Below are 56,954 nucleotides of genomic sequence, written 5' to 3' on the forward strand. Positions count from 1 at the left end.
CGCCGCCCCGCGCGGGCGGGCCCCCCCGGCGGGGGGGGGGCCAGCCCAGGCCCCAGGCGGGAAACCAACCGCCCGGACCCCGCCCGGCTTTGCGGTGACCCGGGCGTCTTGTTTTGGGGTGTGGCGCTGTTCCGGGCGCGCGCCTCCGTCATGGCAGGCCTGGTGCCCGAAGCCGGAACTCGGGAACACCCGAGTTCCGGGCATCCACGGTTCATGGCTCAGGCCAACGCTTGAAAGCCGTCCCGGCTCCCCTCAGCTTGCCATGGCCAGCGAGAGGCTGGCTTCCACTTCGGCAGCGGTGGGCAGGTCCGCCCCGGCGCGCGAGCAGGTGATGGCGGCGGCGGCCGTGCCGTAGGCCACCAGCTCGCCCATGGCCTCGGTGTCGAGGGCGGCGATGGCGGCGCCTTCGAGCCGGCCGGTGCGTTGCAGACCGGCGAGCAGGGCGGCGTGGAAGGTGTCGCCCGCGCCCACCGTGTCGCGCACCACCACGCTGCGCCCCGGCACGCTGACCTCGCCGGCCCGGGAGTAGGCGACGGCGCCCTTGTCCCCGCGGGTGATCACCACCAGCTTCGCGCCGAGGTCGAGGAACCGGCGTGCCGCATCGGCAAGCCCCATGCGTCCGCCGAAGGCGATGTGGATGTCCTCGTCGCTGGCCTTCACGATATCGGCGGTGCGGAAGAAGCGCTCCGTTGTTTCGGCCCAGCGGCTGAGGTCCCCCACCACCCCCGGCCGCAGGTTGGGATCGACGCTGATGACGCGCCGCCCCGCTTCCCGCTCGGCCAGCGCGGCATAGGTGGAGGCCACCGGCTCCACCACCAGGGTGTAGGAGCCGAAGGTCAGGGCGCGCACCTCGTCCGGCAGGGCCGGCGGCAGGCGGTCGGGGGTCAGCATGCGGTCGGCAGCGCCCGCGCCATGGAAGGAATAGAGCGGCTGGCCGTCGGCCTGGGTCGCCACCACCGAGATGGTGGAGAGGCTGTCGGAGCGCACCACGAAGCGCGGGTCCACGCCCTCGCGGGCCAGCACGTCCACGAGGTGGGTGCCGAAGCGGTCGCGGGAGATGCCGCCGAAGAAGGCGGTGGGCGCGCCGAGCCGGGCAAGGCCCACCGCCACGTTGAAGGGCGAGCCGCCGGCCACCGCGCGCGCGGGCATCTCGTTGCCTTCGGGGGCGCCCACCAGGAGGTCGATGAGGGCTTCGCCGCAGACCAGGATCATAGCGCGTCCCCTTCCGGCCGGATCACGCCCTTGCGCAGGATGATGTTGCCGTAGAGCCGGCGCTCGCCGCTGGCGACGATGGCATAGGCCGCGCGCACCCGGTCGTAGAAGCTGGGGCCGGCGATGGGCACCAGGCTGAAGCCGGGCTCGCGGGCGGCGATGGCGGCCTCGAACTCGGAAAACACGCTCTCCTTTCGCGCGCAGTCGCCGAAGGCGCAGGGGCGGAAGGCAGCCTCGGGCACGTCGGTATCCAGCGGCATCACGGAGAGCACGGCGTCCACGAGGCGCGGGGCGTCGTGCCCGTCCATGCGCACGAGGCGCTTGGCATGGGCCTCAGCCGGATAATTGGCGTCCACGATGGCGATCTCGTCGCCGTGGCCCATGGCGCGCAGGGTGGCCAGCAGGTCGGGACCCAGCACGGGGTCGATGCCTTTGAGCATGGTCAGTCCTTGAACAGAACGTCGAGGTCGCGGCCGAAGGTGTCGAGCAAAGGCAGAGCGGCGCCGCCGATGGCCCGCGCCGCGCGGCCCATGGTGCCGGCGACGATGCGGGTCTCGGTCAGGCCCTGCCGGTCGAGGCGGGCGAAGGCGGCGGCGGTGCGCTTCACCAATTTGTCCCGGACCGGGGCGGGAAAGGCGCCGTCGATGACCATGGCCTCGAAATCCACCACCGCGAGGCAGGACGCGATGGCCTGGGCGAGGCCTTCGGCGGCCTCCTCGATCCAGGCATCGACGGGAGCGGAAAAGCGGGTCCAGTCGTCCGGCTGCTCCCACAATTGCGAGCCCGCGATGCCGATGGCGCCGAGCTGGCGCTCCAGCCGGTAGAGGGAGGCCGAGCGGATGAGCTGCTGGACTCCCGCGCCGCCACTGGGGTTGCGGGCCACCACCGGCATGGAGCCGAAGGCGCCGGCATTGCCGCTGCGGCCGGGAAACAGGCTGCCGTTCAGCACGATGCCGCCGCCGATGAAGGTGGCGATGTAGAAATAGGCGAAGTCGCGGTAGGCCGAGCCGCCGCCGAAGGTCAGCTCCGCGGCGCAGGCGGCGGTGGCGTCGTTCATGACCCGCACCGGGCCGGGGGCGATGCGGGACAGTTCGGCCGCCATGTCGAAGTCGTGCCACCCGGCAAGGGCATCCTTGGGGGCCTCCAGCACTTCCTCCCAGTTCCACAGCTCGAACGGCATGGCGATGCCGGTGCCGCAGATGCGCGCCTGGGCCGCGGGCGGCAGCGTCGCGATGAGGTCGGGAAGGGTGCGGCCGGCGAAGGCGATGAGTTGGTCGGGCAGGGGATAGGGATAGGTCAGGCGCTCGCGCCGGCGCACGCCCGCGACGAAATCCATCAGCACCAGCTCGCAGGCGCGCCGGCCCACCACCATGCCGAGGCCGTAGGCGCCATCGGGATTGAGCGAATAGGGTACCGCCGGCTGGCCGATCCGCCCGCGCTGGCGTTCGCCGGCGAGCAGCAGGCCGTCGGCCTCCAGCCGGTTCATGACCACCGTGGTGGTCTGCAGCGACAGGCCGGTGAGGCGGGCGATGTCCACCTTGGTCAGGCGGCCGTGGCGGCGGATGAGGGAGAGGATCAGCCGCTCGTTGTAGAGGCGCACGCCGGTCTGGTTCGTGCCGCGCCCGTGCGCGGCGTGGACCGGACCGGGATCGTCCTTCAGGGGGCTGCGCTGCATGAAATCTGTCGACCCCGTTCGGCGCCTTGGCGGGCGGTCCGGCGGCGCCCGCCATTGCGCGCCGGATCGTCTTATTGTGCCGGGAATGATGAACCACAACATGAGCTTGTGTCAATTAATAAATCGTTCTGATTTATTAATGAGGAGGGAGCTATTCCTACCTCGCGTGAGCCCCCGCTCGCGGGAGCTCGAGCCGACCAGATTGCGGAGCCGTCTGATCGGCAGAAGCCTGCGCTTTCTCGAAGGCGGGGCGCGTTGCTCAGAAGTGGTAGGCGATGCTCATGAAGGGGCCGTGGAGCGTCGTCTCGTAGCGGAAGTTCGAGCGCGGGCCGGTCACCGATTCGTAGTCGGTATAGAGCGCCCGGTAGCCGATGGCCGTGGACCAGGCCTCGGTCCAGTTGTAGCCCACCGAGACCAGCCCCTGCGATGTCAGCTTGGAGCTGGAGGGGAGGCCGAAGCCGCCCACGTCGGCGAGGGCGTTGAGGAACCACTTCTCGTTGATGCGATATTGCAAGGCGAGGCCGAACACCGGATCCAGCCAGTCCTTCACGTCGGTTTCGGCCAGGGAGAGGATGCCGCCGAAGGAGGAGAGCGTGGTGTCGGCGGTCAGGCGCTGGTAGCGGAAGCCCGCCGTGGCGCTGAGGTCGAAGCCCGGCCCACCGATGGGCAGGCGATAGCCGGCGGCGCCGGAGACGATCAGGAGGCGTTGCGACAGGTCGAACTGGGTGCCGCGGCCATCATCGATGGACTTGCTGGCGCTCAGCTTGGACCAGAACAGGTCGGCGAACAGGGTCCAGTCGTCCTTCTTGGCGAGGAAGCTACCCATCAGCGCGCCGTCGAAATGGGACAGGATGTCCGCGAACGAGGCATCGACCGGAAAGGTCGGCAGGTCGCGGATGCCGAGGTTGCCGTTGATGCCCGTGGCCCAGCCGTAGAGCACCGCCTCGAACTGCCATTTCGACTCGGGCGGCGGCGAAAATGCGGTGGCGGCCATGGTCGGGGCGGTCGCGAGGTCGGCGGCGCGGGTGGGGGCCGCAAGCGACAGGACAGCACAACAGGCGGCAGCCAGAGGTGCGGCCAAAGGGGCGGCGAAGGGGGCGCCGCGGCGGCGCGGAGGCCTAGGCGCGCAGGAAGGGGGCAGGGTCATGATCTCAGCTTCCTTATCGCTCGGGGCGGGGTCGGCAACGCTCCGCAGGTATCACTTCGCAGGTATCACTTCGCATGTCTCGTCTGGCGCCGATAACCGGCTGCCCGCGCGCCGGAGGATGTCCGGAGCGCGGGCGATCCTGGGGCACCGGTCCGCCTATTTCGACGGGCCGTCGGCAGCCTTGGCCGCGGCGTCGCGCAGCTTGGCGATATCGTCCGGCGTCAGCTTCGGATGGTCGATGGCCAGCGTGATCTTGTTGATCTTGCCGGTGAAGGCGAACGGCACCTGATAGTCCGCATCGTCCACCGGCGTGCCGGTGTCGGAGCCCACGTCCAAATTCTCGTCCCAGGCGAGGATGAGCGGGATGGTGTGGGGCATGGAGGTCGTCGCCACCACCTTGCCGTCCACGCTCAGCGTCCCGGTGCCGCCCTGGCCGAGGCCGCTGCCGGAACCGAAGGCCAGCGTCGCCATGCCGAGGCCGTCATACTTGAAGTCGAACACCAGGGTGTGCTTGCCCGGTGCCAGTGGCTCGGTGCCCTGCCACTTCACCTTCTTCAGGCCCACGAGGTTCCAGGTGAAGGTGGGCTTGCCCTTCAGCAGGTAGAAGCCATAGCCGGCGAACCGGCCGCCCTGGGTGATGAGCATGCCGTCGCCGCCGCCCTCGGGCACCACCACATCCGCCGTGAAGCTGTAGGAGGTGTTCAGCACCGAGGGCGCGTCGCCATTGGGCGTGCCGGTGAGCGGCGTGGTCCAGGTGAAGACGTTGCGGCCCGCGGTGATGCTCGGGCGCGGCGTGATGAGCCGCGTGGCCACGGTGGAATCGAGGGGAAGCACCTGGTATTTCCGGGCCTCGGACCAGAACAGGTCCGCCATCGCCTTGACCTTGTCGGGATATTTGGCGGAAACGTCCTCGTACTGGGTCCAGTCTTCCGAAATATTATAGAGTTCCCACGGATATTTGGCGGGATCGGAGACCAGGGTGCCCTGCGTCACCCACGGCGGGCGCATCACCTTGCTGCTCAGCATCCAGCCGTCGTTATAGATGGCATGGTCGCCCATCATCTCAAAATACTGGGTCTTGTGGGTGGAGGGCGCGGTCGCATTGGCCTTGTCGAAGGTATAGGCCATGCTGACCCCCTCGATGGGGGCCTGCTTGATGCCATCCACCATATCGGGAGCCTTGATGCCGGTGGCCTCCAGGATGGTCGGCGCGATGTCGATCACATGGTGAAACTGGGTGCGGATGCCGCCCTTGTCCTTGATCGCCTTGGGCCAGGAGATGGCCACGCCCTGCCGGGTGCCGCCGAAATGGGAAGCCACCTGCTTGGTCCAGGAGAAGGGGGTGGAAAAGGCCCAGGTCCAGCCCACCGCCATGTGGTTGTAGGTCTTGTCCGAGCCCCAGACGTCATAGAAATACTTCAGCTGGTCTTCCACCGGCACGTCGACGCCGTTGAACATGGCGACTTCGTTGGGGGTGCCGATGAGCGTGCCTTCGGCGCTGGAGCCGTTGTCGCCGCTGATATAGATGATCAGCGTGTTGTCCAGCTTGCCCATGTCCTCGACCGCCTGGATGACGCGGCCGATCTCATTGTCCGTATACATCAGGAAGGCGGCATAGACATCTACCTGACGCTTGAACATCTTCTGCTCGTCGTCGGTGAGCTTGTCCCAGCGCTTCAGCAGGTCGTCCGGCCAGGGCGTCATCTTCGCGTTCTGCGGGATGACGCCGAGCTTCTTCTGGTTCTCGAAGATCTGCTCGCGCAGCGCGTTCCAGCCCTTGTCGAACAGGTGCAGGTTCGTCGCCTTCTCGATCCATTCGGGGGTCGCATGATGCGGGGCGTGGGTGCCGCCGGGCACGTAATAGACGAAGAACGGCTGGTCCGGCGTCAGGGTATTGATCTTGTTCATGTAGGCGATGGCTTCGTCCGCCATGGCCGTGGTCAGGTTGAACGAGGGATTGCCCTGGAACGGATAGATATAGGTGGTGTTGCGGGCCAGGTTGTCCGGCTGCCACTGGCTGGTGTCGCCACCCATGAAGCCGTAGAAATACTCAAACCCCATGCCCGTGGGCCATTGGTCGAACGGGCCGGTGGAGATGGCCTGGAAGGCCGGCGTGTTGTGGTTCTTGCCGAACCACGAGGTGCGGTAGCCGTTGTCCCTCAGGATCCGGCCGACGGTGGCCTTGTCTTTGGAGATAATGCTGTTGTAGCCCGGATAGCCCGTGGCCATCTCGGATACCACCGCGAAGCCGGCGGAATGGTGGTTGCGCCCGGTGATCAGCGCCGCGCGGGTGGGCGAGCACAGGGCGGTGGAGTGGAAATTGGTGTAGCGCAGCCCGTCATTGGCGATGCGGTCGAGGCTGGGCGTGGGAATGACGCCGCCGAAGGTGGACGGCGCGCCGAAGCCCACGTCGTCGGTCATGATGAGCAGCACGTTGGGCGCGCCGGCGGGCGGCACGATCCGCGCCGGCCAGAACGGCTTGGAGTCCTGCGCCAGCTCCTTGATCACGCCCTCGAACTTCTGCGGTGGTGCCGGGATCTGGCTGCCGTCGATGACGATGGTGGAATCCGGGGCGCCGGGCGTGCCGTTGATGGTCTGGGCGCTGGCGGGCAGGGCGGCGGGGATCGTGCCAAGCAAGGTGAGTCCGGCCGTCAGGGCCAGCGCAAAGATGCGGGACATGACTTGTTTCCTCCGAGGAAGAGGTACGCGCCTGCTTCTGGCCAGTTTTCTTAACCTTAGGTCAGTATAAACCGTTACCGGCAGGCTTTGGATCAGTATCGGGCGCGGAGGAGCGCATATCCCATGATCCAGGTCAATGCGCGTCGACAGTCGTATGATGCCGAACTATGCCGCACGCGCCACCACGTACCTTTGCCGTTTCAGGGGACAGGTCCGAAGACGGAGGCGGCTGCATCAGGCGAGAGGGGTCCGCCGCGGCTCACGCCACCAGCGACACCACGGCGGCATTGAGCAGGCTCGCCGCCTCGCGCGGATTGAGGCGCACCTGGAGCCCGCGCTGGCCGCCGTTGATGAAGACGGCGTCGTGGTGCACCGCTTGCTCTTCCATGGCGGCGGGCACCTTCTTCATCTGCCCGAACGGGCTGATGCCGCCTACCTTGTAGCCGCTCATGCGCTCGGCGTCGGCCGGCTTCATCATCTGGGCGGACTTGCCGCCGAACGCGGCGGCGAGCTTCTTCATGGAGACCTCGTGGTCCGACGGCACGATCACGCAGACCGCCTTGCCGTCCACCAGCGCCATCAGCGTCTTCAGCACGCGCTCCGGCGTCTCCCCCAGGGCCTCGGCGGCCTGGATGCCGATGCGGTCCGCGTCGGGGTCATAGTCATAGCTGTGCACGGTGAAGGCGATCTTCGCCTGTTCCAGCATCTTGGTGGCCCGCGTCGCCTTCGACATCCCGATACATCCTGTCCCGATCCGGCGGGGACCATGTTGGTCTGCGCGGACGGTGTTGGGAAGATGCCGGACCCGTCACGCGGGCCGCACGCCGGTGCCTTCGTGCGGGGAACCTACAGCGCCGTGCCGCCTTATTTCACCTCCGTGAAAGTGCGGAACGCGCCCTCATGACCAAACAGGCGCGCCCCGCCGATGGTCGGCTTCCGAGGGGGGACCGGAAGCCGTCCATCCGCGGGGCGTGCCCGTGGGGGTCTGTGGTTGGAATGCCTGCCTGGGGCGGCCTCAGGTCCGACCGCCCTGGGCGGGCTGTGCCTCAGCCGTTGCCGAGGCCGCGGTCACCCTGCTCCAGGAACAGGCGGTCCTGCTCGGTGATGGTCTGCTGGTCCTTCTGTCCGGAGAGGACGTTGAAGGGCTGGGCGGCCTTGCTGTTCTGGTGGGTGGCGGGGGCATAGGCGCGGGGCGCCTCCCGCGTGGTGTTCTGGCCGCTTTCCTGGGCCAGGGCGGCGGTGGAGGTGAGGGCGAGCGCCGAAACGGCGGCGATGATCAGATGACGCATGGGACTCATTCCTTATGTGATCTCAATCCGTCGAGGCAGGCTTCCCGCCGAAGCAGTGCGCTGCCCGATGACCAGACCCTAGGGGGCGCCTGTCGCAGAACTGTCCCCGAAAACCGCCCGGATCGTCGCTGAATGTCGCGTCCGGCCGCCTCGGCACAGGCCGATACATTTGAGCCGGGGCGGGCCATTCGATCAGGGGTTTCCGCCGCCCCGCACGGCGGCCGGCACAGGCGACGGCTAGGCGCGAAACGGGCGCGGACAAAGGCGAAAGCGCCCTTCCGGCGCCTCGGGGAGCCGCCGGTGATCGCAAATCCGTGAACGGTTACAGCCTGATACACTTTTGCAGTGGGCAATGCGCGCGCTCGGCCTATGGTCCTTGAAGGAGCAGAGGAAATGGACAGCGCACCCCATATCGCCATCGTGGACGACCATCGCGACATCCGCGATCTCGTCGGCAAGTACCTGACCCAGCACGGCTATCGCACCAGCCTCGCGGACAGCGCGGCGGCCCTGCGGCGCCAGCTGGAGCGCGGGGCCGCGCCCGATCTGGTGGTGCTGGATGTGATGATGCCGGGCGAGGATGGCCTGTCCCTGTGCCGCTTCCTGCGCAGCACCACCGACCTGCCGGTGATCCTGCTCACCGCCATGGCGGAGGAGACCGACCGCATCGTCGGCCTCGAGATCGGCGCCGACGATTATGTCACCAAGCCCTTCAGCCCGCGCGAGCTTCTGGCGCGCATCAAGGCGGTGCTGCGTCGCGTCCACAGCCTGCCGCCGCAGAAGGGGCACATCGCCGCCAAGACCGTGCGCTTCGATCGCTGGCGGCTGGACGTGGGGCGCCGCGAACTGATGGCTGAGGACGACGTGGCCGTGCCCCTGAGCACCGCCGAGTTCCGCCTGCTGTGCGCCTTCCTCGACCATCCCGGCATCGTGCTGAGCCGCGACCAACTGCTCGACCTCACGGCGGGGCGCAGCGCCGATCCGTTCGACCGCAGCATCGACAACCAGGTCAGCCGCCTGCGCAAGAAGGTGGAGGCCGATCCCAAGGTGCCCGCCCTCATCAAGACCCACTGGGGCGGCGGCTACAGCCTTGCAGCGGAGGTGGAACGCTCATGATCCGCCTGTTCCGGCGCAGCCTCGCGGCGCGCTTCATCTGCTTCACTTTGGTCATTCTCGCCTTGTCGCAGGTGGTGGCGTTCTGCATCTCATGGGACCAGCACGGCCAGTCCCTGCGCAAGGTGGCCAAGGGCGAGATGCTGAGCCGCTGCGCCGCGCTGGTGCGGGTGCTGGAGGCGACGCCGCCGTCGCTGCAAGGCGACATCCTGCGCGCCAGCGATACCAGCCTCACCCGCTACTGGATCTCGCCGGAAGCGCCGAAGCCACCCGCGGAATGGCGCGCTTCCGCCTGGAGGGAACTGCGCCGGCCGCTGCCGCGGGTCCAGCTTCCCATGCACGGTGGCGCGGGGGAGCCGGAGCAGCCGGTGTTCCAGCTGCCGAAGGAACCCACGACCGGCGGATCGACCGAATGGGTCCCGCTCTCGGCCGAGGCCTGGCCGCTGCCGACGCCGGCCAAGTTCATCTATCTCGACGATGAGAACGGTATGGGCATCGCGGCGCAGATGTCCAACGGGTCATGGCTCAACGCGGCGTTCGTCAAGCCTGGCCGCGAGTGGTTCTGGACCGCCCGTTCGCTCACCTTCCTCGGCGCTGCGGGCCTGTTCTTCTGCGTCCTCGCGGTGGTCGCCGCGCAGGGCATCACGCGGCCGCTGCGGCGTCTCGCCAACGCGGCGGAAGCCTTCGGCCGCGGCGAGAAGATCGAGCCCCTGCCGGAGAGCGGTCCGGACGACGTGACCGCGATCGCCTTCAACCGCATGCAGGAGCGCCTGACGCGGTTCGTGGACGACCGCACCCGCATGTTCGCGGCCCTGAGCCACGATCTGCGCACGCCGCTCACCTCCCTGCGCCTGCGCGCCGAATTCGTCGCCGACGACGAGCTGCGCGAGAAGATGCTCGGCACCATCGCCGAGATCCAGGGCATGGCGGAGGCAAGCCTTGCCTTCGTGCGCGCCGACGCCACCGCCGAGACCACCCGCACGGTGGAATTGTCGGCGCTGGTGGAGAGCCTGTGCGACGACCTCGCCGAGATCGGCTGGGACGTGACCTTCGAGGACTCCCCCAAGGTCGGCTGCCGCTGCCGGCCGGATGCGGTGCGCCGCGCCTGCCGCAACCTGGTGGAGAATGCCGTGCGCTACGGCGAGCGGGCGCGGGTGCGGGTGGAGCGCAATGGCGATGCCGCTTTGATCGTGGTGGAGGATGACGGGCCGGGCATCGCCGAGGAGCTGAAGGAGCAGGTGTTCGCCCCCTTCTTCCGGCTGGAAAGCTCGCGCTGCATGGAGACCGGCGGCCATGGCCTGGGCCTTGCCATCGTGCGCACCGTGGCGCGCCGCCACGGTGGCGACGTGACCCTCGCCAACCGGCCGGGCGGGCTCACCGCCGTCTTCAGCCTGCCGCTGGACGGCAGCGGGGCCACGCCCGAACTGGAGCCTCCGGTGCGAACCGAGCCCCTGCCGCACGGCCTTGCCGCGACCTCGTGACCTGAGGCGGGTGCCGGCCGTCCCCGGCGTCATCTCTGCCGCTATTTCTCCTGTATTCACAGTCTATTGGGCTTGAGCGTGGCCTGCGTTGGCGGGCCGCACGCTGGCACGGCAAAGGCCTTTCGGCCGGCCGGCGTGGCCCGCGCGCCCTTTCCCGCGGGCGCCTGATGGCCTATTTGCGCGCACAAGCTCCCCATCTCCCCGAGATCCCCGCGCATGATACGTCTCGACAATATCGGCAAGCAGAACGGCAAGCAGATCGTCTTCATCGAAGCCTCGGCGGCCTTGCTGAAGGGCGAGAAGATCGGCCTCGTCGGCCCCAACGGCGCCGGCAAGACCACGCTGTTCCGCATGATCACCGGCGAGGAGCCCCCCGACGAGGGGCAGGTGAGCGTCGATCGCGGCATCACCATCGGCTATTTCAGCCAGGACGTGGGCGAGATGGAAGGCCGCAGCGCGCTGGCCGAGGTGATGGACGGCGCCGGCCCGGTGAGCGTCGTCGCCGCCGAGCTGAAGGAGCTGGAGACGGCCATGGCCGACCCCGAGCGCGCCGACGAGATGGACGCCATCATCGAGCGCTATGGCGAGGTGCAGGGCCGGTTCGAGGAGCTGGGCGGCTACGCGCTGGAGGGCCGCGCCGCCGAGGTGCTGGCGGGCCTCGGCTTCAGCCAGGAGATGATGGACGGCGACGTGGGCAAGCTCTCCGGCGGTTGGAAGATGCGCGTGGCGCTGGCTCGCATCCTGCTCATGCGCCCGGACGTGATGCTGCTGGACGAGCCGTCCAACCATCTGGACATCGAAAGCCTGATCTGGCTGGAGGCCTTCCTGAAGGGCTTCGACGGCGCGCTGATGATGACTTCGCACGACCGCGCCTTCATGAACCGCATCGTCACCAAGATCGTGGAGATCGACGCCGGCGCCCTCACCACCTATTCGGGCGACTATGAATTCTACGCCCAGCAGCGGGCGCTGAACGAGAAGCAGCAGCAGGCCCAGTTCGAGCGCCAGCAGGCCATGCTGGCCAAGGAGATCCAGTTCATCGAGCGGTTCAAGGCCCGGGCCTCCCATGCCGCGCAGGTGCAGAGCCGGGTCAAGAAGCTGGACAAGATCGACCGGGTGGAGCCGCCCCGCCGCCGCGAGAGCGTGTCGTTCGAGTTCCAGCCGGCGCCGCGCTCCGGCGAGGACGTGGCGAGCCTGAAGGGCGTGCACAAGAGCTATGGCAGCCGCACCATCTATGAGGGGCTGGACTTCCATGTGCGCCGCCGCGAGCGCTGGTGCGTCATGGGCGTCAACGGCGCCGGCAAGTCCACCCTGCTGAAGCTGGTGACGGGCGCCACCGAGCCGGACGCCGGCACGGTGGCGGTGGGCGGCAGCGTGAAGATGGCCTATTTCGCCCAGCACGCCATGGAGGTGCTGGAGGGCGAGCGCACCGTGTTCGAGACCCTGGAGGATTCATTCCCCCAGGCCGGGCAGGGCGCCCTGCGTGCGCTCGCCGGCTGCTTCGGCTTCTCGGGCGAGGATGCGGACAAGCGCTGCCGGGTGCTGTCAGGCGGCGAGAAGGCCCGCCTCGCCATGGCGCGGATGCTCTACGATCCGCCCAATTTCCTGGTGCTGGACGAGCCCACCAACCATCTCGACATCACCACCAAGGAGATGCTCATCGCCGCGCTGGCGGACTATGAGGGCACCATGCTGTTCGTCTCGCACGACCGGCATTTCCTCGCCGCCCTGTCCAACCGGGTGCTGGAGCTGACCCCCGACGGCATCCACCAATATGGCGGCGGCTACACCGAATATGTGGCCCGCACCGGCCAGGAGGCGCCGGGCCTGCGGAGCTGACGCCAACGGCCTCGGTCAGGGACCGAGGCCGGGACGGGCTTGCTCCAGGCGGTGCATCGCGCCCCGGCTGGATCAGCCTGGGCGCTCCCGCGCTCAGAACTTGTAGGACAGTGTGGCCTTGCCGCCGTTGTCGGTGGCGCCCGAGGCGAACTGGCCGGCATAGACGAGGCCGAGCGTCGCCTGCGGGGACAGCTTGATGTCGAGGCCGGCTTCCACCACCGCCGCGTCCTCGGCGATGGGCACGCCCGCCACCGTGTAGGCGTCGAACAGCGCGAAGGCGTTGACCGAGGTGGGCGTGGTGTCGCCGAAGGCGTGCCGCCAGCCCAGCGTGCCCCGCGCCACCGCGGCCATGGAGCCGAGGTCGAAGGCGGCGGAGGCCCGAAGCCCCAGGGTGGTGAAGGTGACGCCGGTGGTCTCGCCGTCCACGGTCAGCGCCGCGATGCCGCCGGTCTCGGTGAAGCCCTTGGTGTCGAGGTTCACATAGGCGAGGTTGGCGAAGGGCTCGAAGGCGACACCGGCAGCATTGATCCGCCAGCCCAGCTCGCCGAACACCTGTGCGGTGCCGGCGGTGTAATCGCCCGAGAGCCGGTCGAACAGGCCGGGGAAGGCCACCGTGCGGGTGGTGGACACGTCCTGCCACGTATAGGCCGCGCCGGTGCGCAGGGAGAGCGCGCCCCAGGCGGTGCCGCCATAAAGGCCCACATGGTAATTGTCGCTGCTGCCGGAGGAGGCGCGGTCGTCCACCGAGAAGGACGAGCCGCTGTAGCCGGCGAGGACACCGAAGCGCCAGTCGCCCAGCGGGGCGTCGGCACCCACCAGCAGGCCGGCGGTGGAGCTGTCGAGGCTCGCCGCATTGCCGTCGGTGTCGATGGAGCCCCAGGAGCCGAAGCCCGAGGCCCAGAACACGAGCCCGTCGTGGGTGGGTTCCACCTTGGTGGGCACGCCCTTGACGTATGCGAGCGCCGGCGTGCTCACCGCCCCGGGCGCGTCCGTGGCAGCGCGCAGGCGGTCGTTCATGGCGTTGCGCACGAAGCGGCTCTCTTCGATGAACACCGTCTTGGCGCTGGCATAGAGCTCGCCGGACAGGAGGTCGAAGGCGGCGCGGGCGGCGGCGAAGCTCGCCTGGTTGCCCACCGCGAAGGAGAGGGCGCCGTCCGCCGGCAGCCGGTCGAGGGCGGCGGCGGTATTGCGCTGGTTGAAGGTGAGGGCGGCGTCGGCGAACTGGGTGGTCTTCTCCACCTCCAGCGCCATGGTGGTGCCGTCGGAGACGAGGCCGAGGTCGTAGAACGGGGTCAGGGTGGTGTCGCCGGTGAGGGCGAAGAGGCCGGTGATGCCGCCTGCGGACGTCAGCACGGTGTAGCGCGTGCCCACCAGGTAGGGGCCGGAGCCGGAGCGGTCCACGTCGAGCACGGCGCCGCTGGCGATGGTGGTCGCGCCCTCCACGACGGTCTTGTCCGCCGCGCCGGTGGTGGTGTTCAGCTCCACCGCATAGGTGGAGGTGGCCGTGAAGCCGGTGTCGCCGCCCACCGTCAGGGTGCCGATGGAATTGCCCGGCGCCAGGGTGCCGGCCACCGTGAGGTTGCCGCCGATCTTGCCGTAGCCGCCCAGGGTGCCGGCGCTGTCCACCACCACGTTGCCGCCGAGCACGGTGCTGCCGCCGTCTGCGCCCACCAGCAGGGTGCCGCCATGGACGGTGGTCAGGCCCTTGAAGCCGGAATCGTCGCCGGTGAGGCGGGTGACGCCTGCATACACGTCGATGGCGCTGGCGGTGCCGGTGCTGGCAATCTTGACGCCGAGATCGTAGGGGCTGGCGGAGGTCGCGGTATGGTTGAGGACGAGGGTGCCGGCGCCATCGCCGAACGCGATGGAGCCCACCTGAAGCGTGCCCGCCGCCGCCGGCGCATCGGCTGCCGCCGCGCCGATGACGAGGGTGCCGGCGCTGTCCGCGGCGGTCGCGATATCGATCTTCCCGGTTCCGGTCGTCCCGACCTTCACCACGCCGCCGTCGGCGACGGTGAGGCTGCTGCCGCCGTCGATGTGAAGGCTGGCGCTGTTGCTCCAGATCGATCCGGCGCCGGAGACCGTGGCCGTGCCGGCCGTCCCGCTGGCGCCCAGGTAGCCGTCCTTGTCAGTGACGCTGCCGCCATTGGTGACGGCGAGGCTGCTGCCGCTCTCGATGCGAAGGCTGGCGCTGTTGCTCCAGGTCGATCCGGCACCGGAGACCGTGGCCGTACCGGCCGTCCCGCCGGCGCCCAGGTAGCCGTCCTTGTCGGAGACGCTGCCGCCATCGGTGACGTTCAGCGTGCCGGCGGCCTTATAGCCCACATAGAGCGTGTCGCCGGAGAGGCTCGATCCGGAGCCGGTAACGGTGGCGATGCCGGTGCCCGTGCCGGTCCCGATGCCGCCCTTGTCGTAGCCGATATAGATCGTCGATGCGGACGCGCTGCCGCCGTCCTCCACGTTGAGGGTGCCGGCGTCCTTGAAGCCCACATAGAGCGTGTCACCTGACAGGCTCGAGTTGGCGCCGGTGACGGTAACGGTGCCGTCCTTGTAGCCGCCGATATAGACGGTGGGGGCGGAGACGGTGCCGCCATTCTCCACGTTCAGCGTGCCGGAGCCCTGGTATCCGACATAGAGGTCATAGGAGCCGGTGAGGGAGGAATCCTTCCCGGTCACGGTCGCCGTGCCGTCCTTGAAACCGCCGATCTGGACACTGACGGCGGACGCGGCGCCGCCATCCTCGACGTTCAGCGTGCCGGAGCCGAGAAAGCCCACGTAAAGCACCGACGTGCTGGACAGGGAGGATCCCTTCCCGGTCACCGTCGCGGTGCCTTCGTTGAAGCCGCCGATGAAGGCCACCGTCGCGGAGACGCTGGCGCCGTCCTCCACGTTCAGCGTGCCGGTGCCGAGAAAGCCGGAATAAAGCACCGTGCTGGAGAGCGACGAGCCCGCCCCGGTCACGGTCGCGGTGCCGATTCCGGTGGCAGTGGCGCCCAGCTGGACGGTCGACGCGGAAACGGTGCCCCCGCCTGCCACCGTGAGGCTGCCTTCGCTCGAAACGCCGACCAGAAGCACGGGGCCCGCGTTCCAGTTGGGCGAGACGGCGGGGCTGGGGTTCACGTCGCCGGTGATGGTGACACTCTGCGCCCAGGCGGTGACTGGCACGACCATGCCGGCGGCCAGCACCGAGGCTGCACCGATTCGCGCCCCGGCCCGCAGCGCGCGCGACACCGTCGCGCCGTCCATGGCCTTGCGCCCGCGCAACCGCCCCGTCTTCCCGTTGCTCATAAAGCCCCCAACGCGCATCCGTGCCGTGCCCACATCCTTGAACGTCCAAACCTATATGCTGCGGCGCGGCAGGCCAATAGCTTGGGGTGGCCCGCAAGGTGAACTTGGCCATTCCCGAATTGCGAAAGAGAGTTAGCGGCCGGGCGATTCGCATTCGCCAGAATCGGGTTGTATCTGGTGCATTTACGTTAGGACTCTCCTGGCGGAACATCGGATAAAGCTCACCGATGGCCTGAAATCATTGAAGCTTGGTCGCAGGTCGGGCCGTCGCGCGTAAGCAATGCTGCGCCGGCTCTACGCGCATCGCGTGCGTTGACGCATGTGGAGGCCGCGCCGCGCCGCGGGCGGTCGCTGGGGTCTCATGTGGGGTGGGTGGTATTGTCGCATGTCGGCGGTCGAGTCCCCCTGACGCTGCGACAAAGAGCGACCCAGCGGGCCGGATCAGTAGCGCAGGCGCGCGTAATAGGAGGTCTGCGCCGCCGCGCGGGCCTGACCGAGGGTGAGAATGCCGCGCTGGCGCAGCAGCGGCAGCAGCTTCAGGAAGATCTCGGCGGTGGCCAGCGCGTCGCCCAGCGCGGTATGGCGGCCACAGACGGCGATGCCGAGGCGCGCCGCCATGGCCTCCAGGCCGTGGCTGTCCTCCCCCGGATGGACGATGGCGGCGAGCAGCAGCGTGTCGAGCACTGGCTGGTCGAAGCGCACCCCGCTCGCCTTCTCCTTGAGGGTCAGGAAGCGCATGTCGAAGGCCACGTTGTGGCCCACGAGAACGGTGTCGGCGGCAAAGGCGTGGAAGGCGGGCAGCACCTGGGGAAGGGTCGGCTTGCCGCGCACCATCTCCGGGCGGATGCCGTGCACCGCGATGCCGGCCTCCGGAATGGAGCGCTGCGGGTCCACCAACTGGTCGAAGCATTCGCTGGCCAGCAGCCGGCCGTTGACGATGCGGGTGGCGCCGATCTGGAGGATCTCGTCGCCGCCGGCGGGGTCGAGGCCGGTGGTCTCGGTGTCGAACACCGTATAGGCGATCTCGCTGAGCGCCCGCTCGTCGCTCTCGCGGCTCTCAGCGCTCGCGGCGAACAGGTCGAAGTCGTAATAGGCCGGGCGGCTGTCGCCGGGTGCCGGCACCGGCGCCACCGTGCCGGCGGCCACCGGCAGCAGGAAGCGGAACAGTGCGCCCGAGCCGTCGCGCGCATGCTCCAGCCACAGCTCGCCGCCGTGCCGCTCCACCACGTCACGCACCGTGAGGGGGGAAGGGGCGTCCCCCGTCTGCATGGGGCACGTCTGCCAGCCGGCGAGGTCGAAGCCGGGCCCAAGGCCGGACCCAGTGCCCTGGAACGCGAGGTCGAGATGGGCGCGCCCGCCGGCCGGCGCGAGGCGCAGGGCGAGATTTGGGGCCTTCAGCGTCTCGGACAGGCGCGCGGCGAGGAAGGCGAGGGCCTGGATCAGGGCGAAGCTGTCCACGCTCAGCCAGAGGTCGGCGTCCACCGCAACCGTGTCCACCGCCTGGCCGGTCTCGGCGGTGATGCGCTGGGCGGCGGCGGCAGCAAGGTCGGCGCCCAGCATGTCCTGCAGCGGCCAGCGGGTCTTCATGTCGTGGGAGGCGTCGGCGGCGAGCGTGGTGAGGCGGTGGCTCATGACGCCCACCTCGTCGCGCACCACGGCCTGGAAGCGCTCGCGGTCGGCGGGCTCGAGGTCCGGATAATCCAGCATGTCGAGGGCCGCCTGCATGCTGGCGAAGGAGGCCCGGCTCGCTTCCGACAGGTCGAGCCAGCGGCGGTCCTGCCGCGAGCGGGCCTCGTATTCGTCGGTGATGTCGTCCAGCAGCAGCACGAAGCCGGTGACATCGCCCCTGTCGTCCGCCGCCGCGCGCACCGGGGCGAGCAACACCTGGATGAGGTGGCCGAGGGGCGTCGTGGTCACGAAGCGCGCCGAGGCCTGGGCGTCGCCGCGGGCGATGCGCCGGGCGATGCCTTCGCGGGCATGGTCGATGAGGGCGCGGTCGATGACCGCATGGATGGAGCGGCCAAGGCCAATCAATTCTGCGCCCGCTACGCCCCCCGGCGCCTGCGACAGGGTGCGGAAGAGGGCGCGGGCGCGGGCATTGTAGAGCAGGATCCGCCCTTCGAGATTGAGCACCACCACCGATTGTTCCAGCTCCGCCATCAGGGCGGCGAGCTGGTCGCGCTGGAGCGCCACGTCGCGGCTGGCCTCGGCGATGAGGCGGGCCATGTCGTCCTGGAGCGCGCGGCGCTGGCCGGCGAGGGCGTTGATGGCCTCGCCGAGCGCGCGAAGGCCGGCGCCGCCTTGCGGGGTGAGGGGCGGAGCGGCGGCGTCGCCGGCCAGCACGCGGGTGGCATCGGCGAGGCGGGCCGGCGCCTCCCCATAGGTGGCATGGAGGCGCAGGGCGACGACGCCGGCGCCGAGCGCGGCGAGAAACCACCACAGCACCACCAGCATGCCGTGGCTGTCGATCAGCGGCGCCAGGATATCGGCGACGGCGGCGCGGTCGGCGGGTCCCAGCGCCGCGAACAGCAGTCCGGCGCCGAGGAGGAGCCACAGGCCAAGAAGTGCGCCCGGCGCCAGCACGATCAGCGCCAGGCGCCGGTCGAAGCTCATGCCGGCAGATCCTTCGGCAGTTCGCCGGCCGCAGCGCTGCTCGCCGCCACCGCCCTTGCGGCAGAATCCCGTGCCAGCATGTCTTTCACCTGCTGCACCAGATCGCGGGTGGAGAAGGGCTTGGTGACATAGGCGTCCGCCCCCGCGCCGACGCCGCGCGCCATGTCGGTCTCGCGGCCCTTGGCGGTGAGCATGACGATGCAGGTGGAGCGCACGTCGGCATCGGCCCGCACCGCCTCGCACACGTCGAAGCCGGACATGCCGGGCATGGTGGCGTCGAGCAGGACAAGGCGCGGATGCTCGCGGCGGATGGTGTCCAGCGCCTGGCGGCCATCGCGGGCCACCAGCACGTCGAAGCCCTCGCGCTTCATCATGAATTCCAGCGAGACGACGATGTTGGGCTCGTCGTCGGCAATGAGCACCTTGGTGCACGCGACGGCGCCGATGGTCGGGGCGGGGCCGGATTGCGGGGTCATGGCGTTTCCTCCCTCGTGTTGCCGCCGGCCAGGGCTTCCACCTTGCCTGCGGGTTCGGACGCGGCAGGGGCAAGCCCTTCCGTTCCGGCATCTGGCTGGAAGGGCAGTCGGAACGCGAAACACGCGCCGCTGCCGTCTTGGTTCTCCAGCCACATCCTGCCGCCGAAATGATCCACGATCCGGCGGCTGATCGGAAGCCCCAACCCGGTGCCGGGGGGGCGGGTCAGGGCGTCGCCACCCTGACGGAACTTCTCGAATATGGTGTCGCGCTCGCCCTCGGGCACCCCCGGCCCATTGTCTTTCACCCGAACGACGAGGCCGTCGCCGTCCAGATGAAGGCTGACGCGGATGCGCCCGCCTTCGGCCGGGACGAACTTAACCGCATTGGAGATGAGGTTCAGCATCACCTGCGTCAGCCGGTCCGGGTCGGCGCGCAGCAGCGGCACCGCCTCCGGCGCCTCGAACAGGATCTGCGCGCCCCGGCTGCGCGCCAGCTCGGTGGTGGCGGTGACGGCGTCACGGACGAGGCGGCGCAGGTCCACGTCGGCATTGTGCCATTCGCCATGGCCGGATTCGAGCTTGGCCATGTCCAGCACCTGGTTGACGAGGCGGCCCAGCCGCTCGCTCTCGCCCACGATGATGGCGAGGAATTCCTGGCGCTGGGGCGCCTCCATGTCGGGGGTGTCCAGCATCAGCTCGGACAGGGCGCGGATGGCGGTGAGCGGGGTGCGCAATTCGTGGGTGACGGAGGAGACGAAGTCGTCCTTCAATTCGTCCAGGGTGCGCAACTGGGCGTTGGCGGCGGACAATTCGCTCGAGGCGATCTCCAGCGAGCGGGATTTCTCCTCCAGCGCCAGCGCGTAGACGCGCAGCTGCGAGGCCTCGTTCAGGATCTCCATGACGTCGGCGGGGCTGAGCGGCTCCTCCTCCGCCACCGCCGCCACCAGCACCCGCGCCGAGGCGCTGCCCACCGCGCCGGCAAGGCGCCGCTCCACCTTGTCCACCAGCCGGGCGTCGGCGGTGAGGTCGGTGCCCACGGCGACGCCGCTCTCGTGGGCGTGCTCCTCGAAGATCTGGCGCGCCGCCTCGGGGCCGAGCAGGCGGCTGGCCAGCGCCATCAGGTCGGCGGGACGGGCGCGCCCGCGCCAGAATACCGGGTCGGCCGCGCCTGCGGTTGCCGTGGCATGGCCGCGAGCGAACACGTCCACGAACAAGAGCGCCTGGCTCGCCTCCCGCCCCGACGGCGCGCGCCACAGCGACAGGCCCACATAGAGGGCGACGTTGACGGTGAGGCTCCAGAACAGGGAGTGGGAGAGGTTGTCGAGGCCCTGAAGGCCGAACAGGCGCTCGGGGGCGAGGGCGGTGATGCCGAACGGGCCGTGGATGAGGAAGCCGTCGTCGATCCATCCCGATTTCGCCACCGAGGGCAGCATCAGGGTGTAGGCCCACACCAGGAAGCCGCCGAACAGGCCGCCCAGCGCCCCGGCGCGGGTGGCTTCGCGCCAATACATGCCGCCGAACAGGGCGGGGGCGAACTGGGCCACGGCGGCAAAGCTGATGAGGCCGATGGAGACCAGCGCATAGGCCTCCCCCGCCACCTGGAAATAGAGGTAGCCGAGCAGCAGGATGGCGAGGATGGCGGCGCGGCGGATGTTGAGGATGAGCGCCGTGAGGTCGCCGCCGGCCCGCGCGCCGAAATCCCTGCGCCGCAGCAGGGCCGGCATGACGAGGTCGTTGCAGACCATGGTGGAGACGGCGATGGTCTCCACGATCAGCATGCCGGTGGCGGCGGAGAGCCCGCCCACATAGGCGAACAGCGCCAGCCCCGTGGCCCCGTTCGCCAGCGGCAGGGACAGCACGAAGGTCTCCGGGTCCGCCCCGGTCGGGCCGAGCAGCAGCAGGCCGCCCAGCGCCAGCGGCAGCACGAAGATGTTGATGACGAGGAGATAGGCGGGAAACACCCAGGCGGCGCGCTTGAGGTGCCGCTCGTTCACGCACTCCACCACCATCATCTGGAACTGGCGCGGCAACAGCAGCACCGACAGCATGGAGAGCAGCGTCAACGTGAACCACTGGGCATAGCCGAAGGCGCCGGCCCCGCCCGCGCCGCCGAGGCGCAGCAGGGAGGCCAGCTCCGGCACCGCCTTGGCCCGCGCCCAGATGTCGGCCATGCCATCGAACAGGCCATAGGTGACGAACACGCCGACCGCGAGGAAGGCCACCAGCTTGACCAGGGATTCGAAGGCCACCGCTGCCACCATGCCCTCGTGCCGCTCGGCGCTGTCGAGGTGGCGGGCACCGAACAGGATGGTGAAGAGGGCGAGCGCCAGCGTCACCAGCAGCGTGCCGTCCTGCCACCAGGCCGGGCTCGCCCCGCCGCCCGCCGTCCCGGAGGCCGTGAGCAGCAGGTAGCCGGCCGACACCGCCTTCAGCTGGAGCGCGATGTAGGGCACGATGCCCACCACGGTAATGAGGGTGACCAGCGCCGCGACCAGCGGGCTCTTGCCGTAGCGGCTGGCGATGAAATCGGCGATGGAGGTGATGCGGTAGGTGTGGGCGATGCGGATCATCTTGCGCACCACGATCCACGCCAGCAGCATCGCGAGCATGGGCCCGAGATAGATGGGCAGGAACCACACCCCCGTCGCGGCGGCGCGCCCGACGCTGCCGAAATAGGTCCAGGCGGTGCAATAGACCGCCAGCGACAGGGCATAGATCCAGGCATTGCCGATGATCGAGCGGCCGGCGCGCGCGCGCCGGTCGGCGAAGGCGGCGACGGCGAACAGGAGCGCGAGGTAGAATACCGCCGCGCCCACCACCACGGGCGCGGAGATCATGGCACCTCCGTGGGGAGCTGTTGGGCCGGGGGCTGCGGCGCGCCTTCGCGCAGGGGCAGGATCGGGGGTGAAGCCTTGGGCCGGCGTTCGCTGGCCACCGCGAGGGCGGCGATCAGCGCCGCCCAGATGGCGAACAGGGCCACCGGCAGCAGCGGCAGGCCGAACACGCTCACGTCCGCGTCCCAGACCATGAGCAGCGGGAAGTTGAAGGCGAGCACGCCGGTGGCGAACAAAGCGAGCAGGATCTGCGGGCGGGGGCCGCGCTCGGACGGGACGTGCGCCTGTGCCGCCGCCGGAGCGGCCGGGCGGGGCGCGGTCTGGTCGCCCGCGGTCACAGGGCGTCGAACCGGTAGTGCCGGGACAGCCACTGCTTGAAGCCCCGCACGATGGCGAGGGCCTCCTTCAGCGTCTGGCGTTCCAGCGTGCCCAGATCGGTGAGGCGGATGGCGTTGCCCGGCGGGCGGCCGTCCGCCATCTGGCGCAGGTTGTTGGCGAGCTTGAGCGAGATGAGCAGGCGCAGCGCGTCGGTGAGGTCGCGGGCAAAGCTCGCCTCCATGTGGCCGGTGGCCACCAGCGCCTGGAGCCGGTCGGCGGTGCCGAGCGCGCCGATGCGGTGCTCCAGCGCCAGCGCCCGCACCCCGTGGACCAGGGGGAAGATGCCCAGCTTCTTGATGTCGATCTCCGCGCCCGCCCGCCCGGTGAGGCCCGGCAGCCGCGTCCACCAGCCGCCGCCTTCGCCGAAGCGCTCCACCGCCTGGGCGAAGCGGGCGAAATAGCCAGCGTCGTTCATCATCAGGAAGTCCACGTGGTCCCGCGCCGCCTTCAGCAGCGCGGCGTCCCCCGCCACCGGGGCGGCATCGAGGAAGATGGCGAGATTCATGGGCCCGTCCCGGTCGCCGCCGTGGATCCATTGCCTGAGCGTGTCCTTGAAGGCGGACACGGTCTGGCACCACAGGGGCCGGCTCAGCATGATGCCGCCGGGGCAGGGCGGATAGCCGAAATCGATCAGCGCCGCGGTGAAGCGCGCGGTGATGGCGTCGAGGCCGTCGCAGGTGAAGCCGTCGGCCAGCAACAGGGCATTGTCCTGGTCGGTCTTGATGATCTGCTCGCCGCGCCCCTCCGAGCCCATGACGACGAGGCAGGAATGGGTGCGCAGGTCCTCCGGGGCCAGCATCTCCCATAGGCGGCGGAACACCTGCCGGTTCAGTTCGCCCACCAGCGCCGCGATCACCTCCACCCGCACCCCGTCCGCATCGAGCACGCCGACGAGGCTGTCGATCTGGCGTGCTGCGGCCTTCAGCTCGTCGAGGCTGGTGGCCTGCTCGGCCTCCAGGGCGATGAGGTGGGAGTGGTTGGCGACGAAGGCCATGAGGTCGAGCTGGCCCAGCACGCCGACGATGCCGGCCTCGTCCGTGCCCTCGCGCACCAGCACCCGGTGGATGCGGTGGCGCAGCATGAGGATGAGGGCCTCGAACAGCTCGGCGTCAGGGTGTACCGACCACGGCTCGAAAGTCGCCACCTCCCGCACCGGCAGGCGGGCGGGGGGCGTCTCGCCCAGCAGGGCGTCGCGCAGGTCGGTGGTGGTGAAGATGCCGATGCGGTCGCCATCGCGCACCAAAGCTTCGCCGAGCCCGCGCTCGGACAGGGCGCGGCACAGGCTGACGAGGTCCGTGGACCCGTCCACGTAGAACGGCTTGCGCAGGAACACGTCGCGCACCCGCGAGGTCATCAGCGAGACGAACTCGCGGCGCTCGCGGCTCAACAACGAAACCCGCCCGGTGTCGGGCGGGTTGGGGGACACGCCTGTGTCCGAAGGAGCGAGGGCACCCGGTCCCCGGGCCTTGTCGGCCCGGGGGGTGTTGGTCCGGCTGTCCTCGTCAGCGGTGCCGGGCGGGGGATGATCCGGCCGCGGCATCGGGAGGGCCCTTAGGTCAGTGACCCGAGGCTTCCGATGCCCCGATGCCGGTTTCGGAGCGCACCTGCTGCGCCGGGAAGCCGGCCCGGTCGATCTTCGCCCGCTGGCTGTTGTCGAGGATCGAGACCAGCCAGATGCCGACGAAGCCCAGCGTCATGGAGAACAGCGCCGGCGAGGTGTAGGGGAACGGCGCGGAACCCGCCGGATTGCCCAGCGTGGCTTCCCACACCGAGGGCGACAGGATGGTCAGGATCACCGAGGCCGCAAGGCCCAGGAAGCCGCCGACCACGGCGCCCTTGGTGGTGCAGTCCTTCCACAGCACCGACATGAACAGCACTGGGAAGTTGGCCGAGGCCGCCACCGCGAAGGCCAGGGACACCATGAAGGCGATGTTCTGCTTCTCGAAGGCGATGCCCAGCAGCACCGCCAGGATGCCGAGGCAGATGGTGGTGACGCGCGAGACCTTCAGCTCCGAGGCGCTGTCGGCCTTGCCCTTCTTGATCACCGTCGAATAGAGGTCGTGCGACACCGCCGAGGCGCCCGAGAGCGTCAGGCCGGCCACCACCGCGAGGATGGTCGCGAACGCCACCGCCGAGATGAAGCCGAGGAAGATGTTGCCGCCGACCGCATGGGCGAGGTGCACCGCCGCCATGTTCGAGCCGCCGATCAGCCCGCCCTTGGCATCCAGGAATTCCGGATTGGTGAGCACGAAGGTGATGGCGCCGAAGCCGATGATGAAGGTGAGCAGGTAGAAATAGCCGATCCACCCGGTGGCCCACATCACCGACTTGCGCGCTTCCTTGGCGCTGGGCACGGTGAAGAAGCGCATCAGGATATGGGGCAGGCCGGCGGTGCCGAACATCAGCGCCATGCCGAAGGAGATGGCCGAGATCGGGTCCTTGATGAAGGTGCCCGGCCCCATGATGGACTGTCCCGCCGCCTCCGCCGCAGCCGGGGCCGCGCCCTTGGCGGTGGCGATCTGCGTCTTCACGTTGACGGCCGCCGCGAACATGTTCTCGGGGCTGAAGCCGTAGCGCCACATGACCATGATGGCCATGAAGGTGGCGCCGCCCAAAAGCAGGCAGGCCTTGATGATCTGCACCCAGGTGGTGGCGGTCATGCCGCCGAACAGCACGTAGACCATCATCAGCGCGCCGACGATCACCACCGCGATCCAGTAGTCGAGGCCGAACAGCAGCTTGATCAGCTGGCCGGCGCCCACCATCTGGGCGATGAGATAGAAGGCCACCACCACCAGCGTGCCGGATGCCGCGAACACGCGCACCGGGGTCTGGGCAAAGCGGAAGGCGGCCACGTCGGCGAAGGTGAACTTGCCGAGGTTGCGCAGGCGCTCCGCCATCAGGAAGGTGAGGATGGGCCAGCCCACGAGGAAGCCGATGGAATAGATGAGGCCGTCGAAGCCGGAGCTCATCACCGCCGCGGAGATGCCGAGGAACGAGGCCGCGGACATGTAGTCGCCGGCGATGGCGAGGCCGTTCTGGAAGCCGGTGATGCCGCCGCCGGCGGTGTAGAAGTCGGCCGCCGACTTGGTCTTCGAGGCCGCCCACTTGGTGATGAAGAGGGTGCCGATCACGAAGATCGCGAACATGCCGATTGCGGTCCAGTTGGTGGCCTGCTTCTCCGAGGCGCCGATGGCCTCGGCCGCGAAGGCCGCCGTGGGGACAAGCGCAAGCGCTGAAAGGCCTGCAAGGCGCGCCGCCTTGCCGATGAAAGCATGCATCGACATCACTTGAGCACCTGCTGCTTGATCTTCTCGGAAAGGTCGTCGAACTCGCTGTTCGCGCGGCGGACGTAGATGGCTGTGATGAGGATCGTGAAGACGATCACGCCGAAGCCGATGGGAATACCCCATGTCATCACGCCCGAGCCGATGCGCGCGGCAAGAACGGCCTTGTCGAAGGCAATAAGCAGGATGAAGCCGTAGTAAACGACCAGCATCGCAAAAGTGAGCGTCCAGCCGAAGCGCGAGCGCGTCGCCTTCAGCTTCTGGTAATTGGGGTCGGCCGCAATGCGGGCGGCCAGAGATGCGTCCATCGGAGCCCCTCCCTTTGGGTCCACGGATGCGCCGCGGACCGGATTGTTATCGTGGACGACGCCGGGCTTGAGCGGGCCACACGTCGCGCCTGCAATCTGGACCAGCCGCGCGCCCGGCGCTAGTTGGGGAGATACCGTACTTTCGGCGATACTCCTGCGGCAGGCTCCCGCACTGCACACAGGGGCTTGGGAGGCAAAGAACCGCCTCAAATCAGAAGTTTAGCGGTATTTCGGGTGTATTGCAGTTGCGTTCGTCCACGGCGGGAGCACTTTTTTCCGAAGACGCCGGAAGCTTATACTTTCGGGTGAAGCAACTCAACGATCCACCGTTCGTATTATGGGGGACGGCGCATGCCCCGCGCGGCGCGGTAGCCGGCGGGGGTGTCGCTGGGGAAGTCATGGCGGTGAAAGGGGCGGGGAGGGCCGGACGGGCGCCTATGCCGTGCCGTCGAGCAGGCGCATCATCTCGGCGGTGTCCCGGTCGCCGAGCCCTGCGGCCTGGAGCAGGCGGTGGATCTCCGTCACCAGGGAGGTCATGGGCAGCGGGGTGCGGGTGGCCATGGCGAAGGCCTGCACGGATTCGAGGTCCTTCAGCATGTTCTCGATGCGGCCGGTGGGCGTGTAGTCGCGGGCCGCGAACTTGGCCATGAATTCCCCGAGGATGCGCGAATCGGCCCGTCCGCCGCTCAGGGCCACGGGAATGGCGGCGGGATCGACGCCGCCGGCCTCGGCCAGCTTCACCGCTTCCGCCACCGCCTGGAACAGCACCGCGCAGAACAACTGGTTGACGAGCTTGGTGGTCTGCCCGGCGCCCGGCCCGCCCATGCGGGTGTAGTTGGCGCACAGATCGTCCATCACCGCACGGGCGCGCTGCACGTCGTCCGGCTCGCCCCCGGCCATCACCGTGAGCCGGCCCTCGCGGGCGCCGGGCACGCCGCCGGACAGGGGGCAATCCACGAAGGCCATGCCGGTCTCGCGCTTGAGCCGCTCGGCCAGGCGCTGGGTGGCGCCGGGGTCGATGGATGACATGTCGATCACCATCCGCTCCGGGGCGGCCACCGAGGCGACGCCGGCGGGGCCGAACACCGCCTGTTCGACGATGTCGGCGCGGTTCAGGCTGAGGATGACGAAAGGCGCCGCGCCCGCCGCCCCGGCGATGCTGGCGTGGCCGGTGGCGCCTTTGGCCTCGAGCGCCGCCACGCGGGCGGGATCGATGTCGAACACATGGACCGGATGGCCGGTGTCCAGCAGGCGCTGGGCGATGGCGCTGCCCATGATGCCGGCGCCGATCACGGCCACATCGGCCTTCTTCAGCTCGGGCTTCTTCAACTGTGTCATGGCGTTTCCCTTGCGGCCTGCGTGCGCCGGGGGGCGGCTGCCGTCTTTGGTTGGTCGCCGGCCGCCGCGGCGGACGGGCGTTTGCGCGCTTTCGCCGGCGCGGCGGAGCGCGGGGCGGTGGTCTCGCGCTCGATCAGGGTGAAGCCCACGTCCACGTTGCGCTCCACCTCGGCTTCCTGCGCATCCCGCTTGAGCAGGGCGCGCAGCATGGTGCCGGTGGCGGCGCCGATGGCCCGGGCATCCACCCCGATGGTGGTCATGGCCGGGTAACTGAGGCGGCCCACCTCGAAATTGCCGAAGCCCATCAGGGAGATCTGCCCGGGCACGTCGATGCCGCGCCGCTTCAGCTCCATCATGGCGCCGAAGGCCGCAAGGTCGGACACGGCGAACACCGCCTCCACGTCCGGTGCCAGGGCCAAAAGGGCGCCGATGGCGGCGGCACCGTGCTCGAAGGAGGCCGGCGGCAGGCCGTGGCGCAGCACAAAAGCGTCGGAGAGGCCGGCCTCGCGCAGCATGGAGGCAAAGCCCTTCAGGCGGGCGTCGGCGCGATGGTCGCACAGGTCCGCGTCGGCCTCCGGCCCGATGGCGCCGATCTTGCGGTGACCCAGTGCGATGAGATGGCGGGCGGCGGCGCGCCCCACCTCGAAATTGGAGAAGCCCACGGCGCGGTCGAGGGGCTGGTCCGGCTGCTCCCAGATCTCCACCACCGGAATGCCGGCGCGGTCGAGCAGGGTGCGGGTCGCGGCCGTGTGCACCGAGCCGGCGATGACGATGGCGTCCGGTCGGCGGGGCAAAAGCGCGCGTACCAGCCGTTCCTCCTCGGCCACCTGATAGAGGGTGTAGCCGATGAGCAACTGGGTGGCGTCGGCCTTCAGCACTTCGGCGAGGCCCTGGGCGGTGTCGCCGAAATTGGAGTTGGTCAGGGTGGGCAGGATCAGCCCGACGAAGTTGGTGCGCCGCGAGGACAAGGCCCCGGCCACCAGATCCGGCAGGTAGCCGAGCTGCTCCACGGCCTTCAGCACCCGCTCGCGGGTGGGCGCGGCCACCGTGTCCGGATCGGTGAACACCCGCGAAACGGTCATGGGGGACACCCGCGCGAGGCGCGAGACATCCCGCATGGTGGGCTTCTGGGTTGGTCGGGACATGGCTTGGGTCCGCTCGCGTGCTGGAGCTTGATCCCGCGCGGGGTGCGCGGGATCTGTACTTCTACTTGGGTTTTCGCATTTTATTCAGGTGAGCCAGGGCCTGCTCCGCCTGAAAATGCGTTTTTCCTCTGTGGAGGCGGATGGCCTTACCGAGGTGCCATCCGCTCATAGACGAAATGGTAGAAGCGGCCGTCGAAGAATTCGGCGAGGCGATCGGTGGCGGCCCGGCCCTCGGTGCGCACCGGGGAGGCAAGCGCCTCGGCGATGGCCTCGCGGGAGGGATAGTCCACCTCCTGCACCATCACGATGGAGGGGGCGCCCGCATCGGGCTCCACCGTGCGCATGACGCGCACCGCCTGCGCGTTCGGCATGCGCTTCCAGATGGGCAGAAGCTCGTTCTCCACGATGGCGAAGAAGGCGTCTTCCTGGCCGGGGCGGATGGTGCCCTCGAAGACGGCGCTGCGCGTGAACATGTGTGTCTCCAGATGAAGCTGCGCGCGGGTTTCCGGCCGGCGCGGAATGATGGGGGGTGGGCGGCGTCCTCAGAAGTGCAGGTGCACCTTGATGGCGCGGCTGCGGTCGGCGGCGAGCTGGAAGGCCTCGTCCAGGCGGCTCATGGGCAGGTCCGCGGACATGACCGGCTCCACATCGATGAGGCCGCGCACCAGCCAGTCCACGGCGGTGTGAAACTCGCCGCTGAAGCGGAAGGCGCCGACGAAGTCGATCTCGCGGGCCATCAGCATGTTGGCCGGCACCGGTACGTCGCCGGGGGGCATCATGCCGAGCTGCACCACCCGGCCGCCCGGCCGCACCACCTTGAACAAGGAGGCGAGGGCCTGCGGCACGCCGGTGGCTTCCAGCGCCGCGTCGAAGAAGCCCTTGTCCTTCTCGTAGCGGGCCAGCTGCTCGGGCGCGGTGGCGACGTTGATGGTCTCGTCCACGCCGGCGGCGCGGGCCAGCTCCAGCGGCGCATCCACGATGTCGGTGATGGCGATACAGCTTGCCCCCACCCGCCGCGCGGCGATGGCCAGCAGCATGCCGATGGGGCCGGCGCCGGCGATGAGCACGCGCTTGCCCGCCAGCTCGCCCGCCCGGCGCACGCCGTGGATGGCCACCGACAGGGGCTCGGCCATGGCCACCCGGCGGAACGGGATATCGCGCGGCACGCTCACGCACTGGTCGGCGCGGCACACGAAGGTTTCAGAGAAGGCGCCCTGCACGTGGGGATAGATGGCGGCGCTGCCGAAGAAGCGCATGTTGCGGCACAAATTGCTGCGCCCGGCGCGGCAATAGTCGCATTCGAGGCACGGCCGGCTCGGGTTCACCGCCACATGATCGCCGAGCGCCAGCGTGCTCACGGAGGCGCCGAGCTTGATCACCTCGCCGGAAATCTCGTGGCCCAGCACCATGGGCTGCCTGAGGGCGAAATCGCCCACCCGGCCCTTGCCGTAATAGGACAGGTCCGAGCCGCAGATGCCGCCGGCGCGGAACGAGACCAGCACCTCGTTGGCGGCCATTTCCGGCTCGGGGCGCTCGTCCAGGCGCAGGTCCTTGGCGGCGTGAATGACGGCGGCCTTCATGTTTCCTCTCCTTGCAGCTTCGGCGGCGAATGTGCGTATCGCGGTCCGCTTTGCCTCTTGTCATGTTACCGATATCATGAAATACAGTTCGCGCAAGAGCGGCGCACATTTCAGATGCGCTCCGGCATGGGGAGGAGGACAGCGTGTCCCTGCAATTGTTCGACCTCAGCGGCAAGCGAGCACTGGTCACCGGATCGGGTCAGGGCATAGGCCTGTCGCTGGCCGAGGGCCTCGGCCGCGCCGGCGCCCGCGTGGTCATCAACGGCCGCGACGAGGGCAAGCTCGCCAAGGCGGCAGAGCAGCTCACTGCGCAAGGCATTGCGGTGGAGCAGGCGGCCTTCGATGTGACCGATCCCAAGGCGGTGGCCGATGCGGTGGACGCCATCGAAAAGGACCATGGCCCCATCGACATTCTCGTCAACAATGCGGGCATCCAGCGCCGCGCGCCGCTGGAGGAGTTCGAGGTGGACACCTGGCGCGAGGTGATGCGCACCAATCTCGACAGCGTGTTCTTCGTGGGCCAGGCGGTCGCCCGCCACATGATCAAGCGCGGACGCGGCAAGATCATCAATATCGGCAGCCTCATGAGCGCGGCGGCGCGCTATTCGGTGGCGCCCTATACGGCGGCCAAGGGCGGGGTGCGCAACCTCACCTTCGGCATGTGCACCGACTGGGCCCGCCACGGCCTCCAGATCAATGCGGTGGGGCCGGGCTATTTCGCCACCCCGCTCAATCAGGCGCTGGTGGAAAACCCCGATTTCGACCGCTGGCTGAAGGCGCGCACCCCTGCCGGTCGGTGGGGCAAGGTGGAGGAATTGCAGGGCGCGGTGATCTTCCTCGCCTCGCCCGCTTCCGACTTCGTCAACGGCCAGATTCTCTACGTGGACGGCGGCGTTCTGGCGACGCTCTGAACGCAACGCCTTTCGACAGGCGGCATTGCCCATCCGGGCGCGAAGACCCGGAGATGCGCCTCTAAAGTAAAGACCGAGAAAAACCGGGAGGATTTGACCTATGCGAAAGATGTTCTGCACCTTCATCGCGGCCGGGGCGCTCGCGCTTGCCGCAGCCGGCCCGCTGGCGGGCCTTGCCGCCGGTACCGCCGACGCCACCAGCCTTTCCGACATCCAAAAGCGCGGCAAGGTGCGCATCGGCGTGCTCACCGGCGCCCCGCCCATGGGCATGGTGGATGAGCACGGCAAGCCGGCCGGCTATGACGTGGACGTGGCCAACCTTGTGGGCACCATGTTCAACCTGCCGGTGGAGCTGGTGCCGGTAACGCCGCCGGCGCGCATTCCCGCGCTCCAGACCGGGCAGGTGGATTTCCTCGTGGCGACGCTGGCCCCCACCGGCGAGCGGGCCAAGACGGTGATGTTCACCACCCCCTACAGCGCCTTCAACATGGTGATCGTGTCGGGGCCGGGGAAGGTCTACAACGTCGTCACCGATCTCAAGGGCAAGCGCATCGCCGTCAATCGCGGCTCCTCGCAGGAAACCGCCCTGCGCCGCGCCAACGTGCCCGGCCTCGAGCTGGTGGTCTACGAGGACGACGCCACCACCGCCCAGGCCCTGCTCTCCGGCCAGGTGGACGGCACCGCGCTGCCCTCCACGGTTGCTGCCGCGCTGCTGAAGCAGATGCCGACCGCCGGCCTGCAGGTGGGCCAGCCGTTCTTCCGCCAGGGCAATTCCATGGCCACTTTGCCCGGCGATTTCGAGCTGGCGCACTATCTCAACACCCTCATCTATCTGATGAAGGTCTCCGGCCAGCTCGACGCCATCGCGGTGAAATGGACCGGCGAGCCCTTCCCGGCGAGCCTGCCCACCTTCTGATTTCGTCGCCGCGCAGAGAGGCTTCGCCATGCCCTATGAACTCAGGCTGGAGGTGCTCGCGCAATATCGCGAGCAGCTTTTCGACGGGCTCCTGATGACCGTCTGGCTGTCGGTGGCCTCCACCGCCGCCGGGACCTTCTTCGGCGTGGTGCTCGCCTCGCTGCGCAGCGTACGCGGGGGGCCGGTGCGGTTCCTCGTGGATGCCTATGTGGAGGTGATCCGCAACACGCCGTTCCTGGTGCAGCTGTTCATCATCTATTTCGGCCTGCCCACGTTGGGCTTGCGGGTGGGGGCGGTGACGGCGGCCCTCATCGGCATGACCATCAACCTGGCCGCCTATTCCACCGAGATCATCCGCGCCGGCATCGAATCCATTCACAAGTCGCAGATCGAGGCGGGCGAAGCCTTGGGCCTCACCCAGCTGCAGATTTACCGCGACATCATCATCCTGCCGGCGGTGGCGAAGGTCTATCCCTCCCTGTGCAGCCAGTTCGTCTTGATGATGCTGGCGTCCAGCGTGTGCTCGGCCATCTCCACGCCGGAGCTGACGGCCGCCGCCTCCTACGCCCAGTCGCAGAGCTACCGCTCGTTCGAGGTCTATATCGCGGTGACGCTCATCTATCTTGCGCTGGCGCTGACCTTGCGCGGCGGCCTCGCGCTCATCGGCTGGCGCCTGTTCGGGCGGCCCGGCAGGCGGGCGACGCAGCCCACCTTCAAGGTGGAGGCAGTGTGATGTTCCTGCGCAGCTTCGGCCTCAACGAATTCTATTTCCTGCTGGAAAGCCTCCAGTGGACGCTGGCCCTCACCGGGCTGGCCATGGTGGGCGGCGGCATCGCCGGCTTCCTGGTGGCGCTCATGCGCACCGCCCGAACCAGCGCTTTGCGCATTGCCGCCGGCGTCTATATCCAGGTGGTGCAGGGCATCCCGGTGCTGATGATCTTGTTCCTCAGCTATTACGGGCTGAGCCTCGCCGGCTACCAACTGCCGGCCATCGTCGCCGCCGGCCTGTCCATGTCCATCTATGCCTCGGGCTATCTGGGCGAGATCTGGCGTGGCTGCATCCAGGCGGTGCCGAAACCCCAGTGGGAGAGCGGCGAAAGCCTCGCTTTGACCATCCCGCAACAGTATCTCTACATCATCCTGCCGCAGGCGATCCGTATTTCCCTGCCGCCCACGGTGGGCTTCCTGGTCCAGCTGGTGAAGAACACCTCCATTGCCGCCCTGATCGGCTTCGTGGAGCTGACCCGCGCCGGCCAGCTCATCAACAATGCCACCTTCCAGCCGTTCCGGGTGTTCCTGACGGTGGCCGCCCTCTACTTCGTCATCTGCTACCCCATGTCCCAGCTCTCGCGCTGGCTGGAAAGGAGGCTCCATGTCGGAAGTCGTCATTGACCAGGTCCACAAGAGCTTCGGCGCGGTGGAAGTCCTGAAGGGAGTGTCCCTCTCCGTCGCCCCCGGCGAGGTGACGGCGCTCATCGGCCGCTCGGGCTCGGGCAAGTCCACGCTCCTGCGCTGTATCAACGGGCTGGAGCAGTTCCAGTCGGGCGCCATCCGCGTCGCCGGCCACGAGGTGACCCCCGACCGGGCCGCTTTGCGCAAGCTCAGGACCGACGTGGGCATCGTGTTCCAGAGCTACAACCTGTTCCCCCACCTCAACGTGGCGGAAAACATCATGCTCGCCCCGCGCCGGGTGAAGGGGGTGGACAAGGCCACCGCCCGCAAAAAGGCCGAGGAGGTGCTGGCGCTGGTGGGCCTGTCGGAGAAGATCGACGCCTATCCCGACCAGCTCTCCGGCGGCCAGCAGCAGCGGGTGGCCATCGCCCGCTCGCTGGCCATGCAGCCCAAGGTGATGCTGTTCGACGAGGTCACCTCGGCGCTGGACCCCGAACTCACCGGCGAGGTGCTGGCGGTGATGGAGAAGCTCGCCCGCGACGGCATGACCATGCTGCTCGTCACCCACGAGATGGGCTTTGCCCGCCGCGTCGCCAACACCACCGTGTTCATGCACCAGGGCCGCATTCACGAGGCCGGTCCCTCCCGCGACCTGTTCGAGAACCCCAAGACCCCCGAGATGCGGCAGTTTTTGAAGGCCGACGTGAAGTAGGCGGGGGGCTTCGCGAGTATCCGCCTGAAAATGCGAAGCAGTCGTTGTCTCAATAACCATGTCATGCCCGGGCTTGTCCCGGGCATCCACGCCGAGCCGTTCGCGGCAACGTACGGAAGTTGCTCCCGGCCGCCCCGCGTGGATGGCCGGGACAAGCCCGGCCATGACGGAGCCAAAGCAGCGGAAGGGCGGAGAGCGTTCATCGGTCCATCCCATCCCCGGCCGCCGTGCTGCGGCCGGCGCGGCCGCGCGCGTGCCGGCCCCATCCCATCGAGGACACACATGAAACCCGAAATCATCCAGTATTGCCCGCTGATGCCGGGCCTTGAGGCGGCGCTGGCCGAGCGCTTCACCGTGCATCGCTTCTTCGAGGACAAGGATCCGGACGGTTTCCTCACCCGCCACGCCGGCGCCATCCGCGGCTTCGTTACTGGCGGCCATCTCGGCCTGCCGCCGGATCTTGGCGCCAAGCTGCCGGCGCTGGAGATCGTCGCCATCAACGGCGTGGGCTTCGACAAGGTGGATCTGGTGGAGGCCAAGCGCCGGGGCATCCGCGTCGCCAACACGCCGGATGTGCTCACCGAGGACGTGGCGGACCTTGCCATCGGCCTGTCCATCGCGCTGCTGCGGCAGATCGTGAAGGGCGATGCCTATGTGCGCGCCGGCCAGTGGCTGGGCGGAGATCTGGCGCTGGGCGCCAAGGTCTCGCGGCGGCGCTTCGGCATCTTCGGTCTGGGCCGCATCGGGCGGGCCATCGCGCGGCGGCTCGAAGGCTTCGACGCGCAGATTGCCTACAGCGACCGGGTGAAGCTCGACGTACCGTACGCTTTCGAGGTGACGCCCCAGGCGCTGGCGGCGCGCAGCGACGTGTTCGTGGTGGCGGCGGCGGCCTCCGCCGAGACGCGCAACGTCATCGACCGCTCGGTGATCGACGCCGTCGGTCCCAAGGGCATCCTCGTGAACGTGGCGCGCGGCTCGCTGGTGGATGAGCCGGCGCTGCTGGCGGCGCTGAAGGAGGGCCGCATCGGCGGCGCCGCCCTCGACGTGTTCGCCGACGAGCCGCGGGTACCGGACGGCTTCTTCGGCCTGCCCAACGTGGTGCTCACGCCCCACATGGCGAGCGCGACCGGGGAGACCCGGCAGGCCATGGCGGACCTGGTGCTGGCCAATCTGGTGGCGCATTTTGCCGGCGAGCCCTTGCCCACCGCGCTGGTGTGAGGCCGGGGCACACCTGAACCAGCGGAAGGGCTCAGCCCTCCCGCGCCAGCCTCTCGTCGCGGGCGGCGGCGACTTCCTCGGCCAGCGCCTCCAGCACCGGGTCGGGGATGCCGTGGGCGCGCAGCCCGGCGCAGGTCTGGAACAGATAGTCCGCCGCCGAGCCGATGGCGCCGGAGGCGTGGGCCAGCCGCTGTACGATCTCGGCGCGGGTGAGGCCGCCGGCATATTGGCAGCTGGCCCGGTCGATGGTGAAGGAGATGGCGCTGCCGAAGCGCGCGCCATCTGCATCGAAAATGTCCAGCCAGCGCGGAACATAGGCGCCCGACAGCATCTCCCGCCGCCACAGGATGGACAGCTCGCGCTCCAGGATCGCCTCGTCGATGCGCAGGGCGACGCCGTGGCAGAGGCCGCCCTCGTCGAGGCCCAGCGTGAGGCCAGGATTGTCGGTGGTGCCGCGCCCGAGCACGGTGGTCAGGCAGAAGGCCCGGTGCCAGCCCTCGATGCGTGCTGTGCGGTGTTCCTGCGCGTGCACCGTGGGATTCCAGATCAGCGAGCCATAGGCGAACAGCCAGGCGTCCCCGTCTGGGCGCGCGTCCAGGGTAGCGCGCAGCGAGGCGGCACGCTCCGCGTCGGTGAGCACGCGCAGAGCCGGGGCGTCCCGTGCCGCGATGGCATCGATGCCGCCGGATTCGATCAGTTCGCGGGTGAGCTGTTGGATCTTCATGGCGATGCGAGGATATAAGCAGGAACTGCGCCAATGCCATGGCGGCCCGGCGCCCGCCAGATGCACCGGCGCAAGCGGCGATTGCACGGCTGTCCCCCGCAGCACTGCCCCCAGCTCACGGATGCGTTTGGCTTGGCCGGAACCGGCATGCAATGGATGGCGTTGATCGACATGGTTTTCCGGTGGATTCGGCCTGTGGAGGGCACATCTTCCCCTTGCCCTGCCCGCCGGGCCCACGGAGCCTGAGGTCCATGCGTAAGCCGTTCATGCCCCACCGCCACCGATGCAAAGCCTGAGTTGATGGAAGACGCGACCTCCCGCTCCCCGGCCCGATCCAATCCCGACCTCCTCTCCGCGTGCGACCGCGAGCCGATCCACAGTCCGGGCGCCATCCAGCCCCACGGCGTGCTGCTGGTGGCCGATCCGGCCACGCTGAAGGTGGTGGCCGCGGCCGGCGACGTGGAAGGCCGGCTCGCCGCCGACTGGCGCGGGCACGACCTCGCGACGCTGCTTCGATGCGACGTGGCCGGCCTGCTGGGCGCGGCGGCGCCGACGGGCGCGGTGCGGGTGGGGCGGGTGCCCGGCCGGGACGAGACCTTCGAGGCGCAGGTCCACCGCTCCGAGCGGGGCCTCCTGGTGGAGCTGGAGCCGGCCGGTGCGCAGCTGGCGGCCGCCGACATCCTCGCCCGCCTCGATGCCGCCGCCACCCGCTTCGAGCGCGCGCCGGACCTGCGCAACCTGTGCGCAGAGGCGGCCGATGCGTTCCGCCAGATCACCGGCTTCGACCGGGTGATGATCTACCAGTTCCGCGACGACGAGGCCGGCGTAGTGCTGGCGGAGGCAAAGGCGCCGCAGATGGGCTCCTTCCTCAACCACCATTTTCCCGGCGGCGACGTGCCGAGGCAGGCGCGCGCGCTCTATGTGCGCAACCGCGTGCGGGTCATTCCCGACGTGGCCTATGCGCCCGCGCCGCTCAGGCCGGTGTCGCCCGAAGGCGCCGGGCCCGGCTTGAGCGATCTCGACATGAGCGATCTCGGGCTGCGATCGGTCTCGCCCATCCATGTGCAGTATCTGAAGAACATGGGGGTGGGGGCCTCGGCCTCGGTGTCCATCGTGAAGGACGGGCAGCTGTGGGGGCTGGTGGCCTGCCATCACTCCACGGCGCGGCTGTTGCCCTACGAGCTGCGCCTCGCTTGCCAGTCGCTGGCGGGCAACCTTGCCCGGCAGATCCGCGCCAAGGCGGACGCGGTGCTCTATCGCGAGCGCATCCGCCTGCGCGCCGCCGAGGACGCGCTTGCCGAGGCCCTCGCGGGCGATTGCGCGGTGGAGGACGTGCTCGCCCGGCACGGCGACGACCTGCGCCAGGCGCTGGGCGCCGACGGCTTCGCCGCCGTGGCCGGATCCATGCTCCTGACCAAGGGCCGCTGCCCGGATGCGGACGCCGTCCGGTGCATCGCGCAGTGGGTGGAGACGCAGGCGCAGGTGCGCGCCTTCAGCACCCATGCCCTGTCCGAATACCTGCCCGCCGCCTCCGGCGCGGTGGACGCGCGGGCGAGCGGGCTCCTGGGCATCACCGTGCCGGGGGAGGAGCCGCTGTCGCTGCTGTGGTTCCGCGCCGAGCAGGTGGAGGTGGTGAACTGGGCCGGCAACCCACACAAGGCCTCGTCCGCCGATCCGCAGGCGGAGCTGACGCCGCGCGCCTCCTTCGCCGCCTGGAGCGAGACCGTGCGCGGGCAGTCGCGCCGCTGGACGCTGGTGGAGACCGAGACCGCCCAGCGCCTCGCCCATGACTTGCTGCAGGCACGCCAGCAGCGCCGCATCCGCGAGCTCAACCGCCAGCTCTCCGCCACCGTGGTGGAGAACGAGCGCCTGCTTCAATACAAGGACCACCTCATGCACGAGGTGAACCACCGGGTGCAGAACAGCCTGCAACTGGTGGCCTCGTTCCTGCGGCTTCAGGCGCGCACCCTGGGCGATGCGCCGGCGCGCGACGCGCTGGCGGAGGCGGAGCGCCGCATCGCCGCCGTGGGCCTCGTCCACCGCCAGCTCTATGGCGGCGACCAGGTGGAGACGGTGGACCTGTCGCGCTATCTCATGGACCTGTCCCACGAGGTCACCAATTCCCTCGGCGCCGAATGGCGCGCGCACCTGATGCTCGACCTCGCGCCGGTGCTGATCGCCGCCGACCGGGCGGTGCGGCTCGGCCTGATCCTCACCGAGCTGGTGCTGAACACGGCCAAATACGCCTATATGGGCGCGCCGGGGCCGCTGATCCTCGCCCTCGACCAGAACCGCGACCGCTTCCGGCTGGTGGTGGCCGACCGGGGCGCCGGCAAGATCGGCACGCGGCAGGGCTTCGGCACCATCATCCTCAACGCCATGGTGCAGAGCCTCAACGGCACGCTGGAGGACCTCGACAATGCCCCCGGCCTGCGCACCATCGTCACCGCGCCCATCGGCCTGCGGTAGGGCCGCCGGCATGTATGGGACGGACAGCGTGGCCCTCACCCGCTCCGGGCGGCTGAAGGCTGAGACGGCGACGGTGCACGGCCGGCTTGATGCCCGGATCATGGCGGCGGGGGCGTTCGCGGACCGCGCCCGCTATGCCCGCTTCCTGCTGTTCCAGCGCCTGCTTCACGCCGACGGCGAGCCGCTGTACGGGCATCCGGCCCTGGCCGGGCTTTTGGCGGGGGCCGGCGTGGGCGCACGGCTCGAGCTGGTGGAGCGCGACCTTGAGGATCTCGGGCAACCGCGCGGCCGCCCGGCCGGTGCGCCGGAGCCGGCTTTCGCGAGGGGCCTGCCCGATGCCGCCACGGCGCTGGGCTGGCTCTATGTGCTGGAAGGCGCGCGCCTCGGCGGCGCCGTGCTGCTGAAGGGTGCGCAGGGGCTGGGCCTCACGCCGGCATTCGGCGCCCGCCACCTCGCCCCGGCGCCGGAGGGGGTCCTGGCCCACTGGCGCCGCTTCAGCGCGGGGCTGGACGGCGCCGATCTGGACGGTGCCGGCGAGCAGGGGGTGATCGCGGGCGCCACTGCCGCGTTCCAGCGGGCGCATGCGCTGGCCGATTTCGCCTTCGGCTGAGCGGGGATTTCCACTTCAGCCGGCGTGGCGCTCGAGCGGAGTTTTGCGTCTCAGACCGCGTGGCCGATGAGGGCGCCGATGGCGGCGGTGACGGCCATGGCGAAGGCGCCCCAGAAGGTGACGCGCACCGTGGGCTTCAGCAGCCCGGCGCCGCCGACGCGGGCGCCCAACGCGCCGAGCAATGCGAGGCAGACGAGGGAACCGCCCGCCACCACCAGCGGGATCGACCCCTGCGGCGCCACGGCGGTGAGCACCAGCGGCAAGGCGGCGCCGGCGGCAAACGTGCCGGCGGAGGTGAGCGCCGCCTGGATCGGCCGCGCCACCATGTGTTCGCTGAGGCCCAGCTCGTCGCGGGCGTGGGCGGCGAAGGCGTCCTTCGCCATCATCTGCTCGGCCACCTTGAGGGCGAGCGCCTTCTCGACGCCGCGCTCCACATAGATCTGCGCCAGCTCGGCGAGTTCCGCCCGGGGCTGCTCGGCCAACTCCTTCCGCTCGCGGGCCATGTCCGCCGCCTCGGTGTCGGCCTGGGAGCTGACGGAGACATATTCCCCCGCCGCCATGGACATGGCGCCCGCCACGAGGCCGGCGACGCCCGCCACCAAGGGCTCGCTGGCCGTGGCGGAGGCGGCGGCGACGCCGATCACGAGGCTCGCCGTGGAGATGATGCCGTCATTGGCGCCGAGCACCGCCGCCCGCAGCCAGCCGATGCGGGAGATGAGGTGGTTTTCCCGATGCATGGCGTTGCTCCCTGCGTCCGGCGCCGATTCTGCCGGGGTCACGACCTGCATACGCCTTTCCCTGCAACAGGATATGACGCAGGTCAGGTGTCCCAAGGGGAAGGGGCCGGGTGGGGCGGGCGCCGAGCCGCCACGCCCTTGGCCCTATGCCGCGAACACTGTCGGGCGGCCCGGCTCCAGCGTGACGAGGCGGTCGGCGATGCCGAGGGTGGCGAAGGCGGCGGCCAGCTCCGTGGCGCTCTCCTTGAAATGCACCCAGCCGTCGGTGTGGGCGGCAACCAGCGTGGCATTGGGAAAGGCGTTCGCGGTCTCCAGCGCGTCGTTGGCGTCCATGGTCATGTGGAAGCGGCCGCGCGGTTCGGCCGAGCCGGCGAAGACGATGACCACCTTGGGCGAGAACCGCCGCGCCACCTCGGCCACGCCCTCGTAGAACACCGTGTCGCCGGTGACATAGAGCAAGTCCCCCGGCGCGTCGCGGCCGAGGAGGAAGCCCACCACATCGCCGGAAATGGGCTCGATCCCCGGCGGCCCGTGGCGGGCGGGGGCGGCGGTGACGAACAGCCGGCCCTTGTTAGGCACCTCAAGGGTGGTCGTCTCGAACGGCGCGAGGGCGAGGACATTTTCCCCGCCCAGCCGCGTGGCGCCGATCTGCGTGGTGAAAACCGTACCCGCCTTGGGCAGCAATGCGCGGCCGGCGTGGTCGAGATTGTCGAGGTGCTGGTCGTGGCTGAGCAGCACCGCATCCAGCGGCAGCACCGCCTCGGCCTCGATGGCGGGGCCCACCGTCTTCTCGAAGTGCACCGGCGCGGTCTGGTAGAGCCGGGGCGGGTCGAAGGTGGGGTCGGTGACGAGGCGCAGGCCGCCGGTCTCGATCAGCACGGTGGGGCCGCCGATCAGGGTGAGGGTGAGGTCGCCGGACGGGCTGGTCATGGAAGCTCCTGTGTGATGCGGCGACAATGGCGCCCTTCAGGCTCCGCGAAAATCCGCTATTGTTGCGCAATGGCTGATCGAAATCGCACAGCACTCGACTGGGAGGACGCCCGCTTCTTCGCGGCGCTGGCGCGGCATGGCAGCCTGTCGGCCACCGCGCGGGCGCTGGGCGTCAACCACGCCACAGTGGCCCGGCGCGTGGCCGCCATGGAGCAGGCGCTGGGCGAGAAGCTGTTCGAGCGCCGGCCGGACGGCTATGTGCTGACCCCGGCCGGCACCCGCGCGCTGGAGGCGGCCGACGCCATGGAGAAGGCGGCCCGCCGCCTGCTGCGCGCGCCTCAGCAGCGGCCCCTTGGCGGCCTCGTGCGTATCGCCGCCACGCCGAGCCTTGCCGACCTCTATCTGGTGCCGCGCCTCGCCGCCCTCGCGCAGCGCCATCCCGCCATCGACGTGGAGATCGTTTCCGAGCGGCGCCTCGCCAGCCTCGCCCGCCGGGAGGCCGACATCGCCCTGCGCCTCGGTGCCCCCACGGATGCGGACGTGATCGCGCGGCGCCTCGCCACCCTGGCCTTCGGCTATTACGGCACCCCGGACTGGCGCAGCCGGATGGCGGCGGGGGAGGCACCGGTCTTCGTCGGCTTCGACGAGGCCAATGCCCATCTGCCGGAGGCGGCGTTCCTCGCCCGGCATTTCCCCCGCGCGCGGCTGGCGGTGCGCGCCAATACCCAGTCCACCCAGGCCATTGCCGCCCGCGCCGGGCACGGCATCGCGCTTCTGCCGCACTTCATCGGGGCGGGGGAGGGTGACCTTGTGCCCGTCGCGCTCGCCCCCCTGCCGCCGACGCGCGACCTGTTCCTGCTCACCAACCGCCTGAGCGCCGACGACGGGGCGGTGCGCGCGGTGCGGGATTTCCTCGCCGACCTGTTCCACGCGGATGCCGCGTTGTTTTCCGGTTTGGACGATTGAGGCGCGGGCACGCCTTTTACCGCGCCGCCCGCCTTCCTATCTGAGGGGCGGGGCGATCCGAAGAGCCGGCGACGACGAGATGGGTTCCATCGGATCGGGCGCGGCGCCAGCGCGGTTGAGGCAGGGTCTCATGGTGCAGCTTTCCATTCTCGATCTGGTGCGGGTGCGGCAGGGGTCCAGCCCCCGCGATGCCCTCGACAATGCCCGCGATCTGGCCGCCCACGCGGAAGAGTGGGGCTATCGCCGCTTCTGGGTGGCCGAGCATCACAACATGCAGGGCATCGCCAGCGCCGCTACCTCCGTGGTCATCGCCCATGTGGCCGCCGGCTCCCGGCACATCAGGGTGGGGGCGGGGGGCATCATGCTGCCCAACCACGCGCCCATGATCATCGCCGAGCAGTTCGGCACGCTGGCCCAGCTGTTTCCAGGCCGCATCGACCTCGGCCTCGGCCGCGCGCCGGGCACCGACCAGAACACCATGCGGGCGCTGCGCCGCTCGCTGACCAATTCCGACCATTTCCCCAATGACGTGATCGAGCTCCAGGCCTACCTGGGCGAGGCCGGGCCGGGCCAGTCCCTGTTCGCGGTGCCGGCCACCGGCACCAACGTGCCCCTGTGGATCCTGGGATCGAGCACCTATGGCGCGCAGCTCGCGGCGGCGCTGGGCCTGCCCTATGCGTTCGCCTCCCATTTCGCGCCGGCCGACCTGATCCCGGCGCTGGAACTGTATCGCGCCCGCTTCCAGCCCTCGGCGCAGCTCGCCCGACCCTATGCCATGGCCGGCATCAACGTGATCGCAGCCGAGACCGACGACGAGGCGCGCCACCTCGCTACCACCCAGCAGATGTCGGTGGCGGACATTTTCCGCGGCGCCCGCGGCCTCAGCCAGCCGCCCATCGACGATATCGAGACCTATTGGTCCCCCATGGAGAAGGCGCAGGCCGCCCGCTTCCTCTCCCGCTCCGTGGTGGGGCGACCGGAGACGGTGCGCGCCGGCATCGAGGCTTTCGTGGCTGAGACCGGGGTGGACGAGGTGATGATCGTTTCCGACGTGTTCGACCACCAGAAGCGCCTCGCCTCCTACCGCATGATCGCGGATGCGGTGCCCCATGCCGCCGACTGGGAGCAATCGGCGGCGTGAGGCCGGGGGCTGACCCTCAGCCCTTCAGTGAAGCATCCAGGCTGATGGCGGCGCGGATCACCTTGGAGAGCGGGCAGTTGGCCTTGGCCTTGGCGGCCAGCTCCGCGAACTGTTCCGGGGTGGCGCCGGGAACGGTGCCCACGAGGGTGAGGTCCACGGCGGTGATCTCGTAGCCGGCCTCCTTCTTCTCCAGCGACACCTTGGCGGAGGTCTGGAGATCGGTGGCGGTGAGGCCCGCCTCGCCGAGGATGAGCGAGAGCGCCATGGTGAAGCAGGCGGCATGGGCGGCGCCCAGAAGCTCTTCCGGGTTGGAGCCCTTCTGATTCTCGAAGCGGCTGGCGAAGCCGTAGGGATAGGCGGAAAGCGCGCCGCTCTCGGTGGAGATCGCGCCTTTGCCGTCCTTGATGCCGCCGCTCCACTGGGCCGAGCCGGTGCGGATGATCGCCATGTTGGTCTCCTTGATGGTCCGGGGCCAATTCGGGGTTACGTCGCGGGCGAGCGCCGCGCCCCTCGGCGCCGGCGCCTGCCCCGCGCGGTCGGTGCGCGCCCCACTCCTGACGGCCCCTGCCGACGACCCCGGTCCGTGACCGGGGCGTGGCGGGGTCCGTGCCCGACCTTGGGCTCAACAATCGGGCGGGCAAATCGTTCACCCCGGGGATGCGCTTTTTGCCGCGCCGTTGACCGCGCAGGGGCCACCGCCCGTCGGAAACGTTCGGATACGGGCGGGAAACCAAACGATGCGCCCGGGTCCTATTGCGGTCACCTCGACCGTGACACTGGCGGCATGAACCGGCCCGCTCCCTCGCCCCCTCCCGCCCCCTGCATCACGCACCGGGTTGCACCCGCATGCCGTCCATGACGCATCGGGCATTGGTGGGGCCGTTGGTACGGGCTTGGGCGCGTGCGGCGGCCGGGCTGCTGGCGGCGCTGGCCCTGTCGGGCTGCGCCGTGGGGCCGGACTATGAGACGCCGCAGCTCACCATGCCCGACCAGTGGGGCAGCGGGCGCGGCCAGAGGGCCGAGGCGGCGCCGGAGCTTCCGCGCTGGTGGCGGCGGCTGGGCGACGGCGTGCTCGATGGGCTGATGGAGGAAGCGGTGGCCGGCAATCTCGACGTGGCGACCGCCAAGGCCAAGGTGCGCGCGGCCCGCGCGACGTATCGCCAGCAGGTGGGCGCCCTGTTTCCGCAGGTCACCGGCAACGCCTCCGCCACGCGCGGCGATAACGGCGGCAACGTGGGGTCGGGCGGCGATGTCACCGTCGCCAGCACCTATGGCCAGTATCAGGCGGGGCTCGATGCCAGCTGGGAAATCGACCTGTTCGGCGCCAACCGCCGGGGCGTGGAGGCCGCCGCCTACGGCTCGGATGCGGCGGTGGACGATCTCGACGCCGCGCTCGTCACCCTCGTGGGCGACGTGGCCACCAATTATATCGACGCGCGCGGCTATCAGGCGCGCATCGCGCTGGCCCGGCGCACCGCGAGCGCCCAGCGCGAGACCGCCGCGCTGACGAAACGCAAGCTCGATGCCGGCGGCGCGTCGGCTTTGGACGCGGCCAATGCGGCCGGACAGGCGGCGAGCACCGAGGCGGACATTCCCGAGCTTGAAGCCGCCCTTGCCCAGAGCGTCCACCGCCTGTCCGTGCTCACCGGGCGGGAGCCGGCGGCTCTCACCGGGCGGCTGGCGCGCGTGCGCGCTGTTCCGTCGCCGCGCCTGCCGGTGCCGAAGGGCATTCCGGCGCAAGTGCTCACCGTCCGCCCGGACGTGCGCGCCGCCGAGCGTCGGCTGGGCCAGTCCACGGCGCTGGTGGGGCAGGCGACGGCCAATCGCTATCCCGCCATCAGCCTTTCCGGCACCCTGAACACCACCGGCACGCAGCTGGGGGATCTCGCGCGTGGCTCCTCCATCAGCTGGTCGTTCGGGCCGACGCTGACCGTGCCGATCTTCACCGGCGGGCAGCTGAAGGCGGCGCAGGAACTGGCGGAGGCGGAGCGTGACCAGTCGTTCCTGTCCTATCGCGCGACGGTGCTCACCGCGCTGGAGGATGTGGAGAATGCCTCCGTCTCCCTCGGCAAGCAGCGCCTGAAGGCCGGCCGGCTCGCCGCCTCCGCCGCCTCCTACCGCGAGGCGGCGCGGCTCTCCCACGCGCTCTACGGGGCCGGCTCGTCGAGCTTCCTCGACGTGCTCACCGCCGAGCGCTCGCTTTATGCGGCCGAGACGGCGCTGATCGAGAGCCGGGTGGCGGTGGCGACCTATTATGTGGCGCTCAACAAGGCGCTGGGCGGCGGCTGGGACGGCGCGGTGGACACCGCCACCCCCGCTGTCGTCGACCAGAACACAGGCCCTCATTTCGCTCGCCCCCATTTCGCGCGCCTGCCGGCGCCGGCGATCCAGTGAGGCCACGCATCGGATGAACGCGCTTCCGCCCTTCGATCCGGCGCAGGTCGCCACCAGCCATGATCCTGCATCCAAGCAGCCCGCGCGCCCATCGCGCCGGCTCTGGCGCTGGGGCGCGCTCGCGGTGCTGCTCGCCCTTGCTGCCTACGCCTATTCCCGTTTCACCGCGCCCGATCCCGGCAGCGCGCTGATGACCGCCGCCGTCACCCGCGGCGACGTGGCGGAGACGGTGCTCGCCAGCGGCACGCTGAAGCCGTCGCGGCTGGTGGCGGTGGGCGCGCAGGCGTCCGGCCGCATCACCTCGGTGAAGGTGCGGCTGGGGCAGAAGGTGAAGGCGGGCGATCTCGTGGCCGAGATCGATTCCGTCACCCAGGACAACGCCCTGCGCACCGCCGAAGCGGCGCTGGCCAATGTCCGCGCCCAGAAGGCGGAGAAGGAGGCGACCCTCGCGCTCAACGAGCAGACCCTCGCCCGCCAGCGCACCATGGTGGCGCAGAAGGCGGTGTCGCAGGCCGACTTCGAGACCGCCGAGGCCGCCGTGAAGGTGACCCGCGCCCAGCTCGCGGCGCTTGAGGCGCAGATCGTGGAGGCCGCCATCGCGGTGGACACGGCCCGCGCCAACCTCGGCTACACCCGCATCACCGCTCCCATCGACGGCACCGTGCTCGCCCTCGTGGCCCAGGAGGGCCAGACGGTGAACGCCACCCAGTCGGCGCCCACCATCGTCATCCTCGGCGCCCTCGACGTGATGACGGTGCGGGCGGAAATCTCCGAAGCCGACATCGTGAAGGTGGCACCAGGCATGCCCCTGTGGTTCACCATCCTCGGCGCGCCGGACATCCGCTACGACAGCACGCTCGCGTTCATCGAGCCGGCGCCGGAATCCATCAAGACCGACAGCAGCTTCACCACCACCAGCACGTCGTCCTCGTCGTCGTCCTCCTCCTCGTCCAGCACGTCGTCCTCGGCCATCTACTACATGGGCCTGTTCGATGTGCCGAACCCGGACGGGCGGCTGCGTACCTACATGACGGCGGAGGTGCACATCGTCCTCGGCGAGGCCAAGGGGGTGCTCACCGTGCCGGCCACCGCGCTGGAGCGCGACGGCGCGGGCGACGTCGTGCGCGTGGTGGCGCCGGACGGCACGCTGACGCGGCGCAAGGTGGAGGTGGGCCTCAACGACAAGATCACCGCCGAGATCCGCTCCGGGCTCAAGGAGGGCGAGCGCGTGGTGACCGGCGAGAAGGTGCAGGGCGCGGCCACGGCCTCCCGCATGCCCGGCCCTCCGATGGGGGGGCTGTAGCCCATGACGAGAGCGAGCGCACAGCCCCTCATCGAACTGTCCGGCCTCAGCCGCGCCTATCCGGCAGGCGAAGGCACCATCACGGTGCTGAAGGACATCTCGCTTGCCATCGCCGAGGGTGAGATGGTGGCCATCGTCGGGGCCTCGGGCTCCGGCAAGTCCACCCTGATGAACATCCTCGGCTGCCTCGACCGGCCCACGCGCGGGCATTACCGCATCGCCGGTCAGGAGACATCGGACCTCGATCCGGACGCCCTCGCCGCGCTGCGCCGGGAGCATTTCGGCTTCATCTTCCAGCGCTATCACCTGCTCTCCGAACTTTCCGCGCTGGGCAATGTGGAGATCCCGGCCATCTATGCGGGGACGCAGGCCGAGGCACGGCGGACGCGGGCGCAGAGCCTTCTGGCGCGGCTCGGCATGGCGGACCGCACCACCCACCGGCCGGGCCAGCTCTCCGGCGGCCAGCAGCAGCGGGTTTCCATCGCCCGCGCGCTGATGAACGGAGCGCAGGTGATCCTCGCCGACGAGCCCACCGGCGCTCTGGACAGCCGGAGCGGGGCGGAGGTGCTGCGCATCCTCGACGAACTGCACGCCGAGGGCCGCACCATCATCATCGTCACCCACGACATGAGCGTGGCCGAGCGGGCGGACCGCATCATCGAGATCCGCGACGGCGAGATCGTCGCCGACCGGCCCAGCAAGGGCGGTGCCCGTGCCGACAACGCCCTCTTCGAACGCTCCGGGCCGTCACAGTCCGAGCGGGCGCCGGGATCTGCGCGGGGGCAGGTTTCGGCGCCGTCCACCCGCGCCGCGCGGGCCACCGCCTATGCCGGGCGCCTGAAGGAAGCGTTCCGCATGGCGCTCCTCGCCATGGCCGCGCACCGGCTGCGCACCTTCCTCACCATGCTGGGCATCATCATCGGCATCGCCTCGGTGGTGTGCGTGGTGGCGCTGGGCGAGGGCTCGCGCCGGCGGGTGCTGGCCGACATCTCGGGCCTCGGCACCAACACGCTGGAAATCTTCGCCGGCCGCAGCTTCGGCGACACCCGCTCCGGCCGCATCACCACGCTGGTGGTGGCGGATGCCGACGCGCTGGCCCGCCAGCCCTATGTGGCGGCGGTGACGCCCACCGTGTCTACCCAGAGCACGGTGCGCTTCGGCGCCATCGAGGCCAACGCGCTGGTGAACGGGGTGGGGCAGGGCTATTTCGCCGCCCGTGGCACCAAGCTGGCGCAGGGCCGCTTTTTCGACCGCGACAGCGTGCGCGCCCTCGCCCTCGATGCGGTGATCGACGAGAACACCCGCAAGGCCCTGTTCAAGGATGTGGACCCCATCGGCCAGGTGATGCTGGTGGGCAGCGTGTTCTGCCGGGTGGTGGGTGTCACCGCGCCCCAGCAGGGCGGGTTCGGCGGCAGCCAGAACCTCTCCATCTACCTGCCCTACACCACGGTGCAGGCCCGCTTCCTCGGCAGTTCGTCCCTGCGCTCCATCACCGTGCGGGTGGCCGACGATACGGACGTGGCGCTTGCCGAGCAGCAGGTGACGCGCTTCCTCACCCAGCGCCACGGCATGAAGGACTTCTTCATCCTCAACACCGACGACATCCGCAAGACCATCACCGCCACCACCCAGACCATGACGGCGCTGATCGCGGCCATCGCCGTCATCTCGCTGCTGGTGGGCGGCATCGGGGTCATGAACATCATGCTGGTGTCGGTGTCCGAGCGGGTGGGCGAGATTGGCGTGCGCATGGCGGTGGGGGCGCGGCAGGCCGACATTCTCCAGCAATTCCTCATCGAGGCGGTGCTGGTGTGCCTCGTGGGCGGCATCGCCGGCATCGCGCTGGCGCTCGGCTTCGGCGCGCTGTTCGCGCTCACCGGCTCCAATTTCCAGCTGGTCTATTCGGCCGCGTCCATCGTCGCCGCCGTGGTGTGCGCGAGCCTCATCGGGGTTGCCTTCGGCTATCTGCCGGCCCGCAACGCCGCCCGGCTCGACCCGGTGGCGGCGCTGGCGCGGGACTAGAGCGTTTTCGAGGACAGGCGGGCCTCAACATCCATTGGGCGGCACAGCAGTTGCAATGTATTCCTGAAAGGCGAACCGTCATGACCCAACCCTCGGCCCATACCGTCGCCGCCCCTGCCGTGTCCCCCGCCAAGCGCGTGGCCGACAAGCGCAGGGCAGGGCGCGCACGCTGGCGCCTGTGGCTGATGCGGGCGCTGGCGGTGGGCGGCATCGTTGGCCTCACCCTGGTGCTGTGGCATCGCATCCCCCTGCACACGCGCATGATCTGGCAGAGCTACCGCGCGGCGCTGATCACGGGGGCGCCGGTGCTGGCCCTCGGCGACAGCATCACCTTCCAGGCCGCGCCCTCCCATCTGTGCGGGACCAAGGTGCTGAATTCCGGCATTCCGGGCGACCAGATCGACGATCTTCTTGCCCGCGCGCCCATGTTCAGCCGGCTGGCGACGCCCCGGCAGGTGGTGGTGGCCATCGGCGTCAACGACGCCCGCACCGGCCACATGGACATCGGGGACTGGGCCGCCAAGTATCGCACCCTGCTGGGCTATTTCCCCAAGAGCGCGCTGGTGTTGGTGGAGGTCAATCCGGTGGACCTCGGCAATCCGCGCTATCTGCCGGTGCATGACCGGGACTTCATCGCCAGCCAGAACGCCGCCATCCGCGTGCTGGCGCGGGAGACCGACGCGCGCGTGGTGACGGCGCCGGGCGTGGCCCCCACCATGGACGGGGTCCACCCCGACAAGGCCGGCGTGGAGCTGTGGCGGCAGCGGCTGGCGGCGGTCGCCTGCGCGGGGTGACGCCGATGGCCTGATCGGGCGGCCCGATGGGCTCGGGCCGGCGAAACCGTGGCGGGCTACCCGGTCGCCGCGCCATGGCGCGCCGGATCAAGCCTGGCGGCGGATGGGGTTCCGCTTTCGCGCCTGGGGCCTTTATAAGGGCGACCGCCCGTGCATGGGCCGGCGTGTGACAGTCAGGAAGCCGAGCCCCAATGAGTTCCATTCTGGCGAGCCTGCTCGCGCTCTTCGCCATCTGCGGCAGCGCGGTTATCGGCCTCTGGCTGGCCCCCAAGCTGCCGGAGCACCACCTGACCGGGGAAACCGGCACCGCCGTGTCGGTGTCCATGGCGGTGGTGGGCACGCTGGCGGCCCTGGTGCTGGGGCTGATGGTGAACAGCGCCTCGTCCTCCTTCAGCGCCCGCACCACCGCCATCGAGGCGCTGGCCGCCGACATCATCAAGCTCAACCGCGTGCTGATCGGCTACGGCGCCGAGACCGCCGGGATCCGCGACGCGCTCGCCATCTATGCCCGCGCCAAGGCGGACGAGATTTCCAAGCCGGCCTCCACCACCGACGAGGTCGGGGTGACCACCCTGCACGAGTTGGAAGCCCTCAACGACGAGGTGCTGCGGCTGGAGCCGAAGACCGACCGCGAGCGCCACATCCAGGCCCGCGCCATCAGCATCCTGGAAAACATGGTGGATGCGCGCTGGATGCTGGTGGAGAAGTCCAAGATGGTGATGCCCGCCCCGTTCTTCGTGATGCTGGTGGCGTGGCTGTCGCTGCTGTTCGCGAGCTTCGGCCTGTTCGCGCCGCGCAACGCCACCGTCATGTCCTTCCTGCTGCTCGGCGCCTCCGCCATCGCCGGGTGCGTGTTCATCATCCTGGAACTGGGGGCGCCCTCCCAGGGGCTGATCCGGCCCTCGGCCGAGCCGCTCTACCAGGTGGTGAAGGAACTCCAGATCACCATCGTGCGACCCGTCCACGCGCCGGCCTGAACCGCGCCCGGACGGCAGGGTGGCACCAAGGTAAGGCATGCTGCCCTTGTCGCGCCGAAATCCTGCCGCAACGCAGCAAAGAGCCTTGAGCGGCCTGGCTTTTCACGCTTACTCTCGGCGTGAGGGGCACGCCATGCAGATGATCCGACACGTCCGTTCCGTGATGCGCCGCAGCACCGGCATCGGGAGGGCTTGAGCCATGCGGCTGGTCTGCCTGCCCCATGCCGGCGCCTCGGCGGCGCTGTTCCGTCCCTGGAAGGTCACGCTCTCCGGCATCGCCACCGTGGACAGCCCGGAGCTGCCGGGGCGCGGCACCCGCTACGGCGCGCCCTTCGCCACCGACATCGCGGCGCTGGCGGACGATCTCGCCGATACGCTGGCGCAGCGCACCGTGCCGCTGGTGCTCTACGGCCATTCCATGGGCGCGCTGCTGGCCTTCGAGGTGGCGCGGTCGCTGGCCCGGCAGGGGGTGAGCGTGGCCGGGCTGGTGCTGTCGGGCCGCGCCGCGCCGCACCTGGACGGCCCGCCCCGCGCCCGCCACACCATGACCGACGCGGAACTGGTGGCCGAGCTGAGCGCCATCGGCGGCACCTCCAAGGAGGTGCTGGCCCAGCCGGACCTGCTCGCCATGACCCTGCCCGCCGTGCGCGCCGACTTCCGCATGGTGGACACTTACGCCTTCAAGCCCGGCCCGGCGCTGCCGGTGCCGGCCATCATCCTCGGCGGCGCGCAGGACGCGGCGACCCCGCCCGAGACTCTCCATGCCTGGAGCACGCTGATCAGCGGCCCGCTGGCGGTGGAAACGTGGCCTGGCGGCCATTTCTTCGTGCGCGACCAGGAAGCGCGGCTGCTCGCCCTGCTGGCCAAGGTCATCCCCGCCTGGCGCGCCGCCCGCGTCGCCGTCGGCTGAGCGGAACCGGCCACGCCCTTGAACACGCACCTCCACACCCTCACGTACCCGTCTGTGAAAACGTTTCCAGACCCCGCCGGCCTGCCGCTCCCCGGTCCCGGTGACAGCCTCGTGGTGCTGGCGCGGGTGGCGGAGCTTGCGGCGTGGCCCGGCTTCGGTTTCGCCCTGCCGGAAGCGGAGGAGGCGCGCATCGCCCGTCTCCTGAAGGCGGAAGACCGCGCCGTCCGCCGCGCCGCCTGGCAGCTCGCGCGCCTGCTGCTGGGCGCGGCGCTGGGATGCGCCCCTGCCGCCGTGCCGGTGACGCGCGCGCTGAACGGCCGGCCCCAGCTCGATGGGGCGGGCGCGGCTCAGCTCGATCTGGATTTCAACCTCGCCCATTGCTCCGGCGCGGTGGCGGTGGGGGTTGCGCGCGGCGGTCGCATCGGCGTGGATGTGGAAGACCCGCGCCCGCTGGATGTGTGGACGGACATCGCCCGCGACATGTTCGATCCCGCCGATCACGCCTCCTGGCGCGCGGTGCCGAAGGAGGCCCGCGCCGCTGCCGCCCTCGCCGTGTGGTGCGGCAAGGAAGCGGTGCTCAAGGCGACAGGGGAGGGCCTCGCCGGCGACCCGCGCACGGTGAAGCTGGTGCCATCCGGCGCGCCGTCCGCCGTCCAGCGCGGGGAGCGGCGCCTGCTGCTGGCGGCCGGGCCGGCGCTGGCCCCCACCGGCTTCGCCTGTGCGGTGGAGAGCGATCGCCCGCCCGCCATCTTCGTGCTCGCCCCGGACGGCTGGCGAACGGCGGGTCTCTGAGACTGGCCGCGAGCCGGGCGGGATATCACCCGCTGTGCAGGAGTCTTGAGCCGCAATCTTGCGCTTACGTTCCGGCTCGGCGCTCCGGCTTCGCCGTTGCTGGTCCGGGCTGCATGTGCGGGCTTCGCAGGCAACCGGCCCCTCTCCCGTCGATCAAGCGGATGTGCCCCCGGCCGCCAACCTGTCGCGTTGGGACCGTTCCACCGCCGTGCTATGCGAGCCAACCGGGGCAGTGCGCGGGAGATCACCAGCCGTGAGCGACGCCAACGCGCGCGACGACAAGCGCCTGTCCGCCTTCCTCTCCCGGCTGCGCGCCCCGGCGCGGCGGGACCTGTCCCGCGCCTATGTCTTCGCCTTCGTCGCGGGCCTGTGCGTCATCGCCCAGGCCGCGCTGGCGGCGCGGCTGGTGGACCAGGTCGTCTTCGGCCACCGGCCGCTGACGCAGGCCGGCGCCGAAATCGCCGGCTTCCTTGGCGCCGTCGTCCTGCGGGCGTTGTGCGGCTGGGCGGCGGAGCGGGCAGGGTTCGCCGCCGCGGCGCGGGTGATGCGCACCCTGCGGGCCGACCTGCTGGACCATGTGGCGCGCCTTGGCCCCGCCGGCCTCTCCGCCCTGCGGACGGGGGAGAGCGTGGCCGCGCTCTCCGCCGGCATCCGGGCGGTGGAGCCTTATTACACGCGCTACCTGCCCGCCTCCATGATGGCGGTGGTGCTGCCGCTGGCCATCCTCGTGGCGGTGTTCCCCCTCGATTGGGTGTCGGGCCTCATCTTCCTCGCCACCGCCCCGATCATACCGCTGTTCATGATCCTCATCGGCAAGGGGGCGGAGGCGCTGAACCAGCGCCAGTGGCGCGCCCTTGCCCGTATGTCCGGCCACCTGCTGGACGCGGTGCAGGGCCTCGCCACGCTGAAGGCCTTCAACGCCACGGCGCGCATGGCGCAGCGGGTGGCCGAGGTGGCCGACACCTATCGCCGCGACACCATGGCGGTGCTGCGGGTCGCTTTCCTGTCGTCGCTGGTGCTGGAATTCTTCGCCACCGTCTCCATCGCGCTGGCCGCCATCTTCATCGGCTTCCGGCTGCTGTGGGGCGGCATGGATTTCTTCAACGGCCTGTTCATCCTGCTGCTGGCGCCGGAATTCTACCAGCCGCTGCGGGCCATGGGCACGGCCTACCACGCCAAGATGGAAGCCATCGGCGCCGCCGAGCGCATCATGGCCTTCGCCGATGCCCCCGCCCTCGCCGAGCCGGGCGGCAGCGGGGCCGTGCCGGGGGGGATGGCAGGTAATGGCTTGAATGACCGAGGCGTCGACCGGGCACAGGCGGAAACCCTCTCCCGCTTGCGGGGGAGGGCAGGGAGGGGGCAGAGCGGCTTGGATGATGCCGACGCTGGGCGTTCTTCCTCGGCGGCCCGCCCCCGCCCCAACCCTCCCCCGCAAGCGGGAGAGGGGGCGGACGGGGTTTCCGGGCAGGCCGGGACGCCACCGGGAGGCCATGTCGAAAACGCCCTGGGCCATAGCTGCTCTTCTCCCATCACCCTGCGCTTCGAGGATGTCACCCTCACCTTTGCGGACGGGCGCCGCGCCCTTGATGGCATCACGCTGGATGTGCCCGCCGGCGCGCGGGTGGCGCTGGTGGGGGCGTCCGGCGCCGGCAAGTCCTCGCTGCTCCATCTGGCGCTGGGCTTCGTGCGGCCCACCTCCGGCCGGGTGCTGGTGAACGGCGTGCCCCTCGGGGACCTGAACATGGTCGACTGGCGCAAGCACATTGCCTATGCCGGCCAGCGCCCGCGCCTGTTCGCTGGGACGCTCGCCGACAATATCGCGCCGGGGGAGGCCGCCCCCGACCCGGCCCGCCTCACCGCCGCCCTGGAAGCGGCAGGCCTCGGCCCGGCGGTGGCGCGGCTGTCCGGCGGCCTCGCGGCGCGGGTCGGCGAGGGCGGCGCCGGCTTTTCGGGCGGCGAGGCCCACCGGCTGGCGCTCGCCCGCGCCTTCTATCGCGCCGCGCCGTTCGTCGCGCTGGACGAGCCCACCGCCCACCTCGACCGCGCCACCGAGGCCGAGGTGAATGCCGCCCTCTCCCGCCTGATGGCGGGCCGCACCGCCTTGTTCGCGGTCCATCGCCTGGCCCAGGCGGCGGAGGCGGACCTGGTGGCGGTGCTGGACGGAGGCCGCATCATCGAGCGCGGCCCGCCCGCCGACCTCCTCGCCCGAGGCGGGGCCTATGCCCGCCTCGCCCGCACCGGGCCGGGCGTGGCGGTGGAGGCGCCAGCATGAGCAGGGTCCTCCTCTCTCCAACGCTCCGGGAGGCGGCATTGCGCCCGCCCGCCGATCTCCTCGCCCAAGGCAGGGTCTACGCCCGCCTCGTGCGCATCTCTCCGGGCGTGGCCGTGGAGGCGCCAGCATGAGCACCTTCCTGCGGCTCACCGCCCTCATGCGCCGGGAGGCGGGCTGGATGGCGCTTGCCGTGCTGCTGTCGGCGGCCGCGAGCCTGTCCCATGTGGGGCTGATGGCAGCCTCGGGCTGGTTCATCACCGCCATGGCGGTGGCCGGCGCGGCGGGGGCGGCCATGAACCCCTTCACCGCCTCCGCCGCCATCCGCGCCTTCGCCATCACCCGCACGGGGGCGCGCTATGGCGAGCGGCTGGTGGGCCACGATGCCACCCTGCGCTTCCTCGCCCGGCTGCGGCCGTGGTTCTTCAGCCGGCTGGTGCCGCTCGCCCCAGCGGCACTGGAGGAGGAGCGCTCCGGCGATCTCCTCGCCCGCCTGCGCACCGATATCGACCGGCTGGAATTCGCCTTCCTGCGCATCCTTTCGCCGGTGCTGGCTGCGCTGGTGGTGGTCGCGGTGGCGGTGGCCTTCATGGCCGCCCATGACGGGGCCATCGCGCTGCTGCTGCTCGGAATGGCGGTCGTGGCCGGCGCCGGGGTGCCGGCGCTGGTGCATGCTCTGGGCGCCGGCGCCTCCCGCCGCCTCGCCGCCGGCACCGGGGCCTATGAGGCGGCGCTGGTGGATCATCTGGAAGGCGCAGCCGAGCTTGCCATCTACGATCCCGCCGGCCGCCACCGCCTGCTGATCGAGGCCCAGGGCGATGCCCTGCTGGCCGACGAGCAGCGCCTCGCCAGCCTTTCAGGTGCGGCCGGGTCCGGGGTGGGGCTGATGGCGCAAGTGGCGTTCCTCGGGGTGCTGCTGATGGGCGCCCCGGCGGTGCTCGGCGGCACGCTGCCGGCGTCCGACTGGGCCATGCTGTCGCTGGCCTCCCTCGCCGTGTTCGATGCCCTGGCGCCCCTGCCGCTGGCCATGCAGGCCCTGCCGGTGACGCTGGCCAGCGCCCGGCGGATCTTCGCTTTGGTGGACCGGCCGCCGCCGGTGAACGAGGCCGGCGCGCCGGCGCCACCGGAGGGAGCGCTGGCGTTCTCCGGCGTCGGCCTCACCTATCCCGGCGCTTCAGGACCGGCGCTCGCCAACATCGACCTCACGCTGGCGCCGGGCCGGCATGTGGCGGTGGTGGGCCCCAGCGGCTCCGGCAAGTCGAGCCTGATCGCCCTTGCTTTGCGCTTCCGCGCGCCGGACCACGGGCGCATCACCTATGGCGGCGTCCCGGTGGAGAGCATCGACGCCGATGCCCTGCGCCGCCGCCTCGGCGTGCTCCAGCAGGACGACCACCTGTTCGCCGACACGCTGATGGACAATCTGCGGGTGGCGGACCCGGATGCCTCGCCCGCGCGGTGCGCCGCCGCCTGCGCCACGGCGGGCATCCTCGGCTTTGTCGAAGCGCAGCCGTTGAAGTTCGAGACCTTCGTGGGCGCCCATGGCACCAGCCTGTCCGGCGGAGAGGCGCGGCGGCTGGCTTTCGCGCGCACCCTGCTGAAGGACGCACCGATGTTGATGTGTGACGAACCTCTTGAAGGTCTGGACGCAAACACCGCCCGGGAGGTGATGTCGGCGGTATTGGATGCCGCGCGCGGGCGCTCGCTCCTGCTGGTCACCCACAGCCTGGTCGGGCTGTCCCGCATGGACGAGATCGTGGTGCTGGAAGCCGGCCGCATCATCCGGCGCGGGCCACCGGAGGAGGTGCTGCCGTTTCTGGATAGCCCTGATTTGATAGAGGGTTAGGCCTTGGTCTTCCGCTCCCGCTCGTCCCAGCCGCCCAGTTCCTCATTGGGGAAGGGGGCGCCGGATCGCGGGGTTCCGGTGAGGCGCAGGGTGCGGTCGAGCAGCACCTCGTAGATGGGCTTGCCGCCCAGCGCCTCGGCCACGAGATTTGCGGTGACACAGGTCAAAATCACTGGAATGAGAAGGCCGTAAGCGCCGGTAAGTTCGGCCACCAGCACCATCCCCACCAGCGGCGCCCGCACCGTCGCGGAGAACAGCCCGCCCATGGCCGCGATCCCGAACGCCGCCACCGCATCCTGGGGCAGCGGCACCGCCAGCGCCAGGAGGGTCGCGAACAGCACCCCCACGGCGGTCGCCATTGCGAGGATCGGGGCGAAGATTCCGCCTGGGATTCCAGTGGAGTAGCTCGCCATGGTCATGACGAAGCGGATGATGACGATGCCCGCCAGCGTCAGCGCCGGCAGGCCGAGGCCGGGCAGGGACACGGCCAGCGTCTCGCCGCCGAAGGTCGCCTCCGGCCGCAGCAGGATGAGCGGCCCCACCGCCGCCCCCACCAGCACCGGCAAAAGATAGGGCGAGACCTTCAGCGCCAGCATCCGCGCCCCATCGAGGGAGGCCACCAGCACCCGGTTGAAGGCCACCCCCACCGCCCCCAGCACCGCCCCCAGAACCAGGAAGGCCGGCAGCAGCAGGAGCGGCATTTCCGGCACGTCCAGCTTCATGTCCGGCGCCGTTCCGCCGATGGCCTCGGCCATCACCGCGCTCGCCACCGAGCACAGGATGACGGCGCTATAGGTGCGCAGGCCATAGGGAAATTGGCGCCGCGTCTCCTCGATCACGAACAGGATGGCGGCCAGCGGGGCGTTGAAGGCAGCAGCCAGCCCGGCAGCGGCGCCTGCAGCGAGGAGGCCGCGGGTGTCCCGCGTGCCGAGCCCGGCCACGTCCGACAGGGCCTTGGTGACGGCGGCGCCCATGTGGATGGTCGGCCCCTCCCGCCCGGCCACCAGGCCCGAGCCCAGCGCCAGCACGCCGCCCACGAACTTCACCGGCAGCACCCGCTTCCAGCGCACCGGCCGCAGGCCTTCCAGAGCCCCCTCGATCTCCTGCACCCCCGACCCCGCTGCCTCGGGCGCGAAGGCGCGCACCAGGGCCACCGCCGCCGCCACCATCACCGCCGCCACCGCGGACATGGCGAGATAGAGCAAGGGGCCGTCGAGGTGGGTGCGCACCAGGTCCGGCCAT

Annotated in this window: 47 protein-coding genes (1 of these 47 running past the window's edge); 23 read left to right on the forward strand and 24 right to left on the reverse strand. The window is 70.0% G+C overall.

All coding sequences use genetic code 11. The features are described 5' to 3' along the window. Positions 1 to 252: 252 nt before the first annotated feature. From FZ033_RS12545 to FZ033_RS12575, 7 genes are all read right to left on the reverse strand, one after another. The gene (locus FZ033_RS12545; RefSeq protein WP_149576481.1) at positions 253 to 1,212 is read right to left on the reverse strand and encodes a carbohydrate kinase family protein; all 960 of its coding nucleotides are present in this window, start codon (positions 1,210 to 1,212) and stop codon (positions 253 to 255) included. Then, entirely contained in the window at positions 1,209 to 1,652 is a 444-nt protein-coding gene (locus tag FZ033_RS12550) for an RbsD/FucU family protein (protein WP_149576482.1), read from the reverse strand. Before FZ033_RS12550 ends, FZ033_RS12545 begins: the two co-directional genes overlap by 4 nt. 2 nt (positions 1,653 to 1,654) lie before the next feature. Further along, complete coding sequence (locus FZ033_RS12555; RefSeq protein ID WP_149576483.1) at positions 1,655 to 2,887, reverse strand: ROK family transcriptional regulator; 1,233 nt, start codon at positions 2,885 to 2,887, stop codon at positions 1,655 to 1,657. Positions 2,888 to 3,146: 259 nt separating this feature from the next. Continuing rightward, the gene (locus tag FZ033_RS12560) at positions 3,147 to 4,034 is read right to left on the reverse strand and encodes a hypothetical protein (RefSeq protein ID WP_149576484.1); all 888 of its coding nucleotides are present in this window, start codon (positions 4,032 to 4,034) and stop codon (positions 3,147 to 3,149) included. A 156-nt stretch (positions 4,035 to 4,190) separates the two neighbouring features. Continuing rightward, on the reverse strand, positions 4,191 to 6,713 hold the full coding sequence (locus FZ033_RS12565) for an arylsulfatase (protein WP_149576485.1): 2,523 nt from the start codon (positions 6,711 to 6,713) through the stop codon (positions 4,191 to 4,193). A gap of 259 nt (positions 6,714 to 6,972) precedes the next feature. Beyond that, complete coding sequence (gene ybaK / locus FZ033_RS12570) at positions 6,973 to 7,446, reverse strand: Cys-tRNA(Pro) deacylase (RefSeq protein ID WP_149576486.1); 474 nt, start codon at positions 7,444 to 7,446, stop codon at positions 6,973 to 6,975. Between the two features lie 313 nt (positions 7,447 to 7,759). Continuing rightward, positions 7,760 to 8,002 (reverse strand): hypothetical protein, encoded by a 243-nt coding sequence (locus FZ033_RS12575; protein ID WP_149576487.1) that lies wholly within the window; start codon positions 8,000 to 8,002, stop codon positions 7,760 to 7,762. A 393-nt stretch (positions 8,003 to 8,395) separates the two neighbouring features. On the opposite strand from FZ033_RS12575, the gene FZ033_RS12580 reads away from it, so the two are divergent. The 3 genes from FZ033_RS12580 (at position 8,396) to FZ033_RS12590 (ending at position 12,435) form a co-directional block, all read left to right on the forward strand. Then, entirely contained in the window at positions 8,396 to 9,118 is a 723-nt protein-coding gene (locus tag FZ033_RS12580; RefSeq protein ID WP_149576488.1) for a response regulator, read from the forward strand. Further along, entirely contained in the window at positions 9,115 to 10,596 is a 1,482-nt protein-coding gene (locus FZ033_RS12585; protein ID WP_149576489.1) for an ATP-binding protein, read from the forward strand. Before FZ033_RS12580 ends, FZ033_RS12585 begins: the two co-directional genes overlap by 4 nt. A gap of 216 nt (positions 10,597 to 10,812) precedes the next feature. Next, complete coding sequence (locus FZ033_RS12590) at positions 10,813 to 12,435, forward strand: ABC-F family ATP-binding cassette domain-containing protein (protein ID WP_149576490.1); 1,623 nt, start codon at positions 10,813 to 10,815, stop codon at positions 12,433 to 12,435. A gap of 93 nt (positions 12,436 to 12,528) precedes the next feature. Here the strand turns inward: FZ033_RS12590 and FZ033_RS12595 are convergent, their stop codons facing one another. From FZ033_RS12595 to FZ033_RS12650, 12 genes are all read right to left on the reverse strand, one after another. Continuing rightward, entirely contained in the window at positions 12,529 to 15,723 is a 3,195-nt protein-coding gene (locus FZ033_RS12595; RefSeq protein WP_232847461.1) for an autotransporter domain-containing protein, read from the reverse strand. A gap of 441 nt (positions 15,724 to 16,164) precedes the next feature. After that, entirely contained in the window at positions 16,165 to 18,336 is a 2,172-nt protein-coding gene (locus FZ033_RS12600) for a 3'-5' exonuclease (RefSeq protein ID WP_149576491.1), read from the reverse strand. Further along, positions 18,333 to 18,812: a response regulator transcription factor gene (locus tag FZ033_RS12605; RefSeq protein WP_149576492.1), complete on the reverse strand. Its 480-nt coding sequence runs from the start codon at positions 18,810 to 18,812 to the stop codon at positions 18,333 to 18,335. The genes FZ033_RS12600 and FZ033_RS12605 overlap by 4 nt, the downstream gene beginning before the upstream one ends. Beyond that, positions 18,809 to 21,649 carry an ATP-binding protein gene (locus FZ033_RS12610; protein WP_149576493.1) on the reverse strand — a complete coding sequence of 947 codons (2,841 nt, stop codon included), beginning with the start codon at positions 21,647 to 21,649 and terminating at the stop codon, positions 18,809 to 18,811. Before FZ033_RS12610 ends, FZ033_RS12605 begins: the two co-directional genes overlap by 4 nt. Next, the gene (locus tag FZ033_RS12615) at positions 21,646 to 21,984 is read right to left on the reverse strand and encodes a hypothetical protein (RefSeq protein ID WP_149576494.1); all 339 of its coding nucleotides are present in this window, start codon (positions 21,982 to 21,984) and stop codon (positions 21,646 to 21,648) included. Before FZ033_RS12615 ends, FZ033_RS12610 begins: the two co-directional genes overlap by 4 nt. Then, the gene (locus FZ033_RS12620; RefSeq protein WP_232847462.1) at positions 21,981 to 23,450 is read right to left on the reverse strand and encodes a putative nucleotidyltransferase substrate binding domain-containing protein; all 1,470 of its coding nucleotides are present in this window, start codon (positions 23,448 to 23,450) and stop codon (positions 21,981 to 21,983) included. The genes FZ033_RS12615 and FZ033_RS12620 overlap by 4 nt, the downstream gene beginning before the upstream one ends. A 130-nt stretch (positions 23,451 to 23,580) precedes the next feature. Continuing rightward, entirely contained in the window at positions 23,581 to 25,311 is a 1,731-nt protein-coding gene (locus FZ033_RS12625; protein WP_188079460.1) for a cation acetate symporter, read from the reverse strand. Beyond that, complete coding sequence (locus FZ033_RS12630) at positions 25,311 to 25,619, reverse strand: DUF485 domain-containing protein (protein ID WP_149576496.1); 309 nt, start codon at positions 25,617 to 25,619, stop codon at positions 25,311 to 25,313. The genes FZ033_RS12625 and FZ033_RS12630 overlap by 1 nt, the downstream gene beginning before the upstream one ends. 435 nt (positions 25,620 to 26,054) lie before the next feature. Beyond that, positions 26,055 to 26,957, reverse strand: a complete 903-nt coding sequence (locus FZ033_RS12635; protein ID WP_149576497.1) for an NAD(P)-dependent oxidoreductase — start codon at positions 26,955 to 26,957, stop codon at positions 26,055 to 26,057. Further along, entirely contained in the window at positions 26,954 to 28,102 is a 1,149-nt protein-coding gene (locus FZ033_RS12640) for a LacI family DNA-binding transcriptional regulator (RefSeq protein WP_149576498.1), read from the reverse strand. The genes FZ033_RS12635 and FZ033_RS12640 overlap by 4 nt, the downstream gene beginning before the upstream one ends. 146 nt (positions 28,103 to 28,248) lie before the next feature. Then, positions 28,249 to 28,575, reverse strand: a complete 327-nt coding sequence (locus tag FZ033_RS12645; protein WP_149576499.1) for a hypothetical protein — start codon at positions 28,573 to 28,575, stop codon at positions 28,249 to 28,251. A 69-nt stretch (positions 28,576 to 28,644) separates the two neighbouring features. Next, a complete protein-coding gene (locus FZ033_RS12650; protein ID WP_149576500.1) occupies positions 28,645 to 29,682 on the reverse strand; it encodes an L-idonate 5-dehydrogenase in 1,038 nt (345 codons plus the stop codon). Positions 29,683 to 29,825: 143 nt separating this feature from the next. On the opposite strand from FZ033_RS12650, the gene FZ033_RS12655 reads away from it, so the two are divergent. The 6 genes from FZ033_RS12655 (at position 29,826) to FZ033_RS12680 (ending at position 34,831) form a co-directional block, all read left to right on the forward strand. Further along, a complete protein-coding gene (locus FZ033_RS12655; protein WP_149576501.1) occupies positions 29,826 to 30,593 on the forward strand; it encodes an SDR family NAD(P)-dependent oxidoreductase in 768 nt (255 codons plus the stop codon). A gap of 109 nt (positions 30,594 to 30,702) precedes the next feature. After that, positions 30,703 to 31,509, forward strand: a complete 807-nt coding sequence (locus FZ033_RS12660; protein ID WP_188079480.1) for a transporter substrate-binding domain-containing protein — start codon at positions 30,703 to 30,705, stop codon at positions 31,507 to 31,509. A gap of 28 nt (positions 31,510 to 31,537) precedes the next feature. After that, a complete protein-coding gene (locus FZ033_RS12665) occupies positions 31,538 to 32,242 on the forward strand; it encodes an amino acid ABC transporter permease (protein ID WP_149576503.1) in 705 nt (234 codons plus the stop codon). Beyond that, on the forward strand, positions 32,242 to 32,901 hold the full coding sequence (locus tag FZ033_RS12670) for an amino acid ABC transporter permease (protein WP_012114459.1): 660 nt from the start codon (positions 32,242 to 32,244) through the stop codon (positions 32,899 to 32,901). Before FZ033_RS12665 ends, FZ033_RS12670 begins: the two co-directional genes overlap by 1 nt. After that, a complete protein-coding gene (locus tag FZ033_RS12675) occupies positions 32,882 to 33,613 on the forward strand; it encodes an amino acid ABC transporter ATP-binding protein (RefSeq protein WP_149576504.1) in 732 nt (243 codons plus the stop codon). Before FZ033_RS12670 ends, FZ033_RS12675 begins: the two co-directional genes overlap by 20 nt. Positions 33,614 to 33,895: 282 nt before the next feature. Further along, positions 33,896 to 34,831, forward strand: a complete 936-nt coding sequence (locus tag FZ033_RS12680; RefSeq protein WP_149576505.1) for a 2-hydroxyacid dehydrogenase — start codon at positions 33,896 to 33,898, stop codon at positions 34,829 to 34,831. A 31-nt stretch (positions 34,832 to 34,862) separates the two neighbouring features. Here the strand turns inward: FZ033_RS12680 and FZ033_RS12685 are convergent, their stop codons facing one another. Continuing rightward, positions 34,863 to 35,555, reverse strand: coding sequence for a gamma-glutamylcyclotransferase (locus tag FZ033_RS12685; protein ID WP_232847463.1), 693 nt, complete (start codon positions 35,553 to 35,555; stop codon positions 34,863 to 34,865). A gap of 300 nt (positions 35,556 to 35,855) precedes the next feature. On the opposite strand from FZ033_RS12685, the gene FZ033_RS12690 reads away from it, so the two are divergent. Beyond that, complete coding sequence (locus tag FZ033_RS12690) at positions 35,856 to 38,024, forward strand: histidine kinase dimerization/phosphoacceptor domain -containing protein (protein WP_149576506.1); 2,169 nt, start codon at positions 35,856 to 35,858, stop codon at positions 38,022 to 38,024. Positions 38,025 to 38,034: 10 nt separating this feature from the next. Next, a complete protein-coding gene (locus tag FZ033_RS12695; RefSeq protein ID WP_149576507.1) occupies positions 38,035 to 38,634 on the forward strand; it encodes a biliverdin-producing heme oxygenase in 600 nt (199 codons plus the stop codon). A gap of 50 nt (positions 38,635 to 38,684) precedes the next feature. Here FZ033_RS12695 and FZ033_RS12700 read toward each other — a convergent pair whose 3' ends face one another. Beyond that, complete coding sequence (locus tag FZ033_RS12700; RefSeq protein ID WP_149576508.1) at positions 38,685 to 39,371, reverse strand: VIT1/CCC1 transporter family protein; 687 nt, start codon at positions 39,369 to 39,371, stop codon at positions 38,685 to 38,687. A gap of 144 nt (positions 39,372 to 39,515) precedes the next feature. Then, complete coding sequence (locus FZ033_RS12705) at positions 39,516 to 40,301, reverse strand: MBL fold metallo-hydrolase (RefSeq protein ID WP_149576509.1); 786 nt, start codon at positions 40,299 to 40,301, stop codon at positions 39,516 to 39,518. Between the two features lie 69 nt (positions 40,302 to 40,370). Between FZ033_RS12705 and FZ033_RS12710 the strand changes: the two genes are divergently transcribed. Then, positions 40,371 to 41,267, forward strand: coding sequence for a LysR family transcriptional regulator (locus tag FZ033_RS12710; RefSeq protein WP_149576510.1), 897 nt, complete (start codon positions 40,371 to 40,373; stop codon positions 41,265 to 41,267). 130 nt (positions 41,268 to 41,397) lie between these two features. Then, a complete protein-coding gene (locus FZ033_RS12715) occupies positions 41,398 to 42,408 on the forward strand; it encodes an LLM class flavin-dependent oxidoreductase (RefSeq protein ID WP_149576511.1) in 1,011 nt (336 codons plus the stop codon). 16 nt (positions 42,409 to 42,424) lie between these two features. Here the strand turns inward: FZ033_RS12715 and FZ033_RS12720 are convergent, their stop codons facing one another. Next, a complete protein-coding gene (locus FZ033_RS12720; protein ID WP_149576512.1) occupies positions 42,425 to 42,856 on the reverse strand; it encodes an OsmC family protein in 432 nt (143 codons plus the stop codon). Positions 42,857 to 43,254: 398 nt separating this feature from the next. On the opposite strand from FZ033_RS12720, the gene FZ033_RS12725 reads away from it, so the two are divergent. The 10 genes from FZ033_RS12725 (at position 43,255) to cydC (ending at position 55,712) form a co-directional block, all read left to right on the forward strand. Next, positions 43,255 to 44,802, forward strand: coding sequence for an efflux transporter outer membrane subunit (locus tag FZ033_RS12725; protein WP_408068483.1), 1,548 nt, complete (start codon positions 43,255 to 43,257; stop codon positions 44,800 to 44,802). 13 nt (positions 44,803 to 44,815) lie between these two features. Then, the gene (locus FZ033_RS12730) at positions 44,816 to 46,105 is read left to right on the forward strand and encodes an efflux RND transporter periplasmic adaptor subunit (RefSeq protein ID WP_232847464.1); all 1,290 of its coding nucleotides are present in this window, start codon (positions 44,816 to 44,818) and stop codon (positions 46,103 to 46,105) included. Positions 46,106 to 46,108: 3 nt separating this feature from the next. Further along, a complete protein-coding gene (locus FZ033_RS12735; RefSeq protein ID WP_149576513.1) occupies positions 46,109 to 48,127 on the forward strand; it encodes a MacB family efflux pump subunit in 2,019 nt (672 codons plus the stop codon). Between the two features lie 80 nt (positions 48,128 to 48,207). Then, positions 48,208 to 48,921, forward strand: a complete 714-nt coding sequence (locus tag FZ033_RS12740; protein ID WP_149576514.1) for an SGNH/GDSL hydrolase family protein — start codon at positions 48,208 to 48,210, stop codon at positions 48,919 to 48,921. Between the two features lie 191 nt (positions 48,922 to 49,112). Then, complete coding sequence (locus FZ033_RS12745; protein ID WP_149576515.1) at positions 49,113 to 49,898, forward strand: bestrophin-like domain; 786 nt, start codon at positions 49,113 to 49,115, stop codon at positions 49,896 to 49,898. Between the two features lie 199 nt (positions 49,899 to 50,097). Then, positions 50,098 to 50,808, forward strand: a complete 711-nt coding sequence (locus FZ033_RS12750; RefSeq protein WP_149576516.1) for a thioesterase II family protein — start codon at positions 50,098 to 50,100, stop codon at positions 50,806 to 50,808. A 54-nt stretch (positions 50,809 to 50,862) separates the two neighbouring features. Continuing rightward, complete coding sequence (locus FZ033_RS12755) at positions 50,863 to 51,600, forward strand: 4'-phosphopantetheinyl transferase family protein (RefSeq protein WP_188079461.1); 738 nt, start codon at positions 50,863 to 50,865, stop codon at positions 51,598 to 51,600. A gap of 253 nt (positions 51,601 to 51,853) precedes the next feature. Next, positions 51,854 to 53,872, forward strand: coding sequence for an ABC transporter ATP-binding protein/permease (locus tag FZ033_RS24325; RefSeq protein WP_232847465.1), 2,019 nt, complete (start codon positions 51,854 to 51,856; stop codon positions 53,870 to 53,872). After that, on the forward strand, positions 53,869 to 54,003 hold the full coding sequence (locus FZ033_RS24540) for a hypothetical protein (protein WP_269149864.1): 135 nt from the start codon (positions 53,869 to 53,871) through the stop codon (positions 54,001 to 54,003). The genes FZ033_RS24325 and FZ033_RS24540 overlap by 4 nt, the downstream gene beginning before the upstream one ends. Continuing rightward, entirely contained in the window at positions 54,000 to 55,712 is a 1,713-nt protein-coding gene (gene cydC / locus FZ033_RS12770) for a thiol reductant ABC exporter subunit CydC (RefSeq protein ID WP_149576518.1), read from the forward strand. The genes FZ033_RS24540 and cydC overlap by 4 nt, the downstream gene beginning before the upstream one ends. Here cydC and clcA read toward each other — a convergent pair. Then, positions 55,709 to 56,954, reverse strand: partial view of a H(+)/Cl(-) exchange transporter ClcA gene (gene clcA / locus FZ033_RS12775; RefSeq protein ID WP_149576519.1) — the 3' portion only. It continues 134 nt past the right edge of the window; only the last 1,246 of its 1,380 coding nucleotides appear in the window; the start codon falls outside the window, past its right edge; its stop codon occupies positions 55,709 to 55,711. The genes cydC and clcA overlap by 4 nt on opposite strands.

Source organism: Xanthobacter oligotrophicus (assembly GCF_008364685.1).
Lineage (GTDB): Bacteria > Pseudomonadota > Alphaproteobacteria > Rhizobiales > Xanthobacteraceae > Xanthobacter > Xanthobacter oligotrophicus.

Excerpts from the sequence above, each read along its gene's own strand:
- FZ033_RS12625 (WP_188079460.1), bottom strand. The coding sequence starts at position 25,311 with ATGTCGATGCATGCTTTCATCGGCAAGGCGGCGCGCCTTGCAGGCCTT.
- FZ033_RS12600 (WP_149576491.1), bottom strand. The coding sequence starts at position 18,336 with ATGAGCTTCGACCGGCGCCTGGCGCTGATCGTGCTGGCGCCGGGCGCA.
- FZ033_RS12680 (WP_149576505.1), top strand. The coding sequence starts at position 33,896 with ATGAAACCCGAAATCATCCAGTATTGCCCGCTGATGCCGGGCCTTGAG.
- FZ033_RS12720 (WP_149576512.1), bottom strand. The coding sequence starts at position 42,856 with ATGGCGATCATCCGCACCGGCTCGGCCCAGTGGAGCGGCGGCATCAAG.
- FZ033_RS12630 (WP_149576496.1), bottom strand. The coding sequence starts at position 25,619 with ATGGACGCATCTCTGGCCGCCCGCATTGCGGCCGACCCCAATTACCAG.
- FZ033_RS12635 (WP_149576497.1), bottom strand. The coding sequence starts at position 26,957 with ATGACACAGTTGAAGAAGCCCGAGCTGAAGAAGGCCGATGTGGCCGTG.
- cydC (WP_149576518.1), top strand. The coding sequence starts at position 54,000 with ATGAGCACCTTCCTGCGGCTCACCGCCCTCATGCGCCGGGAGGCGGGC.
- FZ033_RS12745 (WP_149576515.1), top strand. The coding sequence starts at position 49,113 with ATGAGTTCCATTCTGGCGAGCCTGCTCGCGCTCTTCGCCATCTGCGGC.
- FZ033_RS12685 (WP_232847463.1), bottom strand. The coding sequence starts at position 35,555 with ATGAAGATCCAACAGCTCACCCGCGAACTGATCGAATCCGGCGGCATC.
- FZ033_RS12555 (WP_149576483.1), bottom strand. The coding sequence starts at position 2,887 with ATGCAGCGCAGCCCCCTGAAGGACGATCCCGGTCCGGTCCACGCCGCG.
- FZ033_RS12675 (WP_149576504.1), top strand. The coding sequence starts at position 32,882 with ATGTCGGAAGTCGTCATTGACCAGGTCCACAAGAGCTTCGGCGCGGTG.
- FZ033_RS12565 (WP_149576485.1), bottom strand. The coding sequence starts at position 6,713 with ATGTCCCGCATCTTTGCGCTGGCCCTGACGGCCGGACTCACCTTGCTT.
- FZ033_RS12750 (WP_149576516.1), top strand. The coding sequence starts at position 50,098 with ATGCGGCTGGTCTGCCTGCCCCATGCCGGCGCCTCGGCGGCGCTGTTC.
- FZ033_RS12740 (WP_149576514.1), top strand. The coding sequence starts at position 48,208 with ATGACCCAACCCTCGGCCCATACCGTCGCCGCCCCTGCCGTGTCCCCC.
- FZ033_RS12665 (WP_149576503.1), top strand. The coding sequence starts at position 31,538 with ATGCCCTATGAACTCAGGCTGGAGGTGCTCGCGCAATATCGCGAGCAG.
- FZ033_RS12660 (WP_188079480.1), top strand. The coding sequence starts at position 30,703 with ATGTTCTGCACCTTCATCGCGGCCGGGGCGCTCGCGCTTGCCGCAGCC.
- FZ033_RS12550 (WP_149576482.1), bottom strand. The coding sequence starts at position 1,652 with ATGCTCAAAGGCATCGACCCCGTGCTGGGTCCCGACCTGCTGGCCACC.
- FZ033_RS12560 (WP_149576484.1), bottom strand. The coding sequence starts at position 4,034 with ATGACCCTGCCCCCTTCCTGCGCGCCTAGGCCTCCGCGCCGCCGCGGC.
- FZ033_RS12715 (WP_149576511.1), top strand. The coding sequence starts at position 41,398 with ATGGTGCAGCTTTCCATTCTCGATCTGGTGCGGGTGCGGCAGGGGTCC.
- FZ033_RS12650 (WP_149576500.1), bottom strand. The coding sequence starts at position 29,682 with ATGAAGGCCGCCGTCATTCACGCCGCCAAGGACCTGCGCCTGGACGAG.
- FZ033_RS12690 (WP_149576506.1), top strand. The coding sequence starts at position 35,856 with ATGGAAGACGCGACCTCCCGCTCCCCGGCCCGATCCAATCCCGACCTC.
- FZ033_RS12670 (WP_012114459.1), top strand. The coding sequence starts at position 32,242 with ATGTTCCTGCGCAGCTTCGGCCTCAACGAATTCTATTTCCTGCTGGAA.
- FZ033_RS12640 (WP_149576498.1), bottom strand. The coding sequence starts at position 28,102 with ATGTCCCGACCAACCCAGAAGCCCACCATGCGGGATGTCTCGCGCCTC.
- FZ033_RS12705 (WP_149576509.1), bottom strand. The coding sequence starts at position 40,301 with ATGACCAGCCCGTCCGGCGACCTCACCCTCACCCTGATCGGCGGCCCC.
- FZ033_RS24540 (WP_269149864.1), top strand. The coding sequence starts at position 53,869 with ATGAGCAGGGTCCTCCTCTCTCCAACGCTCCGGGAGGCGGCATTGCGC.
- FZ033_RS12610 (WP_149576493.1), bottom strand. The coding sequence starts at position 21,649 with ATGATCTCCGCGCCCGTGGTGGTGGGCGCGGCGGTATTCTACCTCGCG.
- FZ033_RS12725 (WP_408068483.1), top strand. The coding sequence starts at position 43,255 with ATGCCGTCCATGACGCATCGGGCATTGGTGGGGCCGTTGGTACGGGCT.
- FZ033_RS12590 (WP_149576490.1), top strand. The coding sequence starts at position 10,813 with ATGATACGTCTCGACAATATCGGCAAGCAGAACGGCAAGCAGATCGTC.
- FZ033_RS12695 (WP_149576507.1), top strand. The coding sequence starts at position 38,035 with ATGTATGGGACGGACAGCGTGGCCCTCACCCGCTCCGGGCGGCTGAAG.
- FZ033_RS12545 (WP_149576481.1), bottom strand. The coding sequence starts at position 1,212 with ATGATCCTGGTCTGCGGCGAAGCCCTCATCGACCTCCTGGTGGGCGCC.
- FZ033_RS12730 (WP_232847464.1), top strand. The coding sequence starts at position 44,816 with ATGAACGCGCTTCCGCCCTTCGATCCGGCGCAGGTCGCCACCAGCCAT.
- FZ033_RS12700 (WP_149576508.1), bottom strand. The coding sequence starts at position 39,371 with ATGCATCGGGAAAACCACCTCATCTCCCGCATCGGCTGGCTGCGGGCG.
- FZ033_RS12595 (WP_232847461.1), bottom strand. The coding sequence starts at position 15,723 with ATGAGCAACGGGAAGACGGGGCGGTTGCGCGGGCGCAAGGCCATGGAC.
- ybaK (WP_149576486.1), bottom strand. The coding sequence starts at position 7,446 with ATGTCGAAGGCGACGCGGGCCACCAAGATGCTGGAACAGGCGAAGATC.
- FZ033_RS12645 (WP_149576499.1), bottom strand. The coding sequence starts at position 28,575 with ATGTTCACGCGCAGCGCCGTCTTCGAGGGCACCATCCGCCCCGGCCAG.
- FZ033_RS12710 (WP_149576510.1), top strand. The coding sequence starts at position 40,371 with ATGGCTGATCGAAATCGCACAGCACTCGACTGGGAGGACGCCCGCTTC.
- FZ033_RS12735 (WP_149576513.1), top strand. The coding sequence starts at position 46,109 with ATGACGAGAGCGAGCGCACAGCCCCTCATCGAACTGTCCGGCCTCAGC.
- FZ033_RS12575 (WP_149576487.1), bottom strand. The coding sequence starts at position 8,002 with ATGCGTCATCTGATCATCGCCGCCGTTTCGGCGCTCGCCCTCACCTCC.
- FZ033_RS12580 (WP_149576488.1), top strand. The coding sequence starts at position 8,396 with ATGGACAGCGCACCCCATATCGCCATCGTGGACGACCATCGCGACATC.
- FZ033_RS12605 (WP_149576492.1), bottom strand. The coding sequence starts at position 18,812 with ATGACCCCGCAATCCGGCCCCGCCCCGACCATCGGCGCCGTCGCGTGC.
- FZ033_RS12585 (WP_149576489.1), top strand. The coding sequence starts at position 9,115 with ATGATCCGCCTGTTCCGGCGCAGCCTCGCGGCGCGCTTCATCTGCTTC.